Here is a 57671-nt window from a genome sequence, read left to right as displayed (position 1 = left end):
CCGCATGGGCGCGCAGCCGGTCGAGGTTGAGGCGATCGACCACCGTCCGGCGGGTCAGTACCGGCACGATCCGGTCGACGCCCAGCTCGCACGCCTTTTCGATCGTCCAGTCGATCCGGCCCTTCTTGGTCGGTGCGATGCACAGCCACAGGTCGGGGACAATTTCGCGTTCACGCAGCCGCTCGGCAACGGCAAGGGTCAGGTCGCGCTTGCGGACCTCGGTGGCGTGCGCCAGCCATTCGCCGGTGGCGTCGTCGAACAGGCGGACGACATCGCCGTCCTTCACCCGCATCACCGACAGCAGGTAATGCGCCTGCGTCCCGTCGAGGCGGACGCGCGCACCATCGCCCAGCGGCTGGTCGACGAACAGGCGGGGGGACGAATCGGGCGGCCAGGCGGGGGTAGCGGGCATGGTCGCGCTATAGCAAGCCGGACGGGGTTGGGCAGGGGTGGCCTTCACTACCGTCATCCCGGCGAAGGCCGGGATCCATGGAAAGGAGACATCGCGCGTCGATCAAGCCGGCCCGTATCCATGGATTCCGGCCTTCGCCGGAATGACGAGGACGCCGCTCACGACGCCAGCTTCATCAGCACCAGCCCGCCGACCAGCATCGCCGCCGCGAGCAGCCGCAACGGCGTCACCGCCTCGCCCAGCAACACGATGCCGACGACGAACGCACCCAGCGCGCCGATGCCGGTCCACACCATATAGCTGGTGCCGAGCGGCAATTGCTTCATCGCCAGCGACAACAGCCCGAAGCTGGCGAACATCGTGACGAAGGTCGCGATCGTCGGCCACGGTTTCGAAAAGCCGTCGGACAGCTTCATGTAATAGGCCCAGACGATCTCCAGCAGCCCGGCGACGGTCAGCATCACCCACGGCATCAGTCGGGTGTCCCGTCGCGCTCGACGCGGTAGGCGGCGTCGAGATAGCGGTCCGCCGCCGCGCGCAGTTCGGGTTCCTTGGCAAAGGCGTCGGCCGGGGGCGGGGCAAAACCGAACGCGTCCATCAGCGACCACAGGGCGAAGCGGCGCGACGGATCGCGGGTGACGCCGAAGTCGATCGCCATCCGCTCGCCGGCGGACTTGAGCGCGTCCGGCGACAACGCGTCGGGATCGGCGGTGCCGAAATAATGGCGGAGCAGTTGGTCGAGGTCCATGGGGCCCTCGTAGCGGGGTCGCCGACATGACGAAAGTTTAACGCAACCTCGGGCGTATCCGGCTCGTAGACACTGCCTCGGACATTCCGTTCGAGGGAGATGGAACATGCGTTTCGTTGCTTTGATCGCCCTGCCGCTGACCATGATCGCGGCGCAACCCGCCTTTGCCAAAGGCTGCATTCGCGGTGCCGCCGCGGGCGCGGTCGGCGGGCATATGATCGGCAAGGGCCATGGCAAGCTGGGCGCCGTCGCCGGCTGCATCGCCATGCACCACCATTATGCCAAGCAGGCCAAGGCGCAGAAGGCGGCGCAGCGCTGAGGTCCTGACCCTGTCGGAACGGGCGATTGCGCCGGATCGGCCGTCGCCTCCGACGCAGCAAGTCATTCGAATACGTCGGTATGTTCATATCTTTGCAATCGACCGTTGCGTAGCGACAACGAGCGTAATGGCGAAGGGGCGGGAACATGCGGTACGGGCGGATGGGCGTGGGTCGGTACAAATGCTGGCCGGCGATGCTTGCCACGGCGTTGCTGGTATCGGGGTGCGGCGGGGGCGGCGGCGGTTCGACCGGTACGGTGGTCGTCGCGAATACGCCGACACCTACCCCGACGCCAACGGCGACGACTCCCGCCGCCACCGCCGAACAGGTCGAGGCGGAACGATCGAACGCCGCCACCGTGTCGAAAGCCGATGCAGCGTACCGCGTCGGCGCCACCGGGCGTGGGATTGGGATCGCGATCATCGATACCGGGATCGTCCCGACGCTGAGCGAATTTGCCGGGCGGATCGATCCGGCGAGCGCAAATCTGGGCAGCGACCGCGGGCTGATCGACCTGAGCGGCCATGGCACCGCGATGGCGTCGATCGCGGCGGCGGCGCGCGACGGGCGGGGCATTCATGGCCTCGCTTATGACGCCAGCATCGTTTCGTTGAACGCTACCCGGCCCGACAAGTGCAAGGACTTCGACTGTCCGGCGCAGAGCGACCTCGTGATCGCGGCGATCGATGCGGCGATCGCGGCGCGGGTGCGGGTCATCAACATGTCGTTCAATGTCGACCAGACCACCGAACCGCTGGTCGCCGCGGTACGGCGTGCCGCCGCTGCCGGGATCGTAATGGTCATCAGTGCGGGCAACGAATCGGCCAGCCAGCCGCTGCTGCTGTCGCGGTCGTTCGTCGAAGCCGGTTCGGGTCATGTCATCATCGTCGGCGGGATCGACGCATCGGGGCGTCCGTATCGCTCGGGCAACGCGGCAGGCGGCGGTGCGGCGGCGGCATCCTATCTGATGGCGCTGGGTGTCGATGTGAACATGCTCGACCGCAACGGATTGGTGATCGCGCAGAGCGGGACCTCGGCATCGGCGGCGGTGGTGAGCGGCGCGGTCGCGCTGATCGCGCAGGCGCGGCCCAAGCTGACCGGTGCGCAGATCGTCACGCTGCTGCTGAACAACGCCACCGACCTCGGCGATCCGGGGCGCGATGCCACCTATGGCAACGGCGCGCTCAATATCGCAGCGGTACTGGCGGCGTCGGCGGGCTGATCGGGCTGGGCAAGCCGGGCGGTTAGTGGCAGCAGGGACGGCATGCCTTTCCCTGTCGCCACCAACGTCGCCGATACCGAACATCGCGGGCTGATCGCGATCCTGCCGCGTGCCGCCCGCCCGTTCGCGCTGCTCGCCCGGTTCGACCGGCCGATCGGCTGGTGGCTGCTCTACTGGCCCGGCGCATGGGCGATCGCGCTGTCGGGCCGCGCGGTTGAGCGGTGGGACATGCTGTTGTGGTTTCTGATCGGCAGCATCGCGATGCGTGGTGCGGGCTGCGTCTATAACGACATCGTCGACCGCGATCTCGACCGGCAGGTGGCACGCACCGCGAACCGGCCGCTGGCGAGCGGGGCGGTGTCGGTGAAGGCGGCGTGGGGCTGGCTGGTGTTCCTGAGCCTGATCGGCTTCGTCGTGCTGCTGCAACTGAACTTCACCGCGGCGATCGTCGCGTTGCTGAGCCTCGTGCTGGTTGCGGCCTATCCGTTCATGAAGCGGATTACGTGGTGGCCGCAGGCGTGGCTGGGCATGGTGTTTTCGTGGGCCGCGCCGGTCGCGTGGGCGCAGATGGGGGGCGAGGACTGGACGCCATTGGCGTTGCTGTACGCCGGCGCGATCGCGTGGGTGATCGGCTACGACACCATCTATGCCTGCCAGGATACCGAGGATGACGCGATGGTCGGGGTGCGATCGTCAGCGCGGGCGATGGGGCGGCGGGTGCGGCCGGGGGTGACGGTGCTGTACGTCGTCGCCATCGCGTGCTGGGCGGGGGCGGTGTGGCGGGTGTTCCCGACGCCGCTGGCGCTGGCCGCGCTGTTGCCGGGTGCCGCGCATCTGTTGTGGCAGGTAGCGACGCTCCGGCCCGACGATGGCGCCAATACGCTGCGGCGATTCCGGTCGAACCGCGATGCGGGGTTGCTGCTGTTCCTTGGCCTGCTGGTGGTGGGGCAGGCGGCGTGAACGTTGCGGCGGGCGTGCGCGCTTCCCATGTGCCGGTCATGCTGACTCCCCAAACCGCCGTAGACCGCGCCCGATCCGCCATCGCCCGCGCCCGTGCCTGTGGCGCCGATGCCGCCGATGCGATCCTCGTCGCCGATACCGCGCTGTCGGTGTCGGTGCGGCTGGGGCAGATGGAGGATGTCGGTCGCTCGGAAGGCGCCGAGCTGGGCCTGCGCGTGTTCGTCGGCCAGCGTTCGGCGAGCGTGTCGACCTCCGACCTGTCCGAGGCGGGACTGGCGACGCTGGCCGAGCGAGTGGTGGCGATGGCGCGCGCCGCACCGGAAGATCGCTGGGCCGGCCTGGCACCGGCCGAGCGGCTGCTCCACGGCGCGCCGCCGCTGCTCGATCTCGACGATGGCGGCGACGTCGCGCCGCAGCTGTTGCGGGAAGCGGCGCTGGCGGTGGAGGACGCCGCGCGATCGGTCGCGGGCGTCAGCAATTCCGAAGGCGGATCGGCCGGCTACAGCCGCGCGGTCGTCGCCTTCGCCACCAGCCATGGCTTCGCGCAGGGCTATGCCGTTACCAGCCACGGCATCTCGGCCAGCGTACTGGCGGGCGAGGGCGCGGGGATGCAGCGCGACCATGCCCATCATTCGGCGCGCCACCGCTCGATGCTGGAAGCGCCCGAGACGATCGGACGGCGCGCGGGCGAACGCGCGGTGGCGCGGCTGCACCCGGTGAAGATCGATGGCGGAGCGATGCCGGTGGTGTTCGACCCGCGCGTCGGGGGCAGCCTGATCGGCCATGTGCTGGGCGCGATCTCCGGCCCGTCGATCGCGCGCGGGACCAGCTTCCTGCGCGAGCAGCTAGGCCATGCGATCCTGCCCGAGGGGCTGTCGATCATCGACGATCCGCACCGCCCGCATGGGCTGCGCGCCCGGCCGTTCGATGGCGAGGGGCTGCCGGTGTCGCCGATGGCGCTGGTCGAGCGCGGCGTGTTGCAGACATGGCTGCTCGACAGCGCGTCGGCGCGGCAATTGGGGCTGGAGCCGACCGGCCATGCCTCGCGGGGGTTGGGTGGTCCGCCGGGCGTGACGACCGGCAACGTCCATCTGGCGGGCGGCGCTGGCAGCGTCGACGCGCTGATCGAGGATATCGAACGCGGGGTGCTGCTGACCGAGCTGATCGGGCAGGGCGTGAATGGCGTCACCGGCGATTACAGTCGCGGCGCGTCGGGCTTCCTGATCGAACGCGGCGAGATCACGCGGCCGGTGTCGGGGATCACCATCGCCGGCAATCTGCGCCCGATGCTGCTGTCGATGCGCGCGGCGGGCGATCTGGAGCATAAGCAGGGGGTCAATGTGCCGACGATCCGGGTCGATGGCATGACGGTGGCGGGTGGCTGAGGCGACGCTGCTCGAACAGGTTACCGCAATCACCGCCGAAGCGGCGGCGCTGGCGTTGGCGAGCTGGCGCGGGGAGTTCGAGACGTGGGAAAAGGCGCCGGGCAATCCGGTGTGCGAGATCGACCTGTCGGTCGACCGGCTGCTGCATCGGCGGCTGACGGCGTTGCTGCCTGAGGCTGGCTGGCTGTCGGAGGAGAGTGCCGACGATGCGGTGCGGCTGGCGCGGCGGCAGGTGTGGATCGTCGATCCGATCGACGGCACCCGCGACTATATTCGCGGGCGCGACGGTTGGGCGGTGTCGGTCGCGCTGATCGAGGACGGGCAGCCGGTGCTGGGCGTGCTCGACGCACCCGTCCGGCGGCAGCGCTGGACCGCGGCGGCAGGGCAGGGCGCGCGCAGGAACGGCGAGCGGCTGGCGGTCAGCCCGCGCGTCGACTTCGCCGGTAGCCGGACGCCGGTCGATGCCCTGCCCAAGGCGGATCGCGACCTGTTGATGGTGCCGAAGCCCAATTCGATCGCGCTGCGCATGGCGATGGTCGCAAGCGGGGAGGCCGATTTCCTCGCGACGCTGCGCTGGGGCAATGAGTGGGACGTGGCGGCGAGCATCCTGATCGCGCGCGAAGCCGGGGCGACGGTGACCGACGCGATCGGGCGCAAGCTACGCTTCAATCAGGCGCGGCCGCAGTTCTTCGGGGTGATGGTAGCGGCGCCGGGCATCCATGCCGCGGCGGTCGAGCGGTTGCGGGAGCGGGCGATCGTGGCGCTGGGGAAGCGGTAGGGGGTCGCCACCTTTCCTGCCAAAGCCGCACACGTCACCCCAGCGTAGGCTGGGATCTCCCGGTTGGTTGGCGGGACAAGAGCCGCCAGAGACCCCAGCCTTCGCTGGGGTGACGCGGGTGGCGGGCCGGCTGGGACGGGGGAGAACCTTTGCTCGGATCACCCGCCATTCATCGGCGTTGTGCCAGCATAATGGCCATGACGACGACCCTGCCGGACCGGAGCCGCATCGGCGCGATGGGCGTGACGATCCTGTTGCATGTCCTGCTCGGCTGGGCGCTGATCGTCGGGCTGGGCGTGGACGTGACGCGGACGGCGCAGAGTGCGCTGGCGACGTTCGACATCCTGCCGCCGCCGCCCGATCCGCCGCCCCCGCCGCCGGTGCCGCAGGTCGTGCGGCAGGGCCGGCCCGAGGGACGCGCCGCGCCGCCCAATATCCGGTCGAAAGCGACCGAGATCGTCGCGACGCCGCCGGTCGTGCCGCTGCCGGTGCCGCCGCCGGTGGTGACTGCTCCCTTCGCCGGGCCGGGCAACGACGCCTCGTCGGGCGCGACCGATACCGTCGGGCCGGGGACGGGGGCGGGCGGGGTAGGCGACGGCTTGGGGAGTGGCGGCGAGGGAGATGGCGACGGCAGCGGTGGAGGCGATACGCCGCCCGAGCAGATCGGCGGGTCGCTGCAGGGCGCGCGGTTGCCGGTGGAGCTGGAGGAGGATGGCTTCGAAGGGTCGGTCGAGGTCGACTATGTCGTCGAGCCGAACGGGCGCGCCAGCGACTGCCGCATCCGGCGGTCGAGCGGCAATCGCGCGATCGATATCGCGACCTGCCGCCAGATCGAACGCGCCTTTCGCTTCCGTCCGTCGCTGGACGCGCGGGGGCGGCCGGTGCGGTCGGTCATGGTGCAGCGGCACCAATGGGACGTCGAGCGCGAGCGCGAATAGCGCGGTTTTCGGCCGGGTTCGGCGCTAAAGTTCACTAAGTTCACACTAGTGGCGTGTTTGCGTGACGTGTGGTTTTTGGGTTTGGACGCGCGTGCATGTCGGCGGTGAGAAAGAGCGGGGCGGAGGTTAGCCGCGGTGGGGCGTTGTAGGAAAGCGGTCCATAACCCCTCCCCGTCATCCCCGCGAAGGCGGGGATCCATAGGCGCAACGGTCGCGATCCTGTCGCCGACGTCGGCGTGTATGGATTCCCGCCTGCGCGGGAATGACGAGGGGGTTGGGGGGCAGTGTCGGTCCAGCCTATTGCGCACAAGTCTGGCGATGGGCAGCATCCGTCGATGCTACGCGCAACCCTTGCCCTGTCGTCAACCCTGCTCATTACTGGCTGCGGATTGGCGCCCGAATGCTCGTCGGACCTTGTGCACAAGGCCTATGACCTCGCGAGCGATCGCTATGCGGTGGTCGAGGTGCGGGATTGCGGAGCGACGACCTCGAAGGCAACGGTCGTCTGGGTCGGACGTGCGAACCAGCCGTTGGAGGATGCCACCGAGGTGTTCGTCGCGGACGACAATCATGGGGTCGCGCCGGTGATGGAGTTTCCAAACATGCCGGTCAGCGTCGTATGGCCTCGGCCTGGAATGCTGTCGATAGCATATGATTCGCAGGCGCGGGTATTCCGGCGTGTTCCGAGCGCGGAGGGGGCCACCATCCGCTATATCGCCACCGATCCGATAGCGGTTCCTCCCCCGTCCTGACCGGTAAAGGCGTGATTGATCCGCCTATTCCTCTCCCTGGTACTTGATCTGCAAGAACCGTTCGCGCGTCGCGAGGCTGTCGAGGTCGCCCTGTGCCAGTTGGCGGGTCATCGACGCGATCTCGTCGTCGATGATCTTCAGCCCGTCGACCAGTTGCTGGTCGGGCGTGCGGCCGTTGCGTTCGACGCGGCGGAGCGGCTCGGGGACCCGCTGATAGCCGCGCACCAGTTCGGGGAGCTGTTCGCCGACCAGCTTGCGCACCTCGGCGGCGGCAGGTTCGTCGTCGGGGAGCGTCGCGAGCTGCGCCGACAGCGTGTCGAGCTTCACTCCGATCGCATCGGCCAGCGTGATCGCGGGCGCGGGGAGGGCCGGGCGCTGCGTCGCCAGCCAGCGTTCGGTCTGCGACGGTAGCGACTTGATCGGCGCCTGCACCAGCTGTTCGACCGCGACCTCGCGCGTGACCGGCAGCAACGCGAACAGCGCGGTGGCGGCGATCAGCAGCGCCATGACGACCATCGCGCCCCCCAAGCCCAGCGGCACGAACCAGCCGATGATGAGCGCCGCGACGATGATCGCGCCGTCGGCGGCGGCGATGCGGCCGAGGCGCCGCAGCACCTCCGCCTCGCGCCGGCGACGCGCGCGCGGGGCGACCTGCCCATGACGTTCGCGGGCGCGCTCCAGCGTCAGGTTGGCGCGTTCGAGGACCTCGTCGCTGCGCGACATCGCGTTACATCGCCTCCAGCTTGAACGTCTCGCCACCCTGCGCATTCTGCGACGCGCCTTCGGCCCGGGCGATATAGCCGCGCGACTTCTCGACCTCGTTCGACAGCGTGCCGATAGTGGTCTTCATCGAATCGAGGGCCTTCAGCTTGAAGGTGTCGATCGCGTCCATCGTGTCATAGACGTTCTGGAACGCGCGTTGCAGCACTTCGACGGGAATCGTCGATGCGGCGGCCTGTTCATGGATCGTCGCGGTCTGGCTGCGCAGCAGCTTGCCGGTCGAATCGATGATGTTGGCGGTGGTGGTGTTGAGCGCGGTGATCTGGTCCAGCACCAGCTTCTGGTTGGTCAGCGCCTGTGCGACCGTCACCGCGGTGCGCAGCGCGCCGACGGTGGTGGTGCTGGCGCGGTCGACGCCCTTCACCAGTTCGACATTGTTCTTCTTGACCAGATCGAGTGCGAGATAGCCCTGCACCGTCACCGCCATCTGCGTCAGCAGGTCCTGCGACCGCTGGCGGACATAGAAGAGCGCGGTCTCGCGGATCGCCTTGGCCTTGGCCGGATCGCTGTGGTCGAGCTCGTTGGCACGGTCCTCCAGCTTCTGATCCATTTCCTTCGACAGATAGATCATCTGTTCGAGGCGACCCATCGCGGTCCACAGATTGGCGCGTTCGGTGTCGATGGCGGCATTGTCCATCAACAGCTCGTCCTTGCCGGACTGGAGCCGTTTCAGGATCGAGGCGATGTGGCTCTGCGCGGACTTGTAGCCGTCGAAATAGTCGCGGACCTTGTTGCCGAACGGGATCATGCCGAACAGCTTCTTCGGCTCGAGGAAGTTGCCCTGCTTGCCCGGATCGAGGTCCTCGATCGTGCGGCGCAGTTGCGCCAGGTCGGCGCCGACGCCCGATTCCTGGTCCATCGCCTTGACCGGACGGTCGAGGAAACGGTTCGACTGGCCCGCCGCTTCGCGGATCTCGCGGGCGCCGAGGTTGCTGATCGCATCGACCCGCTTGCCGAATTCGGGCGAGTTCGCGTCCTGCGCGACCAGCTGGTCGATGAAGTCGTCGACGCGGCGCTGGAGTTCGGTGCGCTTGGTATCGTCCACCGGCACCAGCCCGGCGGCCTTTGCGGGCGCGACGGTCGGCACCGGATCGGGCGGGGTCAGCACCAGCGCTGGCTCTTCGGTCGTCTGCGTTGCCATATGTCCTCCACTTGCGTCCGCTTGATGCCATGCGGACGCCCCTCGATACAACTGTGGTAGTTAGATAATACACATCTTGGTTGCAATGGCAGCGGCGTACGCCGTGGCACGGCCCGCCGCAGCGCAGCAAAGGGGGGACTTCCGGTTTCCGAGGAAATACGCTAAGCGCCCGCCCAACTGCACTCCCGCATGATCCAGGAAATAGCATGAGCCTTCGCAACGTGGCGATCATCGCCCACGTCGATCACGGCAAAACCACGCTCGTCGATCAGTTGTTCCGTCAGTCCGGCACGTTCCGCGACAACCAGCGCGTCGAAGAACGCGCGATGGATTCGAACGACCTCGAAAAGGAGCGCGGGATCACCATTCTCGCCAAGCCGACCTCGGTCGACTGGACCCCGCCGGGCAGCGATGAATCGATCCGCATCAACATCGTCGACACGCCGGGCCACGCCGATTTCGGCGGCGAGGTCGAGCGCATCCTGTCGATGGTCGACGGCGTCGTCCTGCTGGTCGATTCGTCGGAAGGCGCAATGCCGCAGACGAAGTTCGTGACCGGCAAGGCGCTGGCGCTGGGCCTGAAGCCGATCGTCGTGGTCAACAAGGTCGACCGCAGCGACGCGCGCATCCAGGAAGTGCTGGACGAAGTGTTCGACCTGTTCGTGTCGCTGGACGCCAACGACGAACAGCTCGATTTCCCGGTGCTCTATGCGTCGGGCCGCAACGGCTATGCCTCGACCGACATGGACGCGCGCGAAGGCACGCTGATCCCGATGTTCGAGACGATCGTGTCGCACGTGCCCGCGCCGAAGGTGGAAGTGGAGGACGTTCCGTTCACCTTCCTCGTCACGCTGCTCGACCGCGACAACTTCCTCGGCCGTATCCTGACCGGCCGAGTCAATTCGGGCACGGTGAAGCTGAACCAGCCGATCCACGCGCTCGACAATGACGGCAACGTCGTCGAAACCGGCCGCGCGTCGAAGATCATGTCGTTCCGCGGCCTCGACCGCGTGCCGGTCGACGAAGCCAAGGCGGGCGACATCATCTCGCTGGCCGGCCTGACCGTCGCCACCGTGTCGAACACGATCTGCGACCCGCAGGTTACCGAGCCGCTGCACGCGCAGCCGATCGATCCGCCTACGCTGTCGATGCGTTTCGCCGTCAACGATTCGCCGATGGCGGGGCGTGAGGGCACCAAGGTGACGTCGCGCATGATCCGCGACCGCCTGTTCCGCGAAGCCGAATCGAACGTCGCCGTGAAGGTGACCGAAGCGGCCGATCGCGACAGCTACGAAGTCGCGGGCCGCGGCGAATTGCAGCTGGGCGTGCTGATCGAAACGATGCGCCGCGAAGGCTTCGAGCTGGGCATTTCGCGTCCGCGCGTGCTGTTCGGCGAGGACGAGGACGGCAAGAAGACCGAGCCGTACGAAACCGTCATCATCGACGTGGACGAGGAATATTCGGGCACGGTCGTCGAGAAGATGAACCTGCGCAAGGCCGAGATGACCGACATGCGCCCGTCGGGCGGTGGCAAGACTCGGATCACCTTCTCGGCACCCTCGCGCGGCATGATCGGCTATCACGGCGAGTTCCTGTCGGACACGCGCGGCACCGGCATCATGAACCGGCTGTTCGAGAAGTACGGTCCGCACAAGGGCCAGATCGAAGGCCGCAAGAACGGCGTGCTGATCTCGAACGGCGCCGGCGAAGCGCAGGGCTATGCGCTGGGGCCGCTCGAAGAGCGTGGCATCCTGTTCGTCGGTCACGGCGAAGCGCTGTATGAAGGCATGATCATCGGCGAGAACGCCAAGACGGATGACCTCGAGGTCAATCCGATGAAGGCGAAGCAACTGACCAACTTCCGCGCCTCGGGCGGCAAGGACGACGCGATCCGCCTGACCCCGCCGAAGAAGATGACGCTGGAACAGGCCATTGCGTACATCGACGACGACGAGATGGTTGAGGTGACGCCAAAGAACATCCGTTTGCGCAAGCGCCACCTGGACCCGCATGAGCGGAAGAAGGCGAGCCGGGCAAAGGCCGCAGCGTAAGCTCGGCCGAGCCGAACAAGGCTCGCCCGGCCGGCCTTGCGCAGGCGAGGACCGACGACGTGGCTTCGCCACGTCGGGCTATAAAATAAGGAACGGCCCCGGAAGCGATTCCGGGGCCGTTTTCCGTCCAACAAGGCCTATTATCTCGTTACCCCGGATCAAGTCCGGGGTGACAAGTGTGATAGCCCGACCACTACCTCATCAACTCGCCGGCACCCGCTCGTTCAACAACGGGATCAACTCACGATTGAGGTCGTCCAATTCCATCGCCCCCGCCTTCGCGTAGCGTACCACCCCGCGCCGATCGATGATGTAGTTGGTCGGCACCGCCGGTACTTCGCGCGAAATGCCCTTGATCCCCTTGGCCGGGGTGATCGCCAGCGCGGCGAACAGCGCCTTCATCTTGTAAATCGGCACCGATCCTTCGGTCGTGACGGCGAAGACGCGGGCGCCATGCTTGCTGATCTTGCGATAATAGGCGTCGAGCAGCGGCAGTTCGGCGCGACACGGCACGCACCATGTCGCCCAGAAATTGACGACGACGACTTCGCCACGATGCTCGGCGAGCGTGGTCTTGGTCCCGTCGGCGAGCGTCAGTTCGATCGGCGGCGCGGGCTGGCCTACCTTCAGTTCTTTCGCCATGGCGGGCGTGGCCGCGGCCAGCGCGGCGGTAAGCGGCATAATCCAGTAGCGCATCGATATTGTCCCCCAATGCACAATGTTCTTCGCGCCGACGAAGACGTCAAGCCGGGGTCAGAACAGCGCCCAGCCCAGCATGGCTCCGACCGCGACGATCACCGGCGTTACCCAGCCGCCTTTCAGCCGCCACGCCATTACCAGCGCCCCCCCGAACAACGCGCCTCCTGTCAGCGGATCGATTCGTCCTCCGGTGGCCAAGCCCAACTGCAAAAGGGTCGCTACGATGATCCCGACGACCGCCGCCGCGACCCCGGTCAGCGCGTGGCGGAGCGAAGGTGCGTCGACGATCCCCTCCAGCCGTTCGAAGAACAGCAGCGAGAAGGCGAAGGCGGGCAGGAACATGCCGAGGGTAATCGCCAGCGCGCCGACGAGGCCGCCCGCGACGAAGCCGATGAACGTCGCGAAGATTACGAGCGGCGCCGGAATGACATTGGCAAAGGCGACCCCGTCGAGAAACGCAGCGTCGCCGATCCACCCGCGACCGACGGTATCCGCGCGAACATAGGGGATGGCGGTATAGGCGCCGCCAAAGGTCAGTAGTCCGCCCTTCAGTCCGGCGACGAAAAGGGCAAGGATGGTGATCGGCTGAGCGGTCGATGCGACCGGCGCGACGGGGGTGGCCGCCATGAGAGCGGCAACCGCGGCGGCGATCCCGACGAGACCGATGGCCGAGGCGGCTAATGGCCGCGCCTTCGTGGCATAAACGCCGCCACCGACCAACAGCGGTATCCAGAACGCAACCCCGAAGAGCGTCGCTCCCGCCGCCGCCAGCGTGATGACGGCTAGCAACCGGTCCTCCACGACATGCTGCCCGATCCGCACCACGGCGCGCAGGATCACCGCGAGGATCGCCACCTGGACGCCGAGCAACAACCCGCCGAGCGCGACGCTTCCCTGCAGGACGGTGACATAGAGCCAGCCGACCAGCAGCATCAGGCAGAAGCCCGGCAGCATGAAGCCCAACCCCGCGAGCAGCCCACCGATCCGGCCCCGCGCGAGGACACCGAAATGGACGCAGAGTTCATGCGCCTCCGGCCCCGGCAACGCCTGCAGCACCGCGAGCAGCCGGTTGAACCGCGCCCGGTCGATCCAGTGTTCCTCCTCCACCAGCGTCTGGCGCAGCATCGCGATCTGCGCGACCGGTCCGCCAAAGCCGAGGCAACCGAAGCGCAGGAATTTTCCGAACAGCGCGATCAGCGACAGGGCGGGGGGACGGGGCGGGGCAGGATCCATGGGTACGCTCCTACAGGCCGCAACGGCGACCGATGGAGCGGAACTTGGGCAACGGGTCGCCTGAACGGGCGTCCGCGTCGGCCCGCATGCAAAATCTGGCCTGTTACGCACCGTGAAGTCAAGCGGGCAGTATGGCCCCCCTCGCGCCCGCCCCACTGCGCTGCTATCTCCGCCCCCATGCCCCATCTCTATCTCGTCGACGGCTCCGGCTATATCTTTCGCGCCTATCATCGGCTGCCGCCGCTGACCAATAAGCACGGCGAGCCGGTGGGGGCGGTCTATGGCTATACCACCATGCTGTGGAAGCTGGCCGATGCGCTGCATAAGGCCGATGGGCCGACGCATATGGCGGTGATCCTCGACAAGTCGTCGAAGACGTTCCGCAACGACCTGTACGACCAGTATAAGGCGCACCGGCCGCCGCCGCCCGAGGATTTGGTCCCGCAGTTCCCGATGATCCGCGACGCGACGCGGGCGTTCAGCCTGCCGTGCATCGAGGAGGAAGGGCTGGAGGCCGACGACATCATCGCCTGCTATACCCAGGCGGCGCTGGCGCAGGGCTGGGCGGTGACGATCGTCAGTTCCGACAAGGATCTGATGCAACTGATGACCGATCCGTCGGTCGACATGCTCGACACGATGAACAACCGGACGCTGGGGCCGGAGCATGTGGTCGAGAAGTTCGGCGTGACGCCGGAGAAGCTCGGAGACGTGCTGGCGCTGATGGGCGACAGCGTCGACAATGTGCCGGGCGTGCCGGGGGTGGGGCCGAAGACGGCGGCCAAGCTCATCAACGAGCATGGCGATCTGGAGGCGGTGCTGGCCGCCGCGCCCGACATGAAGAAGGGCAAGCTGCGCGACAATCTGATCGAGCATGCCGGTAATGCGCGGCTGTCGAAGGTGCTGGTGACGCTGAAATGCGATGGTGGCCTGCCCGAACCGCTCGACGCGCTGGAACTGCAGGGGATACCGGAGGCGCCGCTGCGCGCCTTCCTCGAACATCACGGGTTCCGCACGCTGCTGACCAAGCTCGGCACGGTTGCCGATGCCCCGGTCGAAAGCCCGACCGCGCCGGTGGCGCAGGACGACGAACCGTCATGCGACCATGACGCGTATGAGACGGTAGTGACGCAGGACGCGCTCGACCGCTGGGTACAGGTGGCGCGGCATCAGGGCTGGGTCGCGATCGATACCGAAACCACCGGGCTCGACGCGACCCGGGCCGAACTGGTCGGGGTGAGCATGGCGCTGCACCCGAACCTCGCCTGCTATATTCCGATCGGCCATGGCGGGACCGACATGTTCGCGGAGAAGCCCGAGCAATTGCCGCGCGAAGCGGTGCTGGCGACGCTGAAGCCGTTGTTCGAGGACCCCGACGTCCTGAAGATCGGGCATAATCTGAAATACGACATGATCGTGCTGGCGCGCGCCGGCGTCGATGTCGCGCCCTATGACGATACGATCGTCATGAGCTTCGCGCTCGACGCCGGGCTGCACGGACACGGCATGGACGAACTGGCGGCGACGCACCTCCAGCATAGCTGCATCGCGTACAAGGATGTGGTGGGGACGGGCAAGAAGCAGGTCGGCTTCGGCGAGATCGACCTGAAGACCGCGACCCGCTACGCTGCCGAGGATGCCGATGTGACGCTCAGGCTGTGGCGACGGTTCAAGCCGCGATTGCCGTATGAGCAGGCGACCAAGGTGTACGAGATGGTCGACCGGCCATTGGTGCGCGTGATCGCCGACATGGAGCAGGCCGGGATCAAGGTCGATGCGGCGGTGCTGGCGAAGCTGTCGGAGGATTTCTCCGCGCGGATCGCCGCGTTGGAAACCGAGATCCACGAACTGGCGGGCACCAAGTTCACGATCGGATCACCGAAACAGCTGGGCGACGTATTGTTCGTCACGCTGGGGATCAAGGGCGGGCGCAAGGGCAAGTCCGGCGTCTATTCGACCGACGTCAACGAACTGGAACGCATCGCCGCCGACAAGGATTCGCCGGGTGCGGTAATCGCGGCGAAGGTGCTCGACTGGCGCCAGCTGTCGAAGCTGAAAAGCACCTATACCGATGCGTTGCAGGCGCAGATCAACCCGGCGACCGGGCGGGTGCATACGTCGTACAGCCTGACCGGCGCGCAGACCGGGCGGCTGTCGTCGACCGATCCGAATTTGCAGAACATCCCGATCCGGACCGAGGTCGGGCGGCAGATTCGCGATGCGTTCGTGGCCGAACCGGGCAACGTCATCCTCGCCGCCGATTATTCGCAGATCGAGCTGCGGCTGGCGGCGCATATCGCCGACGTGCCGCAGCTGCGCGACGCGTTCGAACGCGGCGACGACATCCACAGCATCACCGCGCAGGAGCTGTTCGGCGAGGTCAACCGCGACACGCGTGGGCGGGCCAAGACGATCAACTTCGCGATCCTGTACGGCATCAGTCGCTGGGGCCTCGCCGGGCGGCTGGACGTGAGCGCGGACGAGGCGCAGGCGATGATCGATCGCTATTTCGACCGCTTCCCCGGCATCAACCGCTATATCGCCGAGACGACGCAGAGCGTGCGGACGACCGGGTTCACCACGACGCTGTTCGGGCGCAAGACGCATTTCCCGCGCATTCAGTCGAAGGTGCAGCATGAGCGCCAGGGTGCCGAACGCGCCGCGATCAACGCTCCGATCCAGGGGACGAGCGCCGACATCATCAAGCGGGCGATGGCGCGGATGGGGCCGGCGCTGGCCGAAGCCGGGCTGCACGAGGTGCGGATGCTGTTGCAGGTGCACGACGAATTGGTGTTCGAACTGCCCGAGGGGCTGGTCGAGGCGGCGACGCCGGTGATCCGGCGGGTGATGGAGACGGCGGCCGAACCGGTGGTGCAGCTGTCGGTGCCGTTGGGCGTGGAGATCGGCACGGGGGCGAGCTGGGGCGCGGCGCATTGATGCTGTGGCTGGCATTTGCATTGCAGGCTGGCGCACCGACGTTGGCCGAAGTCGAGTTGTCGTTGCCGCAAGCGGTCAAGCGTGTGCTTAAAGATAAGCCCCACGGTCCAATCGTTGCCGTGGAAAATGCTGAGCCGTGGCATCCAGCGATCGGGGGCCAAGCTGCGCGCGATTATATCGAGCGACCGGTGGCGTTACCCCGGGGATGCCAGCGTCGACGTTGGCGTGCCCAGTTCATGCCGGCTCGGTATCAGACATCGGTCGATCCGTCGGTCGCGAGCGACGCCGCCATTCTGCTGACGGTGGAAGAGAAACGCGAAGTCATCGTAACGAACGCAGCGACCTGTCCGGCGAAGGGCTATGTCGACATGGATTCCCGTGTCGACGCCGCTGCGGCAATTGGCGCGCTGATCCGTTTCGACAACGTCCTAAACCAACAAGTCAAAGTGGAGTTCGCCTGCGACGACCAGACTCGGACGGGCTTTTGCAAGGATGGTGCGGCTATCCGTCGCGAATTGAAATTGCTCAGGCCGAGGGAGATCAGGGGTGGAGGCAGCGCGGTGACGCTGATGTTTCTCGGCAAGCGAAACCTGACGTTGGTCAGCCTCGATACGGCCAGGCCCGAGAGTGTGCAGGTCAGGAACATTATCCCACCAGCTTCGTGATCCCGCGAACCATCAACGCCCCTTCGCCCGCAGCCATCGGTCGATCTGCTCGATCTCCTGCTGCTGCGCAGCGATTACCGCCTGTGCCAGCGCGCGGGCGGCGCGGTCCTTGCCATGCGCCAGTTCGGTCTGTGCCATCGCCACCGCGGCGACATGATGGACGCGCATCTGCTGCATGAAATCGACATCGGCGTTGCCGGTATAGGCTGGGGAATCAGCCATCATCGCGGCCATCGACTGCTTGTAGCCGCGCGTCGCGGGTGAATCCGACGCGGTGCCGGTCATCGCCTGATGATTCATTGCCGCATGGTCGGCGGGTTCGGCGGTATTGCCGGTCGTGGCGGGCTGTTGCGAGCAGGCGGCGAGCGTCGCTGCGCAAAGGATCGGGGCGAACGCCTTCATCTATCGTCTCCGCAAGGATTGCCGAACCAAGCCTCCAGCGGCGCGATCGTTCCGACCGTTGCCCGCAAGCCGCACCATGCGGCCAAAGCGCACAGGGGGCTATGGCCTGCCGCGCCCCTCGCGTATGAGGCCGCGATGATCGACCCTTCGCGCGTCGCGTGACCGACGCGCCGACCCCGCCGACCGACGATATCGCCGCCCTGGCCAAGGGCGGGCGGACGAACGTGTTCGGCTTCGTCCTGCGCCTCGTCGCGCGACTGCCGTTCCTGTTCATCGCCGGGCGGGTCTACGGCCCCGAGATCGTCGGGCGGTTCGCGCTGGCGGTGCTGGTGGTCGAACTGGCGGCGCTGGTCGCGACATTGGGGTTGAAGCGGGGGCTGGCGCAGGCGCTGTCGTCCACCGACCGGCCGCATGCTCATGTCGTGTGGGACGCATTGGCGGTGGCGTTCATCTTGTCGGTCGCGGCCAGCGCGGTATTATTCGTCTTTCCGCAGGTGATGTACCCGAACAGCGAGGTGATCGGGTTCGAACGCCTCTTGCCGCTGATCGTCTTCGCGATCGCGTGGTCGGACGTCAGCCTCGCGGCGCTGGCCTATCGATTGAACGTCAAGGCGGCGGTAACCGCGCGGGCGGTGGTCGAGCCGTGGACGATCTCGATCGCGGCGTGGGGGCTCAGCTATTATTCGACGCGCGACGGGCTGATCATGAGCTACGTGCTGGCAATGGCGGCGGCGCTGGTCGCGTCGATCGTGCCGTTCATCCGCAGCTATGGCCTGCCTTATGGCTGGTCGCCGCATCTGCGGCCGATGCTGGCGCTGGTGAAGCGCAACATGCCGCTGGCCGGGGCCGACGCGATCGAATGGGGCACGCGCAACGTCGACCGCTTCATTCTGGGGCTGTTGTTCGGGCCGGCGATCGTCGGCATCTATTACATGGCGCAGCAGGTCGCATCGCTGCCGCAGAAGCTGAAGACCAGCTTCGATCCGGTGCTGGGGCCGGTCATCACCCAGAGCCTGGCGGTGGACGACAAGGGCGCGGTCGCGCGGCAGGTACGGCAGGTTGGTTTCTGGATCATCACCGCGCAGGCGGCGCTGGCGCTGGCAGGCAGTATTCCGGCATCGGGAGTGATGGGCGTGGTCGGGCGCGAGTTCGTCAGCGGGGCGGGGGCGCTGTCGTTCCTGCTGGTCGCCGAGGTGCTCGCGGCGAAGGGCGCGGTGTCGGAGGCGGCGCTGGTCTATATCGCGCGGCACCGCAACCTGATGATATCCCTCGGCCTCTTGGCGTTTCAGGTCGTGCTGAGCTTCGCGCTGGTAATGCTGATGCGGACGATGGGCCTGCCGCAGAACTATGCCGCGGTGGGGCCGGCGATGGCGTTGTGCACCTCGGTCGCGCTGGGATCGGTCATCAAGTCGGGGCTGTTGTCCAGGCTGCTGGGCCATAGCGTGCGCGATTTCCGGCCGGCGTTCGTGTGGGCGGTGGTGGCGGCGACGGTAGTCGGGTCGGCGATCATGCAGTTGCCCAAGCGGTTCGAATGGGCCGAGATGCTGTTTGGCATTCCGATCATCCTCGCCACCTATTTCGCGATCCTGTGGCGCTGGGCATTCCGGCCGGAGGACAGGGCACTGTTCCACAAGAGCGCGGCAGCGAGCGAGGCGCAGCTGCCGACCGACCGCTACAAGGTCTGAACCCGGTCAGGCCGGTTTCGCGGCGATCCCGAACGATGGCCGCGGTGCGCCGTTGAACAGCCACAGCAGTACCGGTGACCGCACCACCACCCGCGTATGGAACGCGTAGGACAGGATGGCCGCGACCGACACGACGAAGGCGAAGGTCAGATAGTCGTCGTGCAGCACGTCGCCGGCGAGTGCCTGCAACAGCTTCACCAGCGGGAAATGGACGAGGTAGATCGTCAGCGACGCATCAGCGATGCGGCGGAGCGCGCGCGGCACCCGGCGGATGGTCAGCGCCGACCGCAGGATCAACAGCGCGCTGGTGCCGGGAAGCACCGCGCGGGCGAGCAGCGAGAGTTGGGGGATGCCGATGCCGGGCGCCGCGCCGCTGGCCCATGCCGCGCCGCAATCGAGGATCACCATCGTCGTGACGATCATCGCCATGGTGCGCCAATGGCCGAGCACGGCCACGGCCAGCGCTTCGTCACGCCCGAGCAGGATGCCGATGGCGTAGAGCGGCGCGTAGCCGAGCATCTGCGGCAGGGTGCTGAGCACCGTCGGTCCGTCGCACGGCACGATCGCGGCCAGCAGGATGCCAAGCGTCATCATCGCGAGCGAACAGACCAGCATGGCGAGGATGATGCAGGCCTGGCGGCCGGTCGGGGTGGTCGCGTGCCCGGTCAGCCATGTTGCCACCCGCGCATGCGTCTCACCGAATGCCAGCACCCACGCGATCGGCAGATAGAGGATCAGCGCGAGCAGGAACCAGAGATGGTACCAGTTGAACCACAGGCTGACGATCGACGGCGTCGCCGCCGCATAATGCACCCGCAGGATGACCAGCGTGGGCACGGTCAGGACCAGCCCGGTCAGCAACGGCATCGCCAGCATCTGGAACCGGGTGCGCAGCCACACGCGGCGGGGTCGGCGCGACGCGACGAAGCCGCACAGATATCCGGCGACGACCATGAACGCCCCCATGCGGACGTGGGTAGAGACATAGCCGATCACCGCGAACAGCGGGGCGTGCGATCGTTCGGGCAGGGCGTGCAGCAGGATGCCGAACAGCATGAGCCCCGCGCGCCATGCATCGACCCCAACCAGGCGTTGCGGTGGCATGGTCGGGGATCAGCTATGCGTCGATTCGCGCTGGCACCGCCGGACGAGCGGTGCCGGCAGGTCGGCGGCAAGGGCGCGGTGCAGCGCGGTGCTGAAGATCGCATAGCCGGCATCGTTCAGGTGCAGTCCGTCGACTTCGTAGAAAGGACCGGGGCGATCGTTGACCAGGAACCGGTCGCGCACGTCGACATAGGTCAGGTCGCTATCGTGCGCGGCCATTTCCTGCACGATCGCGTCGAACGCCGCCTGTTTGTCCGCGAGCGCCCAGCGGGTCGGCGATGGCTTGACCGAGACGAAGAAGACCGGCGTCGTGCCCAGCCGCTTGCGCTTGTACGCCATGAAGTCGGCGAAGGCGGCGGCCGTGGCACCCACCGACACGCCGAACGCTAGGTCGTTCTCACCGGCGTAGAAGACGATCGCGCGCGGCGGTTGCGGATTGCGTTCGTTGAGGAAGCGGGTGGTCAGTTCGCTCAGTGTCGCGCCGCCGATCGCGCGGTTGTGCGTCGTCCACGGCATCATGTCCTGCTGCAGGCTGGTCCAGCGCGCCATGGTCGAGCTGCCGACGAACCACACCGCGCACTGGTCCTGCCGTACTTCGTTGGGCAGCGGCAGTGAATTGGTGAACGCCTGCTGCTCGCGCGCCTTGCCATAGCCCCAGCCGAAGATGATCGCGCCGAAGACTCCGAGCGCGATCACTGCCTTGAGCAGCGTCATCGCGACTTCGCGCAGCGCCGAGGGCAGTTTTCCGGGCAGGGTGGGCATGCGGTCGTCGTTCCTTTCGGAACAACGACGTAGCGGGCAAAGGTTACCCGACGCTCAACGGGGGAGAGCTTGGTGCTCCCCTCCCTGACAAGGGAGGGGTCGGGGGTGGGTAGGTCCGCGAGGGAAGGTTCGTGCGCCACAACGGGCCGACCCACCCCCAGCCCCTCCCTTGTCAGGGAGGGGAGATGACGGCCCTTACCGGAACGGCGGTTCGTTGAACGCGCGCAGCTTGCGGCTGTGCAGGCGGGCACCCTCCAGCCGCAACTGCTCGCAGGCTTCGATGCCGATCCGCATATGTTCGTTGATCGCGCGTTCGTAGAAGCGGTTGGCCTGTCCCGGCAGCTTCAGTTCGCCGTGGAGCGGCTTGTCCGATACGCACAGCAGCGTGCCGTAGGGAACGCGGAACCGGTACCCCTGCGCCGCGATCGTCGCCGATTCCATGTCGATCCCGACCGCACGCGACAGCGAGAAGCGCAGCGCCGAGCGGCTGAAGCGCAATTCCCAGTTGCGGTCGTCGGTGGTGACGATGGTGCCGGTGCGCAGCCGCTTTTTCAGCTCGTCGCCCGACTGGCCCGACACGATCTCCGCAGCGCGGGCCATTGCGACCTGCACTTCGGCGATGGCCGGCACCGGGATTTCGGGCGGTAGTACGTCGTCCAGCACATGGTCGTCGCGCAGATAGGCATGGGCCAGCACATAGTCGCCGATCCGCTGGCTGGGGCGCAGGCCGCCGCAGTGCCCGATCATCAGCCACGCCTCGGGCCGCATCACCGCGAGGTGATCGCAGATCGTCTTCGCGTTGGACGGGCCGACGCCGATATTGACCAGCGTGATGCCGGTGCCGTCCGGCGCGACGAGGTGATAGGCCGGCATCTGGTGCCGCCGCCACGCGCTGTCGCTGACCATCCGTTCGGCATCGTCGCCTGCGGTCGCCAGCACGCCGCCGGCCCCCGACAGCGCGGTATAGCGACTGGGCGTGCCGTCGGCGGCGGGCTTCAACTGTTCCCCGGCCCAGCGGACGAATTCGTCGACATAGCGGTGATAGTTGGTGAACAGCACGTATTGCTGGATATGTTCGGGCGGAGTGCCGGTATAATGCCGCAGCCGCGCGAGCGAGAAGTCGGTGCGCAACCCGTCGAACAGCGCCAGCGGACGGCTATCGTCATGGCCGATCCACAGTCCGTCGGCGATCTCATCGCCGATATGCGCCAGTTCGGTTGCGGGAAAGTACCGCGCCAGCTCGGACGCCGACACCGCGTCGAGGCTGAGCGCATGGCCGGCGTCGAGCACATAGGGGAACGGGATTTCCTGCCGCCCCGGTGCGGCTTCGACCGTCACGTCGTGGTTGGCGATCAGCAATTCGAGCTGTTCGGTCAGGTACGCCGCGAACATCGCCGGCTTGGTCACGCTGATGCGATATTCGCCCGGCGTCGTCAGCCGGCCGTAGGCGCGCGACGGCATCGGCCGGTCGCTGCCGCCGCGATAGGTCAGGCGGATTTCGGGATAGGCGAACGATCCGTCGACCCGTGCCGAAGAGGGCGGGGGCGTGCCGTCGGTGAGGTAGCGGTCGAGCGCGGCGCGCAGCCGCGCCACGGAAGCGGTATAGAGCCGATCGAGTTCGGCGACGATCTGGGAAGCCTGCGTCATCGACCGTGGCTAAGGCGTTCGGCGGCGACAGGTCAAGAGGGGGGATAGATGGGCGATCGAGAACCGGGTTGTTCCGCTACCCTCGGCCGTACCAGCCAAGTCCTGCCCGCCACCAACGTCATCCCAGCGCAGGCTGGGATCTCCCGGTAAGGGGGAGCGCGCCTCGCCGCGGCAGGCCCCAGCCTGCGCTGGAGCGACGGTTCCTGTCGGGCGGCGCAGTAGAAGCTGGACCCCGGATCAAGTCCGGGGTGACGTTGGAAAACGGGCGAACGGTTGTGACCGTTCGCCCGTCCCGAAGCTCAGGTCGCCGAGGGCGGGACCTTCGGCGTCGCATCCGCCTCGCGCTTCTTCTCGATCAGCTTCGACGCGCCGAACGCTGCACCGGCGATCGCGGCGGCGGCACCGGCGACGATCGCGGCGGTGGCGCCGGGGTGCGCCTTCACCGTTTCCGCGGTCGACTTGGCCGCGCTGCTGACCGCGTCGCGCGACTTGGCGGCGGCGTCGGTCACGCTTTCCTTAGCCGAGGCATAGGTCGCCGATGCCTTTTCGGCGATCGTGCCGGTGGTTTCGGCGACGTCGTTGGCGACATCCTTGCTGGTCGTCGTGTTGGTCATGACGTTCCCTTTCGCGTTCGATATGGTTGCGTAACTACCGACTAACTCGAACGGCCGCCGCCGGTTCCGTTACGGTTGACGGGAAATCAACCCTGTGGGTCAGAGCGAGGCGAGCAGGTTTTCCGCCGAGCTGACCTTGAACTCGCCCGGTGCCTCGACATGCAGTGCCTCGACCGTGCCGTCGTTGACCAGCATCGCATAGCGTTGCCCGCGGGTGCCCATGCCATAGGCTGAACTGTCAACGGTCAGCCCGACCGCCTTGGCGAAATCGGCATTGCCATCGGCCAGCATCGTCACCTTGTCGGTCGCTTCGCCCGCCTTGGCCCATGCACCCATCACGAACGCGTCGTTGACTGCGGTGCACGCGATCTCGTCCACGCCCTTGTTCCGGAACGCCTGAGCCTGTTCGACATAGCCCGGCAGATGGCGCGCCGAGCAGGTCGGGGTGAAGGCGCCCGGCACCGAGAACAGCGCGACGCGGCGCCCGGCGAAGAAATCGTCGGTCGATACCTGGTCGGGCCCGTCGGGGGTGACCTTGACCAGCGTGGCGTGGGGCAGGCGGTCGCCGACCTTGATCGTCATGTTCGTCTCCACAATACGGGCGCGCCGATCGCGCGGCCCTGACAGCGTGGGAGCGGGCGCGGACCTTTTCAACCATGGCGCTACCCCGCCGGTACGATTAGCGTCGTCCGGATTATGGAACAGACACGATTCCTTGCCGGAGAGATCCTGCTCGCGATGCCAGGCATCGGCGACCGCCGTTTCGACCACGCCGTCCTGGCGATGTGCACCCATGACGAGGAGGGGGCGATGGGCGTCGGCATCGGCGATACGATCGACGGGCTGGGGCTGCATGCGCTGCTGAAACAGTTGGACATCGAACCCGGCGAAGCGCCCGACGCGCCGATCCATCTGGGCGGCCCGGTCGAAACGCGGCGCGGCTTCGTGCTGCACGACGATAGCTGGGGCGGGCAGGACACGATCGACGTCGCGGGGAAATGGGCGTTGTCGGGTTCGATCGACGTGCTGCGCGCGATCGCCGCCGGGACCGGGCCGGCGCGGTTCCTCGTGGCGCTGGGCTATGCCGGATGGGAGGCGGGGCAGCTAGAGGGCGAATTGTCGCGCCATGGCTGGATGAATGTCGGCGGCGACGGCGACCTGCTGTTCGACGTGCCGACGCCGACGCGGTGGCGGGCGGGGTTCGACCGGCTGGGGATCGATCCGCGGCTGCTGGCGCTGGGCGCGGGCACCGCCTGACGGCAAGTAATTGTTAGGAACGCAGGGATAAGGTTCCGGCGATGTCGACCCTGTCCGCCATGTGGGAAACCGTGAAGCCGACGCTGGTCGTGTGGACGTTCGGCTTTTCGGTCATGACTGCCGTCGAACTGCTGGCCCCGCGCGAGCGGCATTCGCTGCGCGGCCGGTTGCCTGGGCTGTTGTTCTGGGCGATCTGGCTGGCGATCAGCGGCGTCGCCTATGCCGGGTTCCGCACGCTGTGGAGTGCGCTGGGCATAGCGCCGCTCGTCACGCTGCCGACCGGCGCGGGGTGGCAGACGCCGGTGGCGTGGGTGGTCGCTCCGCTGATCGGTGCGGTGATCTACGACTTTTTCTTCTATTGGTGCCACCGGGCGCAGCATCGCTGGCTGTGGCGCTATCATGCCGTGCATCATTCGATCCGGGAAATGTCGGCGGTGAACGCGTTCCACCATCCGATCGAACCGTTCGTGCAGATCCTGCTGATCGCGATCCCGACCAGCCTGATCGCCAGCGAAGTCGGACCTGCGGTGCCGGCGATGCTGGTCCTGATGCATCTGCAAGCATCGTTCATCCATACGCCCAGCCGCTGGCATCTGGGGCCGTTGTCGAGCGTGATCGTCGACAACCGCTTCCACCGCATCCACCATTCGGTCGAACACCGGCATTTCGACCATAATTTCGGTGCGTTCACGACGCTGTGGGACCGGTTGTTCGGTACCGCGTGGATGCCGGAGAAGGACGAATGGCCGGCGACCGGGATCGCCGAGGTCGACCAGCCGCGCACGCTGCACCAGTGGGTCAGCCTGCCGGTCGCCTATGACCGCGCGACTGACGCGACCAGTAGGATCGAGCAGCCGCGCGCGCCCGCGCTCGAGATATAAAGATATCTTTATGTAGCGTTTGCGTTTCGCCGACCACGTCGGTAGAGGCGCACCATCCGCCATGGGCGTGCCCCATGGCCCCACGCAGGAGTTCCCATGGCCACCGCCATCGCAGACAAGCAGACCGATTACGTCATCAAGGACATCGGCCTCGCCGATTTCGGTCGCAAGGAAATCGAGATCGCCGAAACCGAAATGCCGGGCCTGATGGCGCTGCGCAGCGAGTTCGGCGCGTCGCAGCCGCTGAAGGGTGCGCGCATCACCGGTTCGCTGCACATGACGATCCAGACCGCGGTGCTGATCGAGACGCTGACCGCGCTCGGCGCCGACGTCCGCTGGGCGACGTGCAACATCTTCTCGACGCAGGACCATGCCGCCGCCGCGATCGCCGCCAAGGGCATCCCGGTGTTCGCGATCAAGGGCGAGAGCCTTGCCGACTATTGGGACTATGTCGGCGACATCTTCGACTGGGGTGACGAAACCGCCAACATCATCCTCGACGACGGCGGCGACGCCACGATGTTCGCACTGTGGGGCGCCAAGCTGGAGGCCGGCGCGACGCTGAGCGAGCCGGAAAACGAGGAAGAAGTCGAGTTCCAGCGCGCGCTGAAGGCGTTCATCGCCAAGCGTCCGGGCTATCTGACCGAGACGGTCAAGAACCTGAAGGGCGTGTCGGAAGAAACGACCACCGGCGTCCACCGCCTGTACGAAATCGCCAAGAAGGGCGAGCTGCCGTTCCCGGCGATCAACGTCAACGACAGCGTCACCAAGTCGAAGTTCGACAATCTGTACGGCTGCAAGGAATCGCTGGTCGACGCGATCCGTCGCGCGACCGACGTGATGCTGGCCGGCAAGGTCGCCTGCGTCGCCGGCTTCGGTGACGTCGGCAAGGGCTCGGCCCAGTCGCTCCGCAACGGCGGCGCGCGCGTGATGGTGACCGAAGTCGACCCGATCTGTGCGCTGCAGGCGGCGATGGAAGGGTTCGAGGTCGTGACGATGGAAGAGGCGGTGACCCGCGCCGACATCTTCTGCACCGCGACCGGCAATGCCGACGTCATCACCGCCGATCACATGAAGGCGATGAAGCCGATGTCGATCGTCTGCAACATCGGTCACTTCGACAGCGAGATCCAGATCGCCGCCTTGTCGAACTACGAATGGGACGAAGTGAAGCCGGGCACCGACCTGGTGAAGTTCCCCGACGGCAAGCAGATCATCGTGCTGGCCAAGGGCCGCCTCGTGAACCTCGGCTGCGCGACCGGCCACCCGTCGTTCGTGATGTCGTCGTCGTTCACCAACCAGGTGCTGGCGCAGATCGAGCTGTGGACCAAGGGCGACAACTACAAGAACGAAGTGTACGTCCTGCCCAAGCACCTCGACGAAAAGGTCGCAGCGCTGCACCTCGAAAAGCTGGGCGTGAAGCTCAGCAAGCTGACCCCCAAGCAGGCGGGTTACATCGGCGTGCCGGTCGAAGGGCCGTTCAAGCCGGATCATTACCGCTACTGATCCGACCGGATCGTTAGAGTGAAGGGGCGGGCATCCAACGGGATGTCCGCCCTTTTCGTGTCCAGACGGCAACACCGGCAGCAGAAATGTCGCAGCACGGACCCGCCGCGGCATACCGAAGGTTGATGCCGACGAGAAAAGCGTATCGATGAAGAATACGCGTAACTTGTAAAAGGGGTTCGTCCATGAAGCTTTCCACGTCGCGCCTGCGCTCCAGCGCGGCCCGCAGCGCTCTCGCGATTGCCGCGCTGGTTGTTGCCGCTTCGGCCGGCGCGCAGACCGCAGCACCGGGCAACACCGACAATGTGCCGATCCCCGCGGACCCCGCAGCGCAGACCCCGGCGGACGCCAGCAACGGCGAAGATATCGTCGTCACCGGCACCCGTATCCGTCGCCCCGATTTTGAATCGCCCAGCCCGGTCGTCTCGATCAGCGCCGCGGCGATCCAGCAGTCGGGCAGCACCAACCTGACCGACATTCTGGCACAGGTCCCGGCACTGCAGGGATCGACGACTTCGGCCGACACGGCTGGCAGCGGGGTCGGCATCGGCGGTTCGGGTCTGAACACGCTGAACCTGCGCAACCTTGGCACCGATCGCACGCTGGTGCTGATCGACGGACGCCGGCAGGTGGCGTCGGTTCCGGGCACGCAGGCGATCGATATCGGCACCATCCCCAGCGACCTGGTCGAACGGTTCGACGTTCTGACCGGCGGCGCATCGGCGGTCTATGGCGCGGACGCGGTGACTGGTGTGGTCAACTTCGTCCTGAAGCGCAATTTCGAAGGCATCACTGCGCGTGCACAGGCCGGTATCTCCGAACGTGGCGATGCGGGCCGGCGCCTGCTGGCGGTGACCGCTGGCAAGAACTTCGCCGATGGTCGTGGCAACGTAGCGCTCGCCTATGAATATGGGTCCGAAAGCCGGCTTGAAGCGCGCGATCGCGCCCAACTTCGCGGTAACGGGCTGGTCGGCTTCTATCGCAATCCGAATGATCCCGAATTCAGGCCCGGCTATACCGGCGGTGCCAGCAACGGCATCCCCGACAATGTCCCGACGCGCGACGTCCGCTACAACGATACTGCGCGCGAAGGCGGGATCGACGTCGATTTCGATGGCCAGCCCGATTTTATCGTCAACGGCACAGGGCAACTGGTTCCGTTCAGCCTCGGCACCGTACTGCGCCCCGGTTTCTCGCAGGGTGGCAGTGGTACCCGCGTCGCGGATTACCAGAACGACCTGCTGCCGCGGATCGACCGCCATGTCGTGAATGCGATCACGCATTTCGAAGTGTCGCCGGCGCTGACGCTGTTCGCCGAAGGCAAATATGCGCGCAACAAGTCGTTCACGCTGGGGCAGCCGTCGTTCGACTATTATCTGCTGGTCGAGGACGGTAATCCGTTCCTGCCCGCCGGTCTGCCGAACCTCGGCAATGGCGGCGTGCTGGTGACGCGCGACAATTTCGACATCGGCCAGCGGGGTGAGACGATCACCCGCGAGGTCTATCGCGGCGTGGTGGGTGCCAAGGGCGAGATCAACAGCCACGCCAGCTACGAACTGTCCTATGTCTTCGGTCAGGCGGACATTTCGAACCGGTACGTCAACAACACCTTCAACGACCGGTTCTATGCTGCGCTCGATGCGGTGCGCGACTCTGCCACGGGGCAGATCACCTGCCGCGCGAACCTCAATCCGAACTGGACACCCAACCAGCCCTTCGCCAGCCGCAGCGTCGTCAATCCGACGACCTTCCGTCCGGGTGAGTGCGTGCCGCTCAACCTGTTCGGCGACGGTGCGCCCAGCCAGGCGGCACTCGATTTCGTGCGCGCGACGACGACCGACCGGTCGCGGCTGCGTCAGCATGTCGTGTCGGGATCGGTATCCGGGGATTTCGGCCAGTTCTTCGAACTGCCGGGTGGTGCGGTCAATTTCGTGCTCGGCGCCGAGTATCGCAAGGAAGAAAGCCGCTTCATTCCCGATCCGATTGCGGCGCAAGGGCTGACCTTCACCAACTCGCTGGGACGCGAGGAGGGTCAGTTCGACGTCAAGGAAGGGTTCGCCGAACTCGACGTACCGGTTCTGCGTGACATGGCGTTCGCCCATCGGCTGAGCTTCGGCGCGGCGATCCGCTTCTCGGACTATTCGACGATCGGCAACACCACGACGTGGAAGGTGAACGGCACCTATGCGCCGGTCCGCGACATCACGTTCAACGGCACCTATTCGAAGGCGGTGCGCGCACCGAACATCGGCGAACTGTTCGCCGGCCAGTCGCAGACCTTCGCCTTCATCACCGATCCATGCGACCGGGCTGAATTGCAGAACGGCACCGCGACCCGCGCGGCGAATTGCCGCACGCTGCTGAGCGGTCTGGGCGTCGCCGATCCGGCCAATTACGTCGACGCGCGCACGACCAACATCTCGGGCTTCTCGGGCGGTAACTCGGACCTGCGCGAGGAGGAGGCGACGACGTGGACCGCGGGTGCCGTTCTCCAGCCGCGCTTCATTCCGGGTCTGTCGCTGCGTGCCGATTGGTACGACATAAACCTGCGCGGCGCGATCAACACGGTTGCGGCGAACGAGGTCGCCCGGCTGTGCGTCGATCAGGCGACGCTCGACAACGTGTTCTGCCGCTCGATCACCCGCACCAACGTCACCAGCAACACGGCGGCGGTCGGCAATATCACCAGCTTCGTCGTCGCACCGCAGAACGTCGCCCGGTTCAGCACCGCCGGTTTGGACGTTAACATGAACTATGCGTTCGATGCCGGTTCGGTGGGGCGGTTCAATCTGCGGCTGATCGGCAACTATCTCGACAAGCTGGAGTTCATCGGCACGCCGGGTGCTCCGGTCACCAACAATCGGCAGGAAGCGTCCTTCCGTGCGCCCAAGTACAGCGCCAACGCCGACCTGACCTGGTCGCTGGAGAATGTCACCGTCAACTACGGTGTCAACTTCATGGACAAGACGTTGCGCTATTCCAACCTGACGAACGAGAGCAATCCGGACGTCGTGGCGCCGGAATATAAATACATCAAGGCAATGTGGCAGCACGATATTTACGTCAGTGTCGATGCGACCGACCGGTTCCAATTCTACACCGGCATCAACAACGTGCTGGGGCAGAAGGCGGATATCGCCGACACGACCTATATCCAGCAGATCATCGGCCGCTATTTCTTCGCCGGTGCGCGGGTGAAGATGTAACGTCCGTCGCGGGAACGGCGGCGACACGTCGTCCGATCGCGACAAAAGGGGCGGCGCCATCCGGCGCTGCCCCTTTTTTATATGGGCGGCAGCGACTAGGCAGGGATGTGCCCATCTCCGTCCCTCCGTTGCCCCGCGAGGCGTCCGCTTGATCACCGTTTCCCTCCTGACCGCCGTCCTGTGCGGCGTCGTGCTGGCGCTGCTGGTCGGTGTCGGTGGCTGGATGCTCTATGCCGGGCTGGCCGCGCGGCGGCAGGCGCTGGTCGATGCGGCGTCGTTCGATTCGCTGCGGTCGACGCTGGCCGCTTCGCCGGCACTGGCGATGGTGGTGCGGGCCGATGGGCGGCTGTCGCTCGACGCGCCGCTGGTCGATCGGCTGGGGCGGGTCGAGGCGCCGGCGATGCTGGCTGATCTGGGCGATCCCGACAGCGGGCTGGAGCCCGGCAGCGCCGACCGGTTGATCGACGCGGTCAACGCGGCGATGCGCGGCGGCCGGCCGTTCCGCACCGTCGTGCGCGCCACGGGTTCGGCGCGGTCGCTGTTCGCGATCGGCGAGCGGGCGCCGGCGGCGCTCAACACGCCGGGCGGGGTGCTGGTCTGGTTCTTCGACGCGACCGAATTTCATGACGAGATCGCGACGCTGGGCGCCGAGGCGGAGGAATATCGCGCGGCGTTCGAGGCGCTTTCCAGCCTGATCGAAGCCGCGCCGATGCCGATGTGGTATCGCGACGACAGCCTGCGCCTTGCCATGGTCAACACCGCCTATGTCCGCGCCGTCGATGCCGAGGATGCCGCGACGGTGATCGGCCGCCAGGTCGAACTGGTCGAGGGTGTCGGCATGGGCGGGCCGCTCGCCAGCGCGTCGATCGCGCGCGATACCGGCCAGCCGCAAGTAGCGGCGATGCCCGCGACGATCGGCGGCGAGCGGCGGATGCTGCGCGTGCACGACATGCCGCTGCGCGACGGCGGCACCGGCGGCTTCGCGATCGACGTGCACGAGATCGAGGAAGCGGGCGCCAAGCTCAAGCGCAGCCGCGATGCGCAGCGCGCGATGCTCGACCGGCTGTCGGCAGGGGTGGCGCAGTTTGCGCCTGACCGCACGTTGGTATTCTACAATCAGCCCTTCGGCCGCACCTTTGCGATGAAACCGGAGTGGCTGGCGGACCGTCCGGAGTTCGATCGCGTGCTCGACCGGATGCGTGAAGCCAAGCGCCTGCCCGAGGTCCGAGATTTTCCGGGCTGGAAGGCGGAGCGGCGCGACTGGTTCCGCGCGGCCGAGGGGGCGATCGAGGAACAATGGCACTTGCCTGGTGGCACCCACCTGCGCGTCGTGGCGCAGCCTCTGCCCGAAGGCGGGCTGCTGCTGATCTTCGAGGATCGCACCGAACAGGTGCAATTGGCCAGCGCGCGCGACACGCTGCTGCGCGTGCGCACCGCGACGTTCGACAATCTGTTCGAGGCTCTGGGCGTGTTCGCCGCCGATGGCCGGTTGCAGATCTGGAACGCCAAGTTCCGGCAGGTCTGGGGATTGGACGATGCGTTCCTCGACGGCCATCCGCGGGTCGATGCGCTGGCCGAGCGGGTCGCCGACAGCCTCGCCAATCCCGGCCGGGCGACGTTGATCCCCGAACTGGTCCGCTTCGCCACGCAGCAGCGGATGCAGCGGTCGGGCCGTTTCGCGATGGCCGACGGACGGCATTACGAGTTTGGCGCGGTGCCGCTGCCCGATGGCAATGCGCTGCTGACGATGCTCGACATTTCCGACAGCCGGCGGATGGAACAGGCGCTGCGCGACCGCAACGAGGCGCTGGAGGCGGCCGACCGGGTGAAGACCGCGTTCGTCGCATCGATGAGCTACGAACTGCGCACCCCGCTGACCTCGATCAAGGGGTTCGCCGAGATGTTGCAAGCGGGCTATGCCGGCAAGCTGAGCGAGGATGGCGGGCGCTATACCGATGCGATCCTCGAATCGGTCGAGCGGCTGGGCGGGTTGATCGACGATACGCTCGACCTCACCGCGAACGAGACGACGCCGGTCGCCCGCGCCACGGTGCCGCTGAAGATCATCGCCGGCGAAGCAGCCGATGCCGCGCGGACGGCGGCGGCGGCGCGCGGTGTCGAACTGGCGGTGGAGATCGCGCCGTCGGCGGGCGTGATGCTGGGCGACGCGCGCCGGTTGCGACAGGCGGTCGGCCATCTGCTCGACCATGCGATCGGCGGATTGCGGCAGGGCGGGCGCGTGCTGCTGCACGTCGATGGCGATACCAAGCGCGCGCGGATCGTGGTGTCGGACGATGGTCCGGGCATGTCGAAGGACGCGGTCGCGCGCGCGTTCGACCGGTTCGCGCAGGCGGGCGCGGCGCGGGTCGGCGAACGGGCGCTTAGCCTCGACCTGCCGCTCGCCCGGCAGGCGGTCGAGGCGCATGGCGGCACGATCGAGCTGGTGTCGGAAAAGGGCATGGGCACGCTGGTCACGATCGACCTGCCGCGCGAGCCGTGATGCACCTGCCCGACGAAGCCGCCGCGCACGCGTTCGGCGTCGCGATCGCCGCGGTGCTGCGGGTGGGCGACGTGGTCGCGCTGTCGGGGCCGTTGGGCGCGGGCAAGACCAGCATCGCGCGCGGCGTGCTGGCGGCTTTGGGGCTGGAGGGGGAGGCACCGTCGCCGAGCTTCGCGATCGTCCAGCCGTACGACCCGCCCGAAATCCGGATGAGCGTGCTGCATGTCGATCTCTACCGGATCGAGGAGCCGGACGAAGCGCGCGAGCTGGGGCTGGACGATGCGCTAAACGATGGCGCGTTGCTGGTCGAATGGCCCGAGCGGTTGGGCAACGATCCATGGCCCGAGGCGCTCTGGCTGTCGCTGACGTTCGACGAAGCAGGCGGGCGGCGCTTGACAGCGCGGGTGCCGGACGCTTGGGAAAGCCGATGGCCGCTGACCTGAACCCGCGCGATGCGGCACCCGCTTTCCTCGCCGCCGCTGGATGGGCCGATGCGGAGATTTTGCCGCTGGCGGTCGATGCGTCGTTCCGCCGCTATTACCGCGTGATCGAGGTCGGACGCAGCGCGGTGCTGATGGACGCGCCGCCGCCCGAGGACACCCGCAAGTTCGCGCATATGGCGGCGTGGCTGCTCGATCGCGGCTTTTCCGCGCCCGCGATCCTTGCCGACGATCCCGACAACGGCTTCATGCTGCTGGAAGACTTCGGCGACATGCGGATGCGCGAGACGGTCGATGCCGCGCCCGAGAGCGAAGGCCGGCTCTATGCCGCGGCGATCGACCAACTGCTGCGGCTGCAACGGCATGAGGCGGCGCCGGTCCCGCCCTATGACCGCGCGTTCATCCTGCGCGAGGCCGATCTGCTGATCGAATGGTATTGCGATGCGCTGGGCCTGTCGGTCGATGCCGACGGGTATCGCGCGGCGTGGAATGCGGCGTTCGATGCGCTGCCCGAGATGCCGGTGGTGACGGTGCTGCGCGACTATCATGCCGAAAACCTGATGCTGCTCGACGATACCCGGCTGGGGTTGCTCGATTTCCAGGACGCGCTGGCCGGGCATCCCGCCTATGACCTCGTATCGCTGTTGCAGGATGCGCGGCGCGACGTCCCGGCGATGGTCGAGGCGTCGATGCTCGCCCGCTACCGCGAATCGACCGGGGTCGGCGACGGGTTCGACGCGGCCTATCACCTGTTCGGCGCGCAGCGGAACGCGAAGATCCTCGGCATCTTCACCCGGTTGTGGCGGCGCGACGGCAAGCTGCGCTATGGCGCGTTGTGCCCGCGCGTCTGGCGCTATCTGGAACGCGACCTCGGCCATCCGGCGCTGGCCGGCGTCGCGCGCTGGTTCGACCTCAACATCCCGCCGCACAAGCGCGGCGATCCGCAGGAACTCGCATGACCACGCTCCGTTCGATCCGCCCCCACCCGAGTGCGGCGGTGCCCGAAACCGCGATGGTGATGGCGGCGGGCCTCGGCAAGCGGATGCGCCCGCTGACCGCGATGCGGCCCAAGCCGCTGGTCGAGGTCGCGGGCAAGCCGTTGATCGACCACGTGTTCGACCGGTTGCGCGGGGCGGGGGTGAAGCGTGCCGTCGTCAACGTCCACTATCTGGCCGACGCGATGGAAGCGCATCTGAAACACCGGGTGAAAGGCATCGAGGTCGCGGTGTCGGACGAGCGGGCAAAGCTGCTGGAAACCGGCGGTGGGTTGGTGAAGGCGCGCGACCTGATCGGCGATGCACCGTTCGTCTGCGTCAATTCGGACAATCTGTGGGTCGACGGCCCGGTCGATTCGATCCGGTTGCTGAGCGCGCTATGGGACGATGCGAAGATGGACGCGTTATTGCTGCTGGTGCCGCAGGCGCTGGCGCACGGCCACCGCGGGCAGGGCGATTTCCATATCGATGCGCTGGGCCGCATCACCGGTCGCCGCAAGCCTGGCCGGCTGGCGCCGTTCGTGTTCACCGGCGTCCAGATTTTGTCGCCGCGGATCATCGCCGACTGGCCGGAAGGTGCCTTTTCCACCAATCTGTTCTGGAACCGCGCGATCGAGGCGGGCCGCGCGTTCGGTGCGGTGCATCAGGGGCTGTGGTTCGATGTCGGCACCCCGGCGTCGATCCCGATGACCGAAGCGGTGCTTGCCGATGGCTGAGGCCAAGCGCCTCGGCCTCTACACCATCCCGATCCACCGGGCGTTCGCCGATGCGCTGGCGGTCGGGCTGATCCGTCGGTTCGGCGGCGATCAGCTGGGACTGGCGCAGGGCATGGTGCTGGTCCCGACCAACCGCGCCAAGCGGACGGTGCAGGAAGCGTTCGTGCGCGCCAGCGGCGGCGGGTTGCTGCTGCCGCGCCTCGTCGCGATCGGCGATCCCGAACTGGACGAAGGCGCGGGCAGCTTCGCCGACCCGGCCGACGCCGCGCCGATCCCGCCTGCGATCGATCCGCTCGCGCGGCGGATGATCCTCGCGCGGCTGGTGAGCGAGGAACGCCAGCGCGCCGGGCGGCCGGTCGACGGGGCGGAGGCGGTGCGGCTGGCGGGCGACCTTGCCGCGACGCTCGACCAATTGCTGGTCGAGGAGGTCGATCCGGCGGCGTTGCGCGACCTGAACCTCGACGAAGCGCTGTCTGCGCATTGGGAGCGCTCGCTCGAACTGTTCCGCATCGTGCTGGATCGCTGGCCGGGTGAGTTGGCGGCGCTGGGGCGGATCGACCTTGCCGAGCGGCGGACGCGGTTGCTGAAACGCCTGTGCGCGCGGTGGAGCGCCGAGCCGCCCAAGGGATTCGTCTGCGCGGCGGGGATCGCGACCAATGCGCCCGCCATCGCCCGCATCCAGCGTTGCGTGGCGGGATTGCCGCGCGGGATGGTGGTGCTGCCCGGTCTCGACCTCGCGATGGACGACGACGAATGGGCGTCGCTGGGGCCGCACGATCCCGATCCGGTGACCGGGCGGCGGCGGCGGTCGATCGAGACCCATCCGCAATATCACCTGAAGCTGCTGCTCGACCGGATGGGCGTCAATCGCCACGAATTCGTCCGCTGGCAGGCGGCGAGCGAGCATGACGCGACGCCGACGCGCAGCCGGGCGATCGCCACTGCGCTCAGCCCCGCCGATCGCACCCACCACTGGATCGACGTGCCTGCCGCCGACCGGCGGTTGTCGGGCGTGCGCATGGTCGAGCTCGCGACCCCGGCCGAGGAAGCGCAGGCGATCGCCATCGCGCTGCGTGAGGCATTGCAGACGCCCGAGCGGACCGCCGCGCTGGTCACGCCCGACCGGATGCTGGCACGCCGGGTCGCGGCGCATATGGCGCGCTGGGGCGTGACCGTCGATGATTCCGCCGGGCAGCCGTTGTCGCTGTTGGCACCGGGCACGCTGCTGCTGGCGCTGGTCGAGGCGGCGGCGCAGGGGTTTGCGCCGGTGGCGTTGCTGGCGCTGCTCAAGCACCCGCTGGTGCGCAGCGGCGAGGCGGAGGCGCGCGTCGTGTGGCTCGACGGCGTCCGCCGCCTCGACCGCGCGCTGCGGGGGCCGCGTCCGGCGCCGGGGCTGGCGGGGATCGACCGCCATCTGCGCGAGGGAGAGCCGCGCGACGCGGCGATCCGTGCCGCGGCGCAGTCGTTCTGGGACATGGCGTGCCCGTTGCTGGCCCCGCTGGCGGAGGCGTTCGCCGCGGGGCCGCAGCCGCTGGCCGAGCTGCTGGTGCTGCTGCGCGAAACCGCCAGCGAACTGGCCGGCGATGCGGCATGGAGCCGTCCCGAAGGACGCGCCGCAGCCGAACTGATCGCGGCGTTGGAGGAGCAGGCGGCGATCGGTCCGCCGGTGATCGACCCGCGCGTGCTGCCCGCGCTGTTGCGGACGTTGCTCGACGAAGTGGCGGTGCGTCCGCCGCAGGGCGCGCATCCCCGCCTCGCCATTCTCGGCCTGCTCGAGGCGCGGTTGCAGACCGCCGACCTGATGATCCTCGGCGGATTGAACGAAGGGGTGTGGCCGGCGCTGCCGTCGCCCGACCCGTGGCTGGCGCCGCGTATCCGTGCCGACCTGAAGCTGCCTGGATTGGAGCGGCGTATCGGTTTGGCGGCGCATGACTTTGCCGGGGCGCTGGGTGCGCGCGACGTCATCTTGACGCGCGCCGCGCGCGACGCGACTGCGCCGACGATCGCCTCGCGGCTGTGGCTGCGGTTGCAGGCGCTGGACGACGGACTGGAGCGTGCCGGCCATCTGCGCGACTGGGCACGCGCGATCGATACGCCCGCCGCCTATGCCGCCGCCGATCGTCCGGCGCCGCGCCCGCCGGTGGCGCTGCGCCCGCGCCGCATCTCGGTGACCGAGGTCGACCGGTTGAAGGCCGACCCATACGCCTTCTACGCGCGGCGGATGCTGCGGCTGTCGCCGATGGACGCGGTCGATGCCGATCCGACCGCGGCGTGGCGCGGCACGGCGGTGCATGGCGTGCTCGAACGCTGGGCGCGGGAGGACGGCCTCGATCCGGCCAAGCTGCGCCGTCGGTTGCAGGCGCTGTCCGACGACCCGCGCACCCATCCGCTGCTGCGCGCGCTATGGGTACCGCGGCTGCGCGAGGCGATCGACTGGGTCGCCGCCTTCACCCACGAGAAGCTGGCCGAGGGGCGGATCGTCGCGGGCGTCGAATGCGACGGGAAGCTGGAGATCGCCGGGGTCGAACTGACCGGCAAGGCGGATCGCATCGATCGGGCGCAAGACGGCAGCCTAGCCATTATCGATTATAAAACCGGGAAGGCCCCGACCGCCAAGGCGGTTGCTGCCGGTTTCAGCCTGCAGCTGGGACTGCTGGGGCTGATGGCGGAACGCGGCTGCTTCAAGGGCGTCGGCGGCACCGCCACCGCGTTCGAATATTGGTCGCTGACCAAGGACGGCGACCGCTTTGGCAAGATGTCGACGCCGGTGTCGCCCGACGGATCGAAGGACCGCGTGCCGACCGCCGAGTTCGTCGCGCGGGCGGCGGCGCATTTTGAAGCGGCGGTTGGCCGGTTCCTGACTGGCGACGAAGCGTTCAAGGCCAAGCTGGTCCCCGAATACGCCCCCTATGCCGAGTATGACCAGCTGATGCGCCGCGACGAATGGTATGGCCGTGAGTGAAGTCCGCGCGCTCCAGCGGTTGAAGAACGACCAGGCGGCGGCCAGCGACCCGCACCGCCATGTCTGGCTGTCGGCATCGGCGGGCACCGGCAAGACGCACGTCCTGTCGGCGCGGGTGTTCCGCCTGCTGCTGCGCGGCGTCGATCCGGCGGCGATCCTGTGCCTGACCTTCACCAAGGCCGGGGCGGCGGAGATGGCCGAGCGCGTGGCCAGCCGGCTGGCGCGCTGGGTTCGGTTGCCGACCGCCGAGTTGAAAGCCGATCTTTTCGCGCTGGGAGAAGATGTGAACGACCCGGCGCTGCTTGCCCGCGCCCGCACGCTTTTCGCGCGTGTCCTCGACGCGCCGGGGGGCGGTGTCCGTATCCAGACGATCCACGGCTTCTGCCAAAGCCTGCTCGCCGGTTTTCCGGTCGAGGCGGGGCTGATCCCCGGCTTCCGCCCCCTCGAAGCGCGCGAGGAAGCCGGCATGGCGCGCGAGGCGCTGGCCGAATTGCTGGTCGAGGAACAGCGCAGCGGGTCGACCCGGATCGGCGACGCCATCGCCGCGATGTCGCTGCGGATGGGCGAGGGCGCGGCCGAAGGTTTCCTGCGCGAATGTGCTCGCAATCCACAGGCGATGGCGGAGTTGCCGAGCGGCATCCAGCCCTTCCTGCGCCGCTCCTTCCATCTGCCGTCCGGGGACGTGGACGAGGTGATCGCGGCCGCGTGCAGCGACGACGAATTCGACTGCGACGCGCTCGAACGGCTGGCCGAGGCCAATCGCGCCTGGGGCACCGCGACCGGGCAGAAGCTGCATGGCGCGATCATGGATTGGCTGGCGCAACCGGCGGCCGGGCGCGCACTGCGCCTAAGCGACGTGCGGGGGATGTTCTTCACCCAGAAGGATACGCTGAAAAAGGCGTCGGCCAAGCTGCTCGCCGCCGAACCCGACTATGACGACCTCGCCGATGCGGTCGGCACCCGCGCCGCCGAACTGCTGTCGATCCGCGCACAGGCTGCTTACGCCGATGCGCTGGCCGGTGCGCTGGAGGCCGGTCGCGCCTATGCCGACGCCTATGTCCGCGCCAAGCGGCGAGCCGGCGCGGTCGATTTCGACGACCTGATCCGCGAGACGCTGAAGCTGCTCGCGCAACCCGGCATCGGCGACTGGGTCCGCTTCAAGCTCGACCAGACCACCGAACACGTCCTGATCGACGAGGCGCAGGACACCAATCCGCAGCAATGGGCGATCGTCCGGTCGCTGGTCGAGGAGTATTTCAGCGGCGATGCGGTGCGCGCGGCGGGGATGCGGACGCTGTTCGTCGTCGGCGATTACAAACAGGCGATCTTCGGGTTTCAGGGCACCGACCCGATCTATTTCCGCGCGGCGCATCACGACTTCGCCCGTCGCGCCGCCCTCCCGGCGGAATATCGCGGCGATGCCCGCGAACTCGATACGCTATCGCTGACGCACAGCTTCCGTACGACGCGCCCGGTGCTGGAGTTCGTCGACGCCGCCATCGCCGCGCTGCCCGGGCCCGGCATGGGCATCGACGCGCCTGAAACGCATGACAGCGAAGTGCCCGGTCCCGGCACCGTCACCCTGTGGGCACCGACCGTGGTCGAAGCGGCGGGTGACGACGAGGAAGGCTGGGTCGACGATTCGACCCGGATGATCGCCAAACAGATCGCCCGCGCGATCAAGGGCTGGATCGGCACGCTGCCGCTCGAATCCAAGGGCCGGACGCTGCAGGCCGGCGACATCATGGTGCTGGTCAAGCGTCGCGGCGACCTCGCCTCCCTGATCGTCGCGCGGTTGTATGCGGAGGGGGTGCCGGTCGCGGGCGTCGACCGGTTGCGGCTCGACGCGCCGCTGGCGGTGCAGGACCTGCTGGCGGCGATCCGCTTCGCGCTCCAGCCCGACGACGACCTGAGCCTCGCCAATCTGCTGGTTTCGCCACTGATCGGCTGGACGCAGGAACAACTGCTGGCCGGCGCGCTACGCGAAGGCGGGAGTCTCTGGCGGCATTTGCGCCAGACCAACAGCACCGCAGTCGAGCCGCTGTCGCGCATCCTGCGCCGCGCCGATTTCGCCACGCCCTATCGCTTCCTCGAAGAGCTGCTGTCGGGCGATCTCGATGGCCGCCGCAAGCTGATCGCGCGGCTGGGCGAGGAAGCGCGCGACCCGATCGACGAGTTGCTCAACGCCGCGCTGTCGTTCGAGAGCGTCGCGACGTCGTCGCTGCAACGCTTCGTCGAATGGTTCGATCGCGGCGAGGTGGAGATCAAGCGTGACGCCGGTGCTGCGGGCGGTGCGGTGCGGGTGATGACCGCGCACGGATCGAAGGGGTTGCAGGCGCCGCTGGTCCTGCTCGCCGACGCCGCGATCGATCCCGCCAACAGCCGCCGCGATATCGTTGCCTGGACTCCGCAAGGCCATGACGGTGCGGCGTTCCCCGTTTTCCGCCCGCGCAGCGGCGAGCGCGGCACGCCCGTAGACGATGCCGTCGCCGCGGTCGACCAGCGCGAACTCGAAGAACATTGGCGGCTGTTCTACGTCGCCGCGACCCGTGCCGAGGAACGGTTGATTATCGCCGGCGCGCCCTCCGCGCGTTGTCAGGGCGTCCCGCCCGCACTCAGCTGGTACAGCGCCGCCGCCGCCGCCTTCGATGCATTGGGCGTGAGCGAAGGGGAGGACGAGCGCGTCTTCACCGGCCTGACGCCGCAGGCACCGGTAGCCGCCCGCACGCGCCGTGCCACGACGACCCCATCGACCGCGCCTGCGCCCGACTGGCTTCGTGCGCCTGCCCCGGCCGAAGCCCGTCCACCGCGCCCGCTCGCCCCGTCGGCGCTGGGCGACGACGAGGTCGCCGACCCGCCACCGACCGCCACGATGCGCGCCGCCGCCGAGCGTGGGCGGCTGCTCCACCAATTGTTCGAGCGGCTACCCGACCTGCCGCGCGCCGACCGCGCCGCTGCCGCCGAGCGCTGGCTGGCCGGCGCGGCGGGGGTGGAGGATGCCGCGCTGCGCCAGCGGGTAACGCGCGACGCGCTGGCGATCCTCGACGATCCCGCCTTCGCCAACCTGTTCGGCCCCGATGCGCTGGCCGAAGCGCCGATCGCCGCCGTCGTTGGCACGCAGGTCGTGGCCGGCACAGTCGACCGGCTGTGCATCGGGGCGACGACCGTCCGCGTGGTCGATTTCAAGACCGGCCGCCGCGTGCCGTCCGCGATCGACGATATTCCGGTTTATCACTTGAAGCAGATGGCCGCCTATGCCGCCGCACTTCGCGTCATCTTCCCCGACCGGGCGATCGAAGCCGCGCTGCTCTACACCGCCGGGCCGAAACTCTTCGTCCTGCCCGCCGCGCTGCTCGACGCGCACAAGCCGGGCTTGGGGGCAGGGGAACAAAGCTTGTCCCGCGAAGCTTGAGCCGCTGACCGCTCGTCCATAGATACTGGCGTAAGAAGGAGATTCCCATGCCGACCAAGACCGTTACCGACGCCAGCTTTTCCGCCGACGTGCTGCAATCCGACAAGCCGGTGCTGGTCGATTTCTGGGCGGACTGGTGCGGCCCGTGCAAGATGATTGCCCCCGCGCTAGAGGAAATCGCCGACGAACTGGGTGACAAGGTGACGATCGCCAAGATCGACATCATGGCCAACCCCGACACCGCCGGGTCGATGGGCGTCCAGTCGATCCCGCTGTTGAAGCTGTTCAAGAACGGCCAGCCAGTTGCCGATCTGCTCGGTGCCCGCCCGAAGAGCCAGTTGAAGGCGTGGCTCGAGGGTGAACTGAGCTGATGCTGCTGGCGGCGCTGCTTTTACAGGTAGCACCGCCACAGCGCATCTATCGACCCCCACCGTGCCATCGCGAGGTGGGGGAAGGCAGCCGCAAATCGCTCGTCTATCGCGGCGACAGGATTTGCGTCGATACCGACCTGCCGCGCATTTATGAAGGCGTCTGGATCGACGAGTTCGAAGGGCAATCCTTCGCCGAGGGCGCGACCACCCGTCCCGATCTGGATCCTGCAGTTCTGCGACCATGGTTCAACACTCGCGAAGCGCTGAAGCCTTTTACCAAACCCCGCGGAAGTAAGGGGTTGTGGTATGGCCGCCTCTACAAGGTTCGCTTCGTCGGACGGCAGGCGGTCAAAAAGAAAGGTCGATCAAATCCGGGATATGACCACTTCCGCCTGTATCCCGGACTTGTCATTCTCGACGAGATGCTTTCGATCGAGCCACTCGACGCGCAGCTTTGAACGGCATCCCAGCGCAGGTTGCGATTTCCCCGTTGGCGCGCGGCAGCAGTCCTTACTGATCCAATACCCCGACGTTCCTTTCACGCAGGAAGTCAAAGGCGAAGATTGGTTGCGCCATCAACTCCGATAATCGGCGTTGATCGAGATATACCCATGCGTCAGGTCGCAGGTCCACACCGTCGCGTGCCCTTCGCCGAGGTGCAGGTCCACGCCGATCTCGACCTCCTGGCCCTTAAGATGCGCCGCGACCGGCGCTTCGTCATAGCCCGCGACCGCTAGGCCGCCCTCGGCCACCTGCGTTGTTCCGAACCGAATCGCCAGCTTGTCGCGGTCGGCCGGTTCGCCCGCCTTGCCGACCGCCATTACCACCCGGCCCCAATTGGCGTCCTCGCCCGCGATCGCGGTCTTGACCAGCGGCGAGTTGGCGATGCTCATGGCGATGCGGTGCGCGCTGCCGTCGCTGTCCGCACCCTCGACGGTCACCGCGATGAACTTCGAAGCGCCCTCGCCATCGCGCACCACCAGATGCGCGAGTTGCCGGCACAGGTCGTGCAGCGCCGCCGCGAAGGCATCCGCGCCGTCATCGTCGAACGACGCGATCGGCTCGCCGCCCGCAGCACCGGTCGCGAACGCCAGCACCGTGTCGCTGGTCGAGGTATCGCCATCGACCGTGATGCACGAAAAACTCTGGCGATTGGCCGCCTCCAGCGCAGCTTGCAGGAACGCCGGATCGACCGCCGCATCGGTGAAGATGAAACCGAGCATCGTCGCCATGTCGGGCGCGATCATGCCCGATCCCTTGATGATCCCGGCCAGCTTGACCGTCCGGTCGCCGACCTTCGCGGTCGTGAACGCGCCCTTGGTAAAGGTGTCGGTCGTCCCGATCGTCTCGGCCGCCGCTTCCCAGCCACAGGGTTCGGCGACGAACGCTGCGTCTAGCCCGGCCTCGGCCTTGTCGATCGGCAACGGCACGCCGATCACCCCGGTCGAGGCTACGAACACGTCCGATGGCTGGCACGCCATCGCCTGCGCCGTGCGTGCCGCGATCGCCTCGACCGCGGCACGGCCCCGGTCGCCGGTAAAGGCGTTCGAATTGCCCGCATTGACCACCAGCGCCCGCGCGCGCCCCAGCACCAGCGCGCGGCGGCACCATTCTACCTCGGGCGAGGGACATTTGCTGTTGGTCAGCACCCCCGCCACCGCCGTCCCTTCGGCCAGCGTCGCAAAGGTCAGGTCGCAGCGATCCCAATTCTTGTACTGCGCCCGCGCGACCCGCAGCGTTACCCCGCCGATCGGCGGCAGCGCGGGAAAGGGCGTGGCGAGCGGGGAGACGGCAGTCGACATGGGCGCGGTGTCCGGTCTAGCCTGCACCCCATATGGGGCAGGGGATGAGGATGCGACGGTTCCTACGCATGGGCGCGGCGGTTGCAACGCTTTGTTGTGGTGGTGGGGTATTGGCGCAAACCGACCCGCAGCCGGTCGATCCCGAAACGTGGGTCGTTCCGGACGACTATCCGACCGATGCGCTGCTGTTGAAAGAGCAAGGTATCACCCGGGTCGAGATGCAGATCGGCCGAACGGGCAAGCCGACCGGTTGCCGGACCGTTGAATCGAGCGGCAGCGCGCTGCTTGATGGCACAACCTGCCGACTGATGCTCGAACGCAGCAGGTTTCGCCCGGCGACCAACGTGAAGGGGGCGGCCACCACGGGCCGATGGCGGATGTCCTTCACTTGGCAACTTCCCGGATCGACGCCGGGCTTGCTGACCGATAAGTGATGCGGACTGGGTGGACGCCGTGCCGTCGCGTCCCTATGTCTCACCCGCTTGCGCCGGGCGCCCCGTCGCGAAACCATAACGTTCGGACGTATCGCTTGCGTTTGCTGCTGTTCCTTTCCGCGCTGCTGACGGGCCTGACCGGCCTGCTCCCCGGCGTGGGAGTCGCGAACGCACGGCACGTGGCGGCGGCACAAGCGGTGGCGGGGCAGATCGCGGTGGCGATCGTCGAGGCGCCGACGCCTGCGACGCTACGGCCGTTGCAGCCGCTGGTCGGCGAGCCGCAGCCGCTGTTCCTGACGCCCGCACCCCATGTCGCGGTGCGCGACCGGACGCTGCGCACGCACGAATAGCGCCCCTTCGCGCTTTTCCGACCTTTTGCCTCTCTGCGCAGCCGCCGAATCCGTCGCGGTGCGCGCTCCGTATTCCAAGGAAGCACATCCATGTTCGGTGGCCTCGCCAAATCGCTGTTCGGGTCGTCCAACGACCGCTACGTCAAGTCGCTCGGTTCGATCGTCAACAAGATCAACGAGTTCGAACCCACGCTGACCGCCATGTCCGACGTGGAACTGGCCGCGCAGACCCCGAAGTTCCGCGAACAGCTGGCCGGTGGCGCAAAACTCGATTCGCTGCTGCCCGAAGCCTTCGCCACCGTCCGCGAAGCCGCACGCCGCGTGCTCGGCATGCGCCACTTCGACGTGCAGATGGTCGGCGGCATCGTCCTCCACCGCGGCGAGATTGCCGAAATGCGTACCGGTGAGGGCAAGACGCTGGTCGCGACGCTCGCCTGCTATCTGAACGCGCTGCCGGGTGACGGCGTCCACGTTGTTACCGTCAACGACTATCTGGCGCGACGCGACGCGGCGCAGATGGGGCAGGTCTATGGCTTCCTCGGGCTCACCACCGGCGTGATCGTGCCGAACATCCCCGATCACGAGCGTCGGGCAGCCTATGCTGCCGACATTACCTACGGCACCAACAACGAATTCGGCTTCGACTATCTGCGCGACAATATGAAGTTCGACCGCCAGTCGATGACGCAGCGGCCGTTCAATTTCGCGATCGTCGACGAGGTCGATTCGATCCTGATCGATGAGGCGCGCACCCCGCTCATCATTTCGGGTCCGACCGACGACAAGTCCGACCTGTATCGCTCGGTCGACGAGATCGTGAAGCGGCTGAGTCCTGACGATTACGAGAAGGACGAGAAGCAGAAGTCGATCGTGCTGACCGAGGACGGCACCGAAAAGATGGAGCGGATGCTGGAGGATGCCGGGCTGCTGTTCGGCGCCAACCTCTACGACTTCGAAAATACGCAGGTCGTGCACCATGTGAACCAGGCGCTGCGCGCGAACGTGATGTTCAAGCGCGACACCGATTACATCGTGAAGGACGGCAAGGTCGTCATTATCGACGAGTTCACCGGCCGCATGATGGACGGGCGCCGCTGGTCCGACGGCCTGCACCAGGCCGCCGAGGCGAAGGAAGGCGTGAATATCGAGCCGGAGAACCAGACGCTCGCCTCGATCACCTTCCAGAATTATTTCCGCATGTATCCCAAGCTGTCGGGCATGACCGGCACGGCGGCGACCGAAGCGCCCGAGTTCTTCGACATCTATAAGATGAACGTCGTCTCGATCCCGACCAACGTGGCCGTCCGCCGCGTCGACGAGGAAGACGAATTCTACAAGACGCTGGACGACAAGTTCCGCGCCATCGCCCGGAAGATCCGCGAACACGCGTCGCAGGGCCAGCCGGTGCTGGTCGGCACCGTCTCGATCGAAAAGTCGGAACTGCTGTCCGAATTCCTCACGCAGGAGGGCGTCGACCACAAGGTGCTGAACGCGCGCTATCACGAATCCGAAGCGCATATCGTGGCGCAGGCCGGCCGGCTGGGCGCGGTGACCATCGCCACCAACATGGCCGGGCGCGGCACCGACATTCAGCTGGGCGGCAATGCCGAGTTCCGCATGCTCGACGAGAACCCCGACCTGGTCGAAGGCACCAGCGAATATGACGCCGCGCTGGCCCGCGTCCGTGCCGAGATCGTCGAGGAAAAGCAGAAGGTGCTGGAGGCCGGTGGCCTGTTCGTGCTCGGCACCGAACGCCATGAAAGCCGCCGCATCGACAACCAGCTACGCGGCCGTTCGGGGCGGCAGGGCGATCCGGGCCTGTCGCGCTTCTACCTGTGCCTCGACGACGATCTGTTGCGGATTTTCGGGCCGGATACGCTGTTTGCGAAGATGATGCGCAACAATATCGAGGATGGCGAGGCGATCGGCAGCAAGTGGCTGTCGCGTGCGATCGAAACCGCGCAGAAAAAGGTCGAGGCACGCAACTACGACGTGCGCAAGCAGGTCGTCGAATATGACGACGTGATGAACGACCAGCGCAAGGTCATCTACGAACAGCGCGCCGACGTGATGGACGCAGAGACGGTCGGCGACGTGGTGGTCGACATGCGCCACGCGACGGTCAACACCGTCGTCGGCGACGCCGTGCCGCCCGACAGCTACCCCGAACAGTGGAACGTCGAAGGGCTGCGCGAGCGGGCGCAGGAGCTGCTGGGCGTCGACGCGCCGGTCGCCGACTGGATCGCGAACGAGGACGGCCTCGACGCGGAGACGCTGGAAGAGCGCATCCGCAAGGACGCCGACGCGCTGGTCGATGCGAAGTCGGCCGAACTGGATGCCGAAAGCTGGACCCAGATCGAAAAGTCGATCCTGCTCCAGACGCTCGACCATCACTGGAAGGAGCATCTGGCGATGCTCGACGCGCTGCGCGCCGTCATCCACCTGCGTGCGTACGCGCAGAAGACGCCGATCAACGAATATAAGCAGGAGGCGTTCGCGCTGTTCGAACGGATGCTTGCCAGCATCCGCGAGGACGTGACCCGGACGATGGCGCACGCCAACTTCAACTTCCAGGCGCCGCCCGAGCTTCCCGAGCTGCCCGATTTCCTGACGATGCATATCGACCCGTTGACCGGCGAGGACGACAGCTGGGGCGGGGAGGGGACGCCGGGCCTCGTCACCACCCGCGTGCCGATGCTGCAGATGGCAGCGCCGCAGCCCGACGAGGACTTGGGCGACGACCCCGCCAGCTGGGAAGGCCGCGTCAGCCGCAATGCGCCGTGCCCGTGCGGTTCGGGGCGCAAGTACAAGCACTGCCATGGGGCGCTGGTGGCGTAAGGCGTTAAGTGGACCGTATCCCCGCGCAGGCGGGGATCCAGAGCCGCAGGCGCCGCGCTTTGTTACTTTGGATCTCCGCCTGCGCGGGGATACGAATAGGCCGGATTTCATGTCGCCAGAGCGGGCTTTTCACGCCAACGAAAAAAAAGGCCGCCGTCCCGATGGGAACGGCGGCCTTCCTGTTTCTACCCCTGTCGCAGCGTTACCGCCGCGGTTCGGGCTCCATCACGCTCGGCCCGAGGCTCTGCAGGACCGCGCGCGCGTCGAACGCGCGGACGTTGTTGGATGGCTTGGGCCCGCGACCCAGCACGATCTCCGCCAGCGCTTCATACTTGTCGACGGTGCGGATATCGACCGAGCGATCGAAGAACGGATCACCCCAGAACGGGTCCCACGTCCGCCAGCCGAACGCCGGGCTGCGATAGCGCCATGCCGGACCCCAGCCGCCCCAGCCGAAGCCACCGCCCCAGCCGCCGAAACCACCGACGCCGGGCGTCGAATAGGTGCGGCTGCGCAGATTGGTGTCGCGGTCGGCGAGGATGAAATAGTCGAAGCCGCGTTCCAGCGTCAGCTGGGCCGAACGATAGAGCAAATAGCGCTCGACCGTCTCGCGCGAGGTCAGGCTGTTGCCGGCGAAGCTCACCTGATAGCGATTGGGCTCGATCTGCTGGTCGCTATAGCCGTTGCGATAGAAGCCCGAACCCGATGCGGGTTGATAGGGTGTCGGCGTCGCGCAGGCCGCCAGAGCCAGTGCCCCGACAAGGGTGGTGCCAATCGCGCGAAGGCGGGCACGCGAGGTAGGGTGCAGCAACATCAGTTTCTCCAATGCCGCCATGGCTACCGACCCATGGCGATCTTCCATGAAGGTGGAACGATCGGCCACGGGTTCGGGTCCGTGGTCATAAGCCGACGGACCGTGCCGTACACGAGATTACCCGATGCTGAACGCCGGCTGACGAACGACGAAATCGCTGAAACGGCGAAAGGCGGAACCGAAGTCCCGCCTTGTCGACCAGGTAGATGCCGGGGTGTCGCTGGCTCCCTGAGTAGGATTCGAACCTACGGCCGCTCGATTAACAGTCGAGAGCTCTACCGCTGAGCTATCAGGGAACAACTGCGAGGCCGCGTCTCTACCAGCGGATTTGGGCTTTGCAAGCGGTTATTTCGGTTTTTGCCGTGGGCGGGAAAGGAAGGAGCGGGGTTTGTTCACGCGAAGGCGCGGAGGGGAGGTTTTTCGCGCAAAGGCGCAGAGGACGCGGAGGGGTTGCGCCTCGGGCAAAGGGACGATCCCGTTCGCTAGACGTCGCCCCAGCGAAGGCTGGGCCTCCAAGCGGCTCTTGTCCCGTGCTACCACCGGGAGATCCCAGCCTTCGCTGGGATGACGTTGTCCGGCAGCGCAGGATATCCGCTGTGCCCAAGCGCAACCCCTCCGCGTCCCCTGCGCCTCCGCGTGAACCAACCTGCTTCCAGGCAGGGCAGACCTACCCCGCGAACTGCTCCATCGTGATCCGGTCGTCCAGCGCATGCTCCGGGTCGAACAGCAGCGTCAGGTCGCGCACCCGGTCGACCACCACGTCGACCTGCGCCACGTCGCGCACTTCGCGCTGGTCGGCGACGGCCGACACCGGGCGCTTCTCGGGTTCCAGCACACGCAGGGTGATGCGTGCCTTGTCGGGCACGATCGCCCCGCGCCAGCGCCGTGGGCGGAACGGGCTGATCGGGGTCAGCGCCAGCATCCCCGATCCCATCGGCAGGATCGGTCCGTTGGCGGACAGGTTGTACGCGGTCGACCCGGCGGGCGTCGCCGCGAGAATGCCGTCGCACACCAGTTCGGGCATCACGACGCGGTCGTTGAGCACGACCTCCAGCTTCGCGGTCTGCCGGGTTTCGCGCAGGAGCGAGACTTCGTTGATCGCCGGCAGCACGCGGACCTCGCCGTCCATCGTCGTCGCGGTCATGGTCAGCGGCGACACGCGGAACGGCTTGGCCCGGCCCAGCCGCCGCTCCAGCTCGTCGATCCGCCATTCGTTCATCAGGAACCCGACCGTGCCGAGGTTCATCCCGAACACCGGCACGGTATTGTGCCGCTCCAGCAGCATGTGCAGCACCTGCAGCAGGAATCCGTCACCACCCAGCGCGACGATCAGGTCGGCATCCTCGACCCCGACCCAGTCGTAGCGGGCGCGCAGCGTCTCCTCCGCCGCGCGCGCCTGCGCCGTGGGGGAGGCGAGCAGGGCTAGTCGGGTCATCCGCCGGTCACGCTCATATGGCGGGCGACGGCGGGGGCCGCGCCGGCTTCGATCCGGAAATCGTGGGCAGCGGGCTTGCGCGGCAGGGCGGCGTCGAGCGCGGCATCGACCGCCGCGATCCCGCCGGTGCGCAGCGCGTCCTTCAGGTCGACATGGTCGTCATGGCCAAGGCAGAGGTACAGCTTGCCCTCGGTCGTAAGGCGTATGCGGTTGCACCCGCCACAGAAATTCTCGGTCAGCGGCGAGATGAGGCCCAGCCGGTTGCCATGTTCCCCGATCCGCCAATAGCGCGCCGGGCCGCCGGTGCGGTGGGTGTCGCGGGTGAGGGTGAAGCGGTCGGACAGCGTGTCGAACACCCGCGTCAATGGCACGAAACGGTCGGTACGATCCTCGTCGATCGCGCCCAGCGGCATCGTTTCGATCAGCGACAGGTCGTGCCCCTCGCGTCCGCACCAGTCGAGCATGTCGCCGACCTGATCCTCGTTCAGCCCTTTCAGGACCACCATGTTGATCTTTACCGCCAGCCCCGCTTCACGCGCGGCGGCGATGCCGTCGAGGACCTGTGCGACATCGCCATGCCGGGTGACGTAGCGAAAGGTGTCGGCGTCGAGGCTGTCGAGGCTGACGTTGATCCGCCGGATGCCCGCCGCGGCCAGTTCCGGCGCATGTTCGCGCAGCCGGGTGGCGTTGGTCGTCATGGTCAGCTCGTCGAGTCCGTGCCCGATCATTCGCCCCAGCCGCGTGCACAGCTCGGCCACCCCGCGCCGCACCAGCGGCTCACCGCCCGACAGGCGGATCTTGTCGATCCCGCGCGCCACGAAGCGTTCAGCGATCGTCGCGATCTCTTCGAGACTGAGCACCTTTGCGCGGGGGAGGAACGACATCGCCTCCGACATGCAATAGCGGCAGCGCAGGTCGCAGCGGTCGGTGACCGAGATGCGGAGATAGCGGATGGTGCGGCCATGCGCATCGACGAGGGAAGGGGCGCAGGACATTGCTGGCGAAGGTAGGGGGCAATGCGGTACAGGACAAGGTCGCGCGGTCGCCCGGTCCGCTGGCCTGTATCGGTCCGGGGTGATGATCCGCCTGGGGGCGGTACGCTGCTTCGCTTCCTGCCTGACAAGGGTGGGCAGCGGGTCGGCGCTGCAAGACACGCTCTTGGTGCTTGTTCCATTCGATCCGACCCGGACGTCATCCCAGCGAAGGCTGGGATCTTCTGCTGATAGCACGAAGCAGGAGCCGCCTGAGACCCCAGCCTTCGCTGGGGTGACGTTTCCCTGCAGCGAGCGCCCGCGACGGACCGTACAAGCTGTCCATTGCCGCCGCGCGGATGCCGCCATACAGTCGCCGACGATGGGGGGGATCTGACCATTCGGCACGGCCATGATGCGGCGCAGCAGCGCGCGCTGTTCGTGCTGTCGTTTCGGCAGCGCGACGAGCTGGCGGCGGTGCTGTCGCGGGCCGGCTGGCGGGTGGTCGCCGCGCGGCGTGCCGATGGGCTGCGCCAGCGGGTCGCCGCCAGCGGGACGGCGATCGCGATCGTCGATGCGCGCGGTGCGATCGACGAGGGGATCGCCGCCACCGCCGAACTGGCGCGGATCGCCGGGCATGGCGATGCGCTGCTCGTGCTGGTGTCGCGCGGCGACGTCGACCGGCTGGGCGCGCTGCACGATGCCGGCGCGACGCATCTTCTGGTCAGCCCGATCGCGGGCGAGGTGCTGGTACAGGCGGTGCGATCGGCCGAACGCCATGTGCTGCGCATGGGCGGCGGCTGGCACGATCCCGCGGCGGGTGCCGGTGCGCCGCTCGGCTGGCGGCACGATGCGGAGCGCGGGTCGCTGCAACTGACGCCCGCGCTGGCGGAGGCGACCGGTTTCGCCGAGACCAGCGACCCGCGCACCCTGTTGCGCGCGCTGGGTCCCGACGGCCGGCATACCGCGCTGGCGGCGATCCGGCGGCTGACCGAGCAGCTGCCTGCCACCGCCTTTGCCCATGATCTGCCGGGGCTCGGCCGGGTAGTGCAGCATGTCGCGCGCGACGCCCATAGCGGGCGGCTGCACGCGCTGGTCGAACCGCTGGCGCGGGTCGGCGATATCGGCGCGGTGGTGCGCGAGGCGCTGGGATCGGTGCGCGACCATGCCGGGGCGGTGCGCTGGCTCGATCGCCGGATCGAAACGGGCGAGCGCCCCGGCATACGCGTAGTGGCGATCAGCGGGGTCGATCCGGTCAACCGTCAGCAGGGGCGCGTCGTCGGCGACACGCTGCTACGCGCGGTGGAGCGACGGATCGAACAGGCGGTGCGCGACGCCGGCGTCGCGCGTGCGGCACTGGCGCGGCTGGGCGGGACCGAGTTCGCGGTGCTGTTGCCGCACGGTACCGATACCGGGCTCGAAGCGGCGGTCGCCAAGGCGATGGCCCGTCCGTTCATCGCCGGCAGCACGGTGGTGTCGCTGGGCCTGCGCCAGACGGTCGCGCTGGCGCAGGCGGGCGAGGATGGCGCGGCGCTGATCCTGCGCGGGCAGGGCGCCTTGCCGGGCGGCAGGGCCGACGACCGGCGCGAACGCGCTCCCGCGAGCGATGCCGACAGCCTGTCGGGCGAGGTCCACCGCGCGATCGACCGGGGCGAGATCGCCATCCTGTTCCAGCCGCAGGTCGATGTGCTGTCGGGACGGATCGTCGGGGTCGAGGCGCTGTCCCGCTGGGCGCATCCGGATCGCGGCGAATTGGGTGCCGAGCTGTTGCTGGCCGCCGCCGCCCGCGCGGGGCTGTCGGCGCGGCTGTCGGCGCATATCCAGCAGCTGGCGATGCGGATCGCCGCCGGCTGGGACGCGCCGCTGTCGCGCTTGCGCCTGTCGATCAACGTGACCGCGGAGGATGTCGCGCAGCGCGATTTTGCCGAGACGCTGCTCGCCGCCGCCGATGGCAGTGGCTTTCCGCGCAACCGGCTAACGGTCGAGATCACCGAAAGCGGCCTCATCACCGAACTGGGCGAGGCGGCGGGGTTGCTTGCCACGCTGCGTGCCGCCGGATGCCGCGTCGCGATCGACGATTTCGGCACGGGCTATTCCAGCCTCGCCTATCTCAAGGCGTTGCCGCTCGACTACCTGAAGCTCGACCGGCGGCTGACGCAGGACATCGTCGGATCGCACCGCGACCGGGTGGTGGTACGCGGCGTCATCGACATGGCACGCTCGCTCGACCTGACGATCATCGCCGAGGGGGTCGAAACCGTCGCCCAACGCGACGCGCTGGCGACCGAAGGGTGCCAGCTGTACCAGGGGTTCCTGTGTGCCGAGCCGTTGACGGTACCGGCCCTCGCGGCGCTACTGGTTCAATAGCGCGCGATCGACAGGTCGGCCGTCTCGATCGCCGCCCGCTTCCCCGACATCAGGTCGGCGATCACCGCCGCCGATCCACACGCCATCGTCCATCCCAGCGTCCCGTGGCCGGTGTTGAGGAACAGGTTCGACAGCTTCGTGGCGCCGATCACCGGCGTGCTGTCGGGTGTCATCGGGCGCAGACCGCTCCAATAGCTCGCCCGCGACGCGTCGCCGGCGCCGGGGAACAGGCTGCCCAGCGAATATTCCAGCGTCGCCCGCCGCGCTTCGGGCAGGTCGTTGTTGAACCCCGAAATTTCCGCCATGCCGCCGACGCGGATGCGGTCGCCCAGCCGGGTGATCGCGACCTTGTAGCTTTCGTCGAGCAGCGTCGATACCGGCGCGCGGGCGTCGTCGACGATCGGCACGGTGATCGAATAGCCCTTCACCGGATAGACCGGGAGCCTGACCCCCAGCGGCGCCACGAGCCGCGGCGAAAAGCTGCCCAACGCCACCAGATACGCGTCGCCGGTGATGACCCCGCCATCGGTTTCGACCCCGACGATCCGGTCGCCCTGCTTGACCATCCTGTGGATCGTCGTGCCCACGCGAAACTCGACGCCGGCCTCCACCGCCATCGCCGCCAACGCGTTGGTGAATTTGAAGCAGTCGCCGGTTTCGTCGCCCGGCAGCCGCAAGCCGCCGGCCAACGGCTGATTGCTGCCCGCCAGCCCCGGCTCGGCCGCGATGCAGCCGGCGCGGTCGAGGACTTCGTACGCGACGCCGTCGGCCTTCAGCACCGCGATATCCTTGTCGATGCCGGCCAGCTGCTTTTCCTCGCGGAACAGCTGCAGCGTGCCCTGCGTCCGCTCGTCATAGGTGATACCGGTGCTGCCCCGTAGTTCGATCAGCTTGTCGCGGCTATATTCCGCCAGCCGCACCATCCGCCCCTTGTTCACCGCATAGTCGCGCGCGTTGCAGTTGCCGAGCATCGCCACCAGCCAGCGCAGCATCGCCATATCCAGCTGCGGCCGCAGGATCAGCGGCGCATGTTCCATGAACAGCCACTTCATCGCTTTGGCCGGGATGCCCGGCGCGGCCCAGGGGGAGGCATAGCCGGGCGAAATCTCCCCGGCATTGGCGAAGCTCGTCTCCAGCGCCGGGCCGGCCTGCCGGTCGATCAGCACGACCTCGTGCCCGGCCTGTGCCAGATACCATGCGGAGGTGACGCCGATCACCCCCGCGCCCAGGATCACGATCCGCATGCTGCATCCCCCCGTTCGCCAGGCCCGATGATCCGCCGCGCATGGCGGTGGCGCAGGCCGGTCAGAATTTCATAGGCGATCGTGCCCGCATCGGCCGCGACCCGGTCGATCGTCTGGTGCGGGCCGATCAGTTCGGCGTGCGGCGTGCGTGCCAGCACGTCCGGCGGTACGTCGGTCACGTCGATGCAGATGCTGTCCATCGACACCCGCCCGGCAATCGGGGCACGGACACCCGCGACATAGGCCGCGCCGCGATTGCTCAGCATCCGTGGCCAGCCATCGGCATAGCCATAGGACAGCGTCGCGATCCGCCGGTCATGGTCCGCGACCGAGGTCAGGCCATAGCCGACGCCGGTCCCGGCGGGCACGGTGCGCACCTGCACGATCCGTGCGTCGAGCGCCACGACCGGCCGCATGACCGGCTCGCCGGTCACCTGCGGCGCGCCGCCATACAGCGCGATCCCCGGCCGCACGAGATCGCCATGGAACGCTGCATCAAGGAACGATCCGCCCGAATTGGCGAGCGAGCGCGGCGCATCGGGCAGCATCGCCGCCAGTTCCGCGAACCGTGTCCGCTGCGCGGCGTTGGCGGCGGCATCGGGTTCGTCGCCACAGGCGAGGTGGCTCATCACCAGCACGACCTCGATCCCGTCGAGCAGCGCCGGATCGGCGGCGATCGCCGCGACCTCGCCTGGCGCCAGCCCCAGCCGCGACATGCCGCTGTCGACCTGCACCGCCGCCGGCAACTGCCGCCCCGCCATCCGTGCGGCGGCCCGCCAGCGGGCGATGTCGGCCGGCGCGTTCAGCACGGGGATCGCATCGGCGGCGATCAACGAAACCTCTTCGCCCGGCGCGATGCCGTTCAGCACGAACAGCCGCGCATCGGCGGGGAGGGTGGGGCGCAGCGCGCTCGCCTCGCCGGCCAGCGCGACGAAGAAATCGCGGCATCCAGCGCCGTACAGCGCATCGGCGACGTGCCGCGCGCCCAGTCCATAGCCGTCCGCCTTCACCACGCCTGCCGCGCGCGCCGGGGCAGCCCGCGCCGCGATCGTGCGATAATTGGCGACCAGTGCGTTCAGGTCGATCGTCAACAGGCTCATGCTCTCTCCGTACGCTACAGCGTAACGTCGATCGAACGACAAAAGCTGCGATAGCATCGCAGGATTTGCCAATTTTAAGGCAATACGCAACAAGCTGCGCGATGGGCGCAACGAACATGAACCTCGACGCGATCGACCGCAAATTGCTCAACCTGCTGCGGCTCGATGCGCGCCGGACCAACAACGCACTGGCGGCGGAAGTCGGGCTGTCGCCTTCCGCCTGTCTGCGGCGGGTGCGGCTGCTGGAGGATGCCGGGGTGATCCGCGGCTATACCGTCGTCACCCGCGCCGATCCGGCAGAGCATGGCGCGACCGTCATCATCCAGGTGACGCTGGAGCGACAGACCGAGGAATATCTCTCGCGCTTCGAAGCCGCCGTGCGCCGCCATCCCGAGATTCAGGAATGCTGGTTGATGGCCGGACAGTCGGATTACTGGCTGCGCGCCGCGGTCGAATCGGCGGCGGCGTATGAGGCGCTGCACACCGACATCCTGTCGCGTTTGCCCGGCGTGACGCGGATCAATTCGAGCTTCGCGATGCGCAATGCGTTGATGCCGCGGCGGCGGGGGTAATCTCCGCTCCCACCTTCCACTCCCGTTCGGTTCGAGCAGCTTCGAGCGAAATCGAGAAGCGCCCGTCGAGAACGGTCCGTTTGGGGCAACGCCTTCTCGACTTCGGTTCTCGACAGGCTCGAACCTGCGCTCGAAGCAAACGGTTGGGGAGGATCGGGATCAGGATGAGGTGGGTGGAACCAGCCGAACCCTACCGCAACCGCGCCAGCTTCTCCGCCGTCCGCACGTCATGCGCGACCACCGCGCCGCTCATCCGCTCGATCAGCCCCAACAGCCCGCGGCCGCGCACCGCACTATCGCCCGGCAGGACTTCGCTGCCCCATTCGCGGGCCAGCGCTTCGATCCCGCCCGATCCGTCGACGGTCATCGACCGGAACGGCAGCAGCGTCGCGGGCGATGCGAAGCGATCGCCGGTCGGGTCGATCACCGGATCGACCAGGATCGCACCCCGCACGCGCTGCACATAATGGCTCGGCGACAATCGCGCCCACCATGCCGCCGCGCGACAGGCGCCCCCATGCGCCAGCAGGATGACCTGCCCGTCCGAATCGCCCACGAAACGGTCGATCCGGGCGCCCAGGATGTTCCGGTCGCCGTCGGTACTGCGGCCCAACGGCAGCAGCGTGGCACGCAGCCGCTCGATCGTCTCCGCCAATGCGGGCGGCGGGGCGCCATCGGACAGGGCGAGGACCGAATAGCGGTTGGCAACGGCGACCATCTGGGCGTCTCCCGTTTGGGCTTGGACGCAAAAGCTATCATAGCGCGGCTATCGCGCAAGCCGTGATCCGCCGGCGGGCGACGAAGCGCCCCGCCACCGCCGCCAGCGGCGCGCGCCCGAAATCGAATACCGAATTTTAATGCGTCTGCGACATAGCCATGCCCAATAGGGGATCGATGGGTATGGCAGGCGTCACGGATATTCCACCGCCGGCGGATGGACGCTGGCACGCGTTGCTGTCGGGCCAATCGCGTCCGACCTACAAATGCCTGGCGTTGCGCATCCTGATGATCCGCCTGACCCATGCCTATCAACGGGCCGATGCGGACCGGGCTGCGCTGATCGAGGAATTGCGCAGCTTCTTCCGCGACAATTTCCGTTTCGCGCAGGACGACTTCGCTGCGATTTTTCGAGGAGTAGCGCGATGACCGGTCCTGGCCCCTACACGGCGGAACGCTCGCTCTACAGCGTCGACGAGGTGACGGCGATGCTGGCGGCCGGCGACGTGCTGATCCTCGCGGGTGAGGAACGGCTGCTGGCCGATCTGCCGAAAGGCGAATGGCTCGGCGGTACCAGCCCCTATTTCATGACCAACGAACTGGGCGGGACCTGCGATCGCGACCGCCTGTTCGTGCAGAAGCTGCCGGCCGGTGCTTCGGTCGCGTGGCTTGGGCTGCTCGACCGCGCGGCGATGCCGGACATGGCGGCGCTCGGCGCCGACAATGGCTATACGATCGTCCTGATGCCCGGACATAGCGACGTGCACAGCGATTTCGCGCTGCACGGGCTGGACTGGCCGGGACTGTTCAAACGCCCGGTGGTCGGATGGGTGACGGGCGTTGCCGGTGAGCGCGCGGGCGTCGACGAACCGAAGGTGTTCGACGGTCGCACCGGCATTGCATCGAGCGAGCAGGCCGCGATACTGCACGTCGCACTGCCGGATACGGACTTTGCCCGCGTCGACATCGTCAATCTGTTCGAACCCGACATGGACGGCCCGGTGCTGACCTTCGGGGAGGACAGCGGGGCGGCGGGCTTCACCGTCGAATGGGCGTTGGTCGATGGCGTTCGCACCCGCCTTGCCGACTATATCACCGAAAACGACATCGACACCCGCTTGCCGCTGGTTGCCGATTACAATGGCGCGATCATCAACGTCGCGACGGCTGCCGTCGATGCGGAAGCGGGCCGGATCACCTTCTTCGCACCGGTCCATCCCGGCATCGGCTATCGCTTCGCCCGCCCGATCGGCGATTACGAACAGGAATTCGCAAATCGGATCGGTACGCCGCGCGGCGAGGTGGCGTTCAGCTGCAACTGCATCCTGAACTACAATTATGCCGGGCTGGAAGGGCGCCATACCCCCGGCATCGCCGGACCGGTATCGTTCGGCGAGATCGCGTACATGCTATTGAACCAGACGATGGTCTATCTGATGATCGACCGCGACTAGGGTGCAGACCCGTAAACGGCAATGGCCGGGACGGAGCCGAAGCTGGTGCACGGGTAGGAGCAAGGAGGGATCGATGCACAAGCATCGTGACC

General features: G+C 67.4%; 50 protein-coding genes and 1 tRNA gene (1 of these 51 running past the window's edge). 30 read left to right on the top strand and 21 right to left on the bottom strand.

Annotated features, from left to right (window positions below; all coding sequences use genetic code 11):
• The 3 genes from MF610_RS03135 to MF610_RS03125 form a co-directional block, all read right to left on the bottom strand.
• A protein-coding gene (locus MF610_RS03135) for a 16S rRNA (uracil(1498)-N(3))-methyltransferase (RefSeq protein WP_242192652.1) crosses the window boundary here: on the bottom strand, positions 1–412 show its 5' portion. 332 nt of this gene lie to the left of the window's left edge; 412 of the gene's 744 nt are visible here — the first part of the coding sequence; its start codon is at positions 410–412; its stop codon lies beyond the left edge, outside the window.
• A gap of 158 nt (positions 413–570) precedes the next feature.
• Entirely contained in the window at positions 571–885 is a 315-nt protein-coding gene (locus MF610_RS03130) for a DMT family transporter (protein WP_242192650.1), read from the bottom strand.
• Positions 885–1160, bottom strand: coding sequence for a hypothetical protein (locus tag MF610_RS03125; protein WP_242192648.1), 276 nt, complete (start codon positions 1158–1160; stop codon positions 885–887). The genes MF610_RS03130 and MF610_RS03125 overlap by 1 nt, the downstream gene beginning before the upstream one ends.
• Positions 1161–1266: 106 nt before the next feature.
• Here MF610_RS03125 and MF610_RS03120 point away from each other — a divergent pair, with 106 nt between their 5' ends.
• The 7 genes from MF610_RS03120 to MF610_RS03090 all read left to right on the top strand — a co-directional run bounded on the left by MF610_RS03120 (position 1267) and on the right by MF610_RS03090 (position 7515).
• Positions 1267–1479, top strand: coding sequence for a hypothetical protein (locus tag MF610_RS03120; protein ID WP_242192647.1), 213 nt, complete (start codon positions 1267–1269; stop codon positions 1477–1479).
• Positions 1480–1625: 146 nt separating this feature from the next.
• Complete coding sequence (locus MF610_RS03115; protein WP_242192646.1) at positions 1626–2702, top strand: S8 family serine peptidase; 1077 nt, start codon at positions 1626–1628, stop codon at positions 2700–2702.
• Positions 2703–2744: 42 nt separating this feature from the next.
• Positions 2745–3662 (top strand): 4-hydroxybenzoate octaprenyltransferase, encoded by a 918-nt coding sequence (gene ubiA, locus MF610_RS03110; protein WP_242192645.1) that lies wholly within the window; start codon positions 2745–2747, stop codon positions 3660–3662.
• 38 nt (positions 3663–3700) lie between these two features.
• The gene (locus tag MF610_RS03105; RefSeq protein ID WP_242192644.1) at positions 3701–5047 is read left to right on the top strand and encodes a TldD/PmbA family protein; all 1347 of its coding nucleotides are present in this window, start codon (positions 3701–3703) and stop codon (positions 5045–5047) included.
• Positions 5040–5825, top strand: a complete 786-nt coding sequence (locus tag MF610_RS03100; RefSeq protein ID WP_242192643.1) for a 3'(2'),5'-bisphosphate nucleotidase CysQ — start codon at positions 5040–5042, stop codon at positions 5823–5825. Before MF610_RS03105 ends, MF610_RS03100 begins: the two co-directional genes overlap by 8 nt.
• Before the next feature lie 197 nt (positions 5826–6022).
• Positions 6023–6763, top strand: coding sequence for an energy transducer TonB (locus MF610_RS03095; RefSeq protein WP_242192642.1), 741 nt, complete (start codon positions 6023–6025; stop codon positions 6761–6763).
• A gap of 335 nt (positions 6764–7098) precedes the next feature.
• The gene (locus MF610_RS03090; RefSeq protein WP_242192641.1) at positions 7099–7515 is read left to right on the top strand and encodes a hypothetical protein; all 417 of its coding nucleotides are present in this window, start codon (positions 7099–7101) and stop codon (positions 7513–7515) included.
• Positions 7516–7539: 24 nt separating this feature from the next.
• On the opposite strand, the gene MF610_RS03085 is transcribed toward MF610_RS03090, so the two are convergent.
• Together MF610_RS03085 and MF610_RS03080 are read right to left on the bottom strand one after the other, a co-directional pair.
• Complete coding sequence (locus MF610_RS03085; protein WP_242192639.1) at positions 7540–8238, bottom strand: HAD family hydrolase; 699 nt, start codon at positions 8236–8238, stop codon at positions 7540–7542.
• 4 nt (positions 8239–8242) lie between these two features.
• Positions 8243–9436 carry a toxic anion resistance protein gene (locus tag MF610_RS03080; RefSeq protein WP_242192637.1) on the bottom strand — a complete coding sequence of 398 codons (1194 nt, stop codon included), beginning with the start codon at positions 9434–9436 and terminating at the stop codon, positions 8243–8245.
• 206 nt (positions 9437–9642) lie between these two features.
• Between MF610_RS03080 and typA the strand changes: the two genes are divergently transcribed.
• Positions 9643–11487 (top strand): translational GTPase TypA, encoded by a 1845-nt coding sequence (gene typA, locus MF610_RS03075; protein ID WP_242192635.1) that lies wholly within the window; start codon positions 9643–9645, stop codon positions 11485–11487.
• Positions 11488–11688: 201 nt separating this feature from the next.
• Here the strand turns inward: typA and MF610_RS03070 are convergent, their stop codons facing one another.
• Both MF610_RS03070 and chrA read right to left on the bottom strand, forming a co-directional pair.
• On the bottom strand, positions 11689–12183 hold the full coding sequence (locus MF610_RS03070) for a TlpA family protein disulfide reductase (RefSeq protein WP_242192633.1): 495 nt from the start codon (positions 12181–12183) through the stop codon (positions 11689–11691).
• Between the two features lie 57 nt (positions 12184–12240).
• Complete coding sequence (chrA, locus tag MF610_RS03065; protein ID WP_242192632.1) at positions 12241–13419, bottom strand: chromate efflux transporter; 1179 nt, start codon at positions 13417–13419, stop codon at positions 12241–12243.
• 177 nt (positions 13420–13596) lie between these two features.
• On the opposite strand from chrA, the gene polA reads away from it, so the two are divergent.
• Both polA and MF610_RS03055 read left to right on the top strand, forming a co-directional pair.
• Positions 13597–16356: a DNA polymerase I gene (gene polA, locus MF610_RS03060; protein WP_242192630.1), complete on the top strand. Its 2760-nt coding sequence runs from the start codon at positions 13597–13599 to the stop codon at positions 16354–16356.
• Positions 16356–17021, top strand: a complete 666-nt coding sequence (locus MF610_RS03055; RefSeq protein WP_242192627.1) for a hypothetical protein — start codon at positions 16356–16358, stop codon at positions 17019–17021. Before polA ends, MF610_RS03055 begins: the two co-directional genes overlap by 1 nt.
• A 12-nt stretch (positions 17022–17033) precedes the next feature.
• Here the strand turns inward: MF610_RS03055 and MF610_RS03050 are convergent, their stop codons facing one another.
• Positions 17034–17423 carry a DUF305 domain-containing protein gene (locus tag MF610_RS03050; RefSeq protein WP_242192626.1) on the bottom strand — a complete coding sequence of 130 codons (390 nt, stop codon included), beginning with the start codon at positions 17421–17423 and terminating at the stop codon, positions 17034–17036.
• A gap of 158 nt (positions 17424–17581) precedes the next feature.
• Between MF610_RS03050 and MF610_RS03045 the strand changes: the two genes are divergently transcribed.
• Positions 17582–19108: a lipopolysaccharide biosynthesis protein gene (locus MF610_RS03045; RefSeq protein WP_242192624.1), complete on the top strand. Its 1527-nt coding sequence runs from the start codon at positions 17582–17584 to the stop codon at positions 19106–19108.
• A gap of 6 nt (positions 19109–19114) precedes the next feature.
• Here MF610_RS03045 and MF610_RS03040 read toward each other — a convergent pair whose 3' ends face one another.
• The 5 genes from MF610_RS03040 to MF610_RS03020 form a co-directional block, all read right to left on the bottom strand.
• Positions 19115–20212, bottom strand: coding sequence for an acyltransferase family protein (locus MF610_RS03040; protein ID WP_242192623.1), 1098 nt, complete (start codon positions 20210–20212; stop codon positions 19115–19117).
• 9 nt (positions 20213–20221) lie between these two features.
• Positions 20222–20974, bottom strand: coding sequence for a GDSL-type esterase/lipase family protein (locus MF610_RS03035; RefSeq protein WP_242192622.1), 753 nt, complete (start codon positions 20972–20974; stop codon positions 20222–20224).
• Between the two features lie 195 nt (positions 20975–21169).
• On the bottom strand, positions 21170–22621 hold the full coding sequence (locus MF610_RS03030; RefSeq protein ID WP_242192621.1) for an AMP nucleosidase: 1452 nt from the start codon (positions 22619–22621) through the stop codon (positions 21170–21172).
• 299 nt (positions 22622–22920) lie between these two features.
• Positions 22921–23235, bottom strand: coding sequence for a hypothetical protein (locus tag MF610_RS03025; RefSeq protein ID WP_242192620.1), 315 nt, complete (start codon positions 23233–23235; stop codon positions 22921–22923).
• A 99-nt stretch (positions 23236–23334) separates the two neighbouring features.
• Positions 23335–23817: a peroxiredoxin gene (locus tag MF610_RS03020; RefSeq protein WP_242192619.1), complete on the bottom strand. Its 483-nt coding sequence runs from the start codon at positions 23815–23817 to the stop codon at positions 23335–23337.
• Between the two features lie 114 nt (positions 23818–23931).
• Here MF610_RS03020 and MF610_RS03015 point away from each other — a divergent pair, with 114 nt between their 5' ends.
• From MF610_RS03015 to MF610_RS02960, 12 genes are all read left to right on the top strand, one after another.
• Positions 23932–24492, top strand: coding sequence for a YqgE/AlgH family protein (locus tag MF610_RS03015; protein WP_242192618.1), 561 nt, complete (start codon positions 23932–23934; stop codon positions 24490–24492).
• Between the two features lie 41 nt (positions 24493–24533).
• Positions 24534–25373, top strand: coding sequence for a sterol desaturase family protein (locus MF610_RS03010; protein ID WP_242192617.1), 840 nt, complete (start codon positions 24534–24536; stop codon positions 25371–25373).
• Between the two features lie 96 nt (positions 25374–25469).
• The gene (gene ahcY, locus MF610_RS03005; RefSeq protein ID WP_242192616.1) at positions 25470–26879 is read left to right on the top strand and encodes an adenosylhomocysteinase; all 1410 of its coding nucleotides are present in this window, start codon (positions 25470–25472) and stop codon (positions 26877–26879) included.
• Positions 26880–27064: 185 nt separating this feature from the next.
• Positions 27065–30085, top strand: coding sequence for a TonB-dependent receptor plug domain-containing protein (locus MF610_RS03000; protein WP_242192615.1), 3021 nt, complete (start codon positions 27065–27067; stop codon positions 30083–30085).
• Between the two features lie 223 nt (positions 30086–30308).
• Entirely contained in the window at positions 30309–32585 is a 2277-nt protein-coding gene (locus MF610_RS02995) for a sensor histidine kinase (protein WP_422635941.1), read from the top strand.
• The gene (tsaE, locus tag MF610_RS02990) at positions 32585–33028 is read left to right on the top strand and encodes a tRNA (adenosine(37)-N6)-threonylcarbamoyltransferase complex ATPase subunit type 1 TsaE (protein ID WP_242192613.1); all 444 of its coding nucleotides are present in this window, start codon (positions 32585–32587) and stop codon (positions 33026–33028) included. The genes MF610_RS02995 and tsaE overlap by 1 nt, the downstream gene beginning before the upstream one ends.
• The gene (locus MF610_RS02985; protein WP_380870659.1) at positions 33025–33984 is read left to right on the top strand and encodes an aminoglycoside phosphotransferase family protein; all 960 of its coding nucleotides are present in this window, start codon (positions 33025–33027) and stop codon (positions 33982–33984) included. Before tsaE ends, MF610_RS02985 begins: the two co-directional genes overlap by 4 nt.
• Positions 33981–34736, top strand: a complete 756-nt coding sequence (locus tag MF610_RS02980) for a nucleotidyltransferase family protein (RefSeq protein ID WP_242192611.1) — start codon at positions 33981–33983, stop codon at positions 34734–34736. Before MF610_RS02985 ends, MF610_RS02980 begins: the two co-directional genes overlap by 4 nt.
• On the top strand, positions 34729–37698 hold the full coding sequence (gene addB / locus MF610_RS02975; protein WP_242192610.1) for a double-strand break repair protein AddB: 2970 nt from the start codon (positions 34729–34731) through the stop codon (positions 37696–37698). The genes MF610_RS02980 and addB overlap by 8 nt, the downstream gene beginning before the upstream one ends.
• Positions 37685–41110 (top strand): double-strand break repair helicase AddA, encoded by a 3426-nt coding sequence (addA, locus tag MF610_RS02970; RefSeq protein WP_242192609.1) that lies wholly within the window; start codon positions 37685–37687, stop codon positions 41108–41110. The genes addB and addA overlap by 14 nt, the downstream gene beginning before the upstream one ends.
• Positions 41111–41157: 47 nt before the next feature.
• On the top strand, positions 41158–41481 hold the full coding sequence (trxA, locus tag MF610_RS02965; RefSeq protein WP_242192608.1) for a thioredoxin: 324 nt from the start codon (positions 41158–41160) through the stop codon (positions 41479–41481).
• On the top strand, positions 41481–41939 hold the full coding sequence (locus MF610_RS02960; protein ID WP_242192607.1) for a hypothetical protein: 459 nt from the start codon (positions 41481–41483) through the stop codon (positions 41937–41939). The genes trxA and MF610_RS02960 overlap by 1 nt, the downstream gene beginning before the upstream one ends.
• 117 nt (positions 41940–42056) lie before the next feature.
• On the opposite strand, the gene argJ is transcribed toward MF610_RS02960, so the two are convergent.
• Positions 42057–43283, bottom strand: a complete 1227-nt coding sequence (argJ, locus tag MF610_RS02955) for a bifunctional glutamate N-acetyltransferase/amino-acid acetyltransferase ArgJ (protein WP_242192606.1) — start codon at positions 43281–43283, stop codon at positions 42057–42059.
• Between the two features lie 68 nt (positions 43284–43351).
• On the opposite strand from argJ, the gene MF610_RS02950 reads away from it, so the two are divergent.
• The 3 genes from MF610_RS02950 to secA all read left to right on the top strand — a co-directional run bounded on the left by MF610_RS02950 (position 43352) and on the right by secA (position 46905).
• Positions 43352–43717, top strand: a complete 366-nt coding sequence (locus MF610_RS02950; protein WP_242192605.1) for an energy transducer TonB — start codon at positions 43352–43354, stop codon at positions 43715–43717.
• 95 nt (positions 43718–43812) lie between these two features.
• Complete coding sequence (locus MF610_RS02945) at positions 43813–44067, top strand: hypothetical protein (RefSeq protein ID WP_242192604.1); 255 nt, start codon at positions 43813–43815, stop codon at positions 44065–44067.
• A gap of 90 nt (positions 44068–44157) precedes the next feature.
• Complete coding sequence (gene secA / locus MF610_RS02940) at positions 44158–46905, top strand: preprotein translocase subunit SecA (RefSeq protein WP_242192603.1); 2748 nt, start codon at positions 44158–44160, stop codon at positions 46903–46905.
• A 202-nt stretch (positions 46906–47107) separates the two neighbouring features.
• Here secA and MF610_RS02935 read toward each other — a convergent pair whose 3' ends face one another.
• The 4 genes from MF610_RS02935 to moaA form a co-directional block, all read right to left on the bottom strand.
• The gene (locus MF610_RS02935) at positions 47108–47788 is read right to left on the bottom strand and encodes a CC0125/CC1285 family lipoprotein (RefSeq protein WP_339328506.1); all 681 of its coding nucleotides are present in this window, start codon (positions 47786–47788) and stop codon (positions 47108–47110) included.
• A 152-nt stretch (positions 47789–47940) separates the two neighbouring features.
• A tRNA-Asn gene (locus tag MF610_RS02930) sits at positions 47941–48015 on the bottom strand.
• Positions 48016–48386: 371 nt separating this feature from the next.
• Entirely contained in the window at positions 48387–49154 is a 768-nt protein-coding gene (locus MF610_RS02925) for an NAD kinase (RefSeq protein WP_242192602.1), read from the bottom strand.
• Positions 49151–50149 carry a GTP 3',8-cyclase MoaA gene (gene moaA / locus MF610_RS02920; RefSeq protein ID WP_242192601.1) on the bottom strand — a complete coding sequence of 333 codons (999 nt, stop codon included), beginning with the start codon at positions 50147–50149 and terminating at the stop codon, positions 49151–49153. The genes MF610_RS02925 and moaA overlap by 4 nt, the downstream gene beginning before the upstream one ends.
• A 321-nt stretch (positions 50150–50470) precedes the next feature.
• Between moaA and MF610_RS02915 the strand changes: the two genes are divergently transcribed.
• The gene (locus MF610_RS02915; protein WP_242192600.1) at positions 50471–52492 is read left to right on the top strand and encodes a GGDEF domain-containing phosphodiesterase; all 2022 of its coding nucleotides are present in this window, start codon (positions 50471–50473) and stop codon (positions 52490–52492) included.
• On the opposite strand, the gene MF610_RS02910 is transcribed toward MF610_RS02915, so the two are convergent.
• Both MF610_RS02910 and alr read right to left on the bottom strand, forming a co-directional pair.
• Positions 52486–53736, bottom strand: a complete 1251-nt coding sequence (locus MF610_RS02910) for a D-amino acid dehydrogenase (RefSeq protein WP_242192599.1) — start codon at positions 53734–53736, stop codon at positions 52486–52488. The genes MF610_RS02915 and MF610_RS02910 overlap by 7 nt on opposite strands.
• Entirely contained in the window at positions 53724–54836 is a 1113-nt protein-coding gene (gene alr, locus MF610_RS02905; protein WP_242192598.1) for an alanine racemase, read from the bottom strand. The genes MF610_RS02910 and alr overlap by 13 nt, the downstream gene beginning before the upstream one ends.
• A 116-nt stretch (positions 54837–54952) precedes the next feature.
• Between alr and MF610_RS02900 the strand changes: the two genes are divergently transcribed.
• Positions 54953–55408, top strand: a complete 456-nt coding sequence (locus MF610_RS02900) for an Lrp/AsnC family transcriptional regulator (RefSeq protein ID WP_242192597.1) — start codon at positions 54953–54955, stop codon at positions 55406–55408.
• 190 nt (positions 55409–55598) lie between these two features.
• Here MF610_RS02900 and MF610_RS02895 read toward each other — a convergent pair whose 3' ends face one another.
• Positions 55599–56126 (bottom strand): RBBP9/YdeN family alpha/beta hydrolase, encoded by a 528-nt coding sequence (locus MF610_RS02895; protein WP_242192596.1) that lies wholly within the window; start codon positions 56124–56126, stop codon positions 55599–55601.
• A 182-nt stretch (positions 56127–56308) separates the two neighbouring features.
• On the opposite strand from MF610_RS02895, the gene MF610_RS02890 reads away from it, so the two are divergent.
• Together MF610_RS02890 and MF610_RS02885 are read left to right on the top strand one after the other, a co-directional pair.
• Positions 56309–56554 carry a hypothetical protein gene (locus tag MF610_RS02890; RefSeq protein ID WP_242192595.1) on the top strand — a complete coding sequence of 82 codons (246 nt, stop codon included), beginning with the start codon at positions 56309–56311 and terminating at the stop codon, positions 56552–56554.
• On the top strand, positions 56551–57579 hold the full coding sequence (locus tag MF610_RS02885; protein ID WP_242192594.1) for a DUF6976 family protein: 1029 nt from the start codon (positions 56551–56553) through the stop codon (positions 57577–57579). Before MF610_RS02890 ends, MF610_RS02885 begins: the two co-directional genes overlap by 4 nt.
• The last annotated feature ends 92 nt before the right edge of the window (positions 57580–57671 follow it).

Source organism: Sphingomonas hankookensis (genome assembly GCF_022664465.1).
Classification (GTDB): Bacteria; Pseudomonadota; Alphaproteobacteria; order Sphingomonadales; family Sphingomonadaceae; genus Sphingomonas; species Sphingomonas hankookensis.
The sequence above is the reverse complement of the archived record's forward strand: the minus strand, read 5'-3'. Positions and strand labels throughout refer to the sequence as shown.

Bases quoted from the DNA above. Each gene is read 5' to 3' on its own strand.
- MF610_RS03130 (WP_242192650.1), bottom strand. From the start codon at position 885: ATGCCGTGGGTGATGCTGACCGTCGCCGGGCTGCTGGAGATCGTCTGG.
- MF610_RS03125 (WP_242192648.1), bottom strand. From the start codon at position 1,160: ATGGACCTCGACCAACTGCTCCGCCATTATTTCGGCACCGCCGATCCC.
- MF610_RS03120 (WP_242192647.1), top strand. From the start codon at position 1,267: ATGCGTTTCGTTGCTTTGATCGCCCTGCCGCTGACCATGATCGCGGCG.
- MF610_RS03115 (WP_242192646.1), top strand. From the start codon at position 1,626: ATGCGGTACGGGCGGATGGGCGTGGGTCGGTACAAATGCTGGCCGGCG.
- ubiA (WP_242192645.1), top strand. From the start codon at position 2,745: ATGCCTTTCCCTGTCGCCACCAACGTCGCCGATACCGAACATCGCGGG.
- MF610_RS03105 (WP_242192644.1), top strand. From the start codon at position 3,701: ATGCTGACTCCCCAAACCGCCGTAGACCGCGCCCGATCCGCCATCGCC.
- MF610_RS03095 (WP_242192642.1), top strand. From the start codon at position 6,023: ATGACGACGACCCTGCCGGACCGGAGCCGCATCGGCGCGATGGGCGTG.
- MF610_RS03090 (WP_242192641.1), top strand. From the start codon at position 7,099: ATGCTACGCGCAACCCTTGCCCTGTCGTCAACCCTGCTCATTACTGGC.
- MF610_RS03085 (WP_242192639.1), bottom strand. From the start codon at position 8,238: ATGTCGCGCAGCGACGAGGTCCTCGAACGCGCCAACCTGACGCTGGAG.
- MF610_RS03080 (WP_242192637.1), bottom strand. From the start codon at position 9,436: ATGGCAACGCAGACGACCGAAGAGCCAGCGCTGGTGCTGACCCCGCCC.
- typA (WP_242192635.1), top strand. From the start codon at position 9,643: ATGAGCCTTCGCAACGTGGCGATCATCGCCCACGTCGATCACGGCAAA.
- MF610_RS03070 (WP_242192633.1), bottom strand. From the start codon at position 12,183: ATGCGCTACTGGATTATGCCGCTTACCGCCGCGCTGGCCGCGGCCACG.
- chrA (WP_242192632.1), bottom strand. From the start codon at position 13,419: ATGGATCCTGCCCCGCCCCGTCCCCCCGCCCTGTCGCTGATCGCGCTG.
- polA (WP_242192630.1), top strand. From the start codon at position 13,597: ATGCCCCATCTCTATCTCGTCGACGGCTCCGGCTATATCTTTCGCGCC.
- MF610_RS03055 (WP_242192627.1), top strand. From the start codon at position 16,356: ATGCTGTGGCTGGCATTTGCATTGCAGGCTGGCGCACCGACGTTGGCC.
- MF610_RS03050 (WP_242192626.1), bottom strand. From the start codon at position 17,423: ATGAAGGCGTTCGCCCCGATCCTTTGCGCAGCGACGCTCGCCGCCTGC.
- MF610_RS03040 (WP_242192623.1), bottom strand. From the start codon at position 20,212: ATGCCACCGCAACGCCTGGTTGGGGTCGATGCATGGCGCGCGGGGCTC.
- MF610_RS03035 (WP_242192622.1), bottom strand. From the start codon at position 20,974: ATGCCCACCCTGCCCGGAAAACTGCCCTCGGCGCTGCGCGAAGTCGCG.
- MF610_RS03030 (WP_242192621.1), bottom strand. From the start codon at position 22,621: ATGACGCAGGCTTCCCAGATCGTCGCCGAACTCGATCGGCTCTATACC.
- MF610_RS03025 (WP_242192620.1), bottom strand. From the start codon at position 23,235: ATGACCAACACGACGACCAGCAAGGATGTCGCCAACGACGTCGCCGAA.
- MF610_RS03020 (WP_242192619.1), bottom strand. From the start codon at position 23,817: ATGACGATCAAGGTCGGCGACCGCCTGCCCCACGCCACGCTGGTCAAG.
- MF610_RS03015 (WP_242192618.1), top strand. From the start codon at position 23,932: ATGGAACAGACACGATTCCTTGCCGGAGAGATCCTGCTCGCGATGCCA.
- MF610_RS03010 (WP_242192617.1), top strand. From the start codon at position 24,534: ATGTCGACCCTGTCCGCCATGTGGGAAACCGTGAAGCCGACGCTGGTC.
- ahcY (WP_242192616.1), top strand. From the start codon at position 25,470: ATGGCCACCGCCATCGCAGACAAGCAGACCGATTACGTCATCAAGGAC.
- MF610_RS03000 (WP_242192615.1), top strand. From the start codon at position 27,065: ATGAAGCTTTCCACGTCGCGCCTGCGCTCCAGCGCGGCCCGCAGCGCT.
- MF610_RS02995 (WP_422635941.1), top strand. From the start codon at position 30,309: ATGCTCTATGCCGGGCTGGCCGCGCGGCGGCAGGCGCTGGTCGATGCG.
- tsaE (WP_242192613.1), top strand. From the start codon at position 32,585: ATGCACCTGCCCGACGAAGCCGCCGCGCACGCGTTCGGCGTCGCGATC.
- MF610_RS02980 (WP_242192611.1), top strand. From the start codon at position 33,981: ATGACCACGCTCCGTTCGATCCGCCCCCACCCGAGTGCGGCGGTGCCC.
- addB (WP_242192610.1), top strand. From the start codon at position 34,729: ATGGCTGAGGCCAAGCGCCTCGGCCTCTACACCATCCCGATCCACCGG.
- addA (WP_242192609.1), top strand. From the start codon at position 37,685: ATGGCCGTGAGTGAAGTCCGCGCGCTCCAGCGGTTGAAGAACGACCAG.
- trxA (WP_242192608.1), top strand. From the start codon at position 41,158: ATGCCGACCAAGACCGTTACCGACGCCAGCTTTTCCGCCGACGTGCTG.
- MF610_RS02960 (WP_242192607.1), top strand. From the start codon at position 41,481: ATGCTGCTGGCGGCGCTGCTTTTACAGGTAGCACCGCCACAGCGCATC.
- argJ (WP_242192606.1), bottom strand. From the start codon at position 43,283: ATGTCGACTGCCGTCTCCCCGCTCGCCACGCCCTTTCCCGCGCTGCCG.
- MF610_RS02950 (WP_242192605.1), top strand. From the start codon at position 43,352: ATGGGCGCGGCGGTTGCAACGCTTTGTTGTGGTGGTGGGGTATTGGCG.
- secA (WP_242192603.1), top strand. From the start codon at position 44,158: ATGTTCGGTGGCCTCGCCAAATCGCTGTTCGGGTCGTCCAACGACCGC.
- MF610_RS02925 (WP_242192602.1), bottom strand. From the start codon at position 49,154: ATGACCCGACTAGCCCTGCTCGCCTCCCCCACGGCGCAGGCGCGCGCG.
- moaA (WP_242192601.1), bottom strand. From the start codon at position 50,149: ATGTCCTGCGCCCCTTCCCTCGTCGATGCGCATGGCCGCACCATCCGC.
- MF610_RS02910 (WP_242192599.1), bottom strand. From the start codon at position 53,736: ATGCGGATCGTGATCCTGGGCGCGGGGGTGATCGGCGTCACCTCCGCA.
- alr (WP_242192598.1), bottom strand. From the start codon at position 54,836: ATGAGCCTGTTGACGATCGACCTGAACGCACTGGTCGCCAATTATCGC.
- MF610_RS02900 (WP_242192597.1), top strand. From the start codon at position 54,953: ATGAACCTCGACGCGATCGACCGCAAATTGCTCAACCTGCTGCGGCTC.
- MF610_RS02895 (WP_242192596.1), bottom strand. From the start codon at position 56,126: ATGGTCGCCGTTGCCAACCGCTATTCGGTCCTCGCCCTGTCCGATGGC.
- MF610_RS02890 (WP_242192595.1), top strand. From the start codon at position 56,309: ATGGCAGGCGTCACGGATATTCCACCGCCGGCGGATGGACGCTGGCAC.
- MF610_RS02885 (WP_242192594.1), top strand. From the start codon at position 56,551: ATGACCGGTCCTGGCCCCTACACGGCGGAACGCTCGCTCTACAGCGTC.